The organism is Pantanalinema rosaneae CENA516, from assembly GCF_050753385.1.
Classification (GTDB): Bacteria; Cyanobacteriota; Cyanobacteriia; order Leptolyngbyales; family Leptolyngbyaceae; genus Pantanalinema; species Pantanalinema rosaneae.
Genome location: NZ_JBLZFZ010000052.1, coordinates 1 through 47,782, shown reverse-complemented (window position 1 = coordinate 47,782; position 47,782 = coordinate 1). Strand labels below are relative to the sequence as shown.

General features: G+C 50.3%; 54 protein-coding genes and 1 pseudogene. 33 read left to right on the top strand and 22 right to left on the bottom strand.

Features of this window, described 5'->3' with window-relative positions; all coding sequences use genetic code 11:
* A partial coding sequence (locus ACN4EK_RS24510) for a glycosyltransferase family 2 protein (protein ID WP_431660904.1) occupies window positions 1–1,853 on the top strand: 1,853 nt, incomplete at its 5' end.
* Window positions 1,854–1,878: 25 nt separating this feature from the next.
* Here ACN4EK_RS24510 and ACN4EK_RS24505 read toward each other — a convergent pair.
* The 3 genes from ACN4EK_RS24505 to ACN4EK_RS24495 all read right to left on the bottom strand — a co-directional run bounded on the left by ACN4EK_RS24505 (window position 1,879) and on the right by ACN4EK_RS24495 (window position 4,694).
* A complete protein-coding gene (locus ACN4EK_RS24505; RefSeq protein ID WP_431660903.1) occupies window positions 1,879–2,157 on the bottom strand; it encodes a hypothetical protein in 279 nt (92 codons plus the stop codon).
* A gap of 39 nt (window positions 2,158–2,196) precedes the next feature.
* Window positions 2,197–2,772: a hypothetical protein gene (locus ACN4EK_RS24500; RefSeq protein WP_431660902.1), complete on the bottom strand. Its 576-nt coding sequence runs from the start codon at window positions 2,770–2,772 to the stop codon at window positions 2,197–2,199.
* A gap of 80 nt (window positions 2,773–2,852) precedes the next feature.
* Complete coding sequence (locus ACN4EK_RS24495; protein WP_431660901.1) at window positions 2,853–4,694, bottom strand: hypothetical protein; 1,842 nt, start codon at window positions 4,692–4,694, stop codon at window positions 2,853–2,855.
* A gap of 118 nt (window positions 4,695–4,812) precedes the next feature.
* Here ACN4EK_RS24495 and ACN4EK_RS24490 point away from each other — a divergent pair, with 118 nt between their 5' ends.
* Window positions 4,813–5,160, top strand: coding sequence for a helix-turn-helix domain-containing protein (locus ACN4EK_RS24490; protein WP_431660900.1), 348 nt, complete (start codon window positions 4,813–4,815; stop codon window positions 5,158–5,160).
* 8 nt (window positions 5,161–5,168) lie between these two features.
* Here the strand turns inward: ACN4EK_RS24490 and ACN4EK_RS24485 are convergent, their stop codons facing one another.
* Together ACN4EK_RS24485 and ACN4EK_RS24480 are read right to left on the bottom strand one after the other, a co-directional pair.
* Window positions 5,169–5,357, bottom strand: coding sequence for a hypothetical protein (locus ACN4EK_RS24485; protein WP_431660899.1), 189 nt, complete (start codon window positions 5,355–5,357; stop codon window positions 5,169–5,171).
* A gap of 236 nt (window positions 5,358–5,593) precedes the next feature.
* Window positions 5,594–6,808: a hypothetical protein gene (locus tag ACN4EK_RS24480; protein ID WP_431660898.1), complete on the bottom strand. Its 1,215-nt coding sequence runs from the start codon at window positions 6,806–6,808 to the stop codon at window positions 5,594–5,596.
* Between the two features lie 182 nt (window positions 6,809–6,990).
* Between ACN4EK_RS24480 and ACN4EK_RS24475 the strand changes: the two genes are divergently transcribed.
* Both ACN4EK_RS24475 and ACN4EK_RS24470 read left to right on the top strand, forming a co-directional pair.
* Window positions 6,991–7,296 carry a helix-turn-helix domain-containing protein gene (locus ACN4EK_RS24475; RefSeq protein WP_431660897.1) on the top strand — a complete coding sequence of 102 codons (306 nt, stop codon included), beginning with the start codon at window positions 6,991–6,993 and terminating at the stop codon, window positions 7,294–7,296.
* Between the two features lie 88 nt (window positions 7,297–7,384).
* Window positions 7,385–7,531, top strand: a complete 147-nt coding sequence (locus ACN4EK_RS24470; protein WP_431660896.1) for a hypothetical protein — start codon at window positions 7,385–7,387, stop codon at window positions 7,529–7,531.
* Window positions 7,532–7,611: 80 nt separating this feature from the next.
* Here ACN4EK_RS24470 and ACN4EK_RS24465 read toward each other — a convergent pair whose 3' ends face one another.
* Entirely contained in the window at window positions 7,612–8,193 is a 582-nt protein-coding gene (locus ACN4EK_RS24465) for a tyrosine-type recombinase/integrase (RefSeq protein ID WP_431656529.1), read from the bottom strand.
* A 191-nt stretch (window positions 8,194–8,384) separates the two neighbouring features.
* On the opposite strand from ACN4EK_RS24465, the gene ACN4EK_RS24460 reads away from it, so the two are divergent.
* From ACN4EK_RS24460 to ACN4EK_RS24445, 4 genes and pseudogenes are all read left to right on the top strand, one after another.
* Window positions 8,385–9,743, top strand: coding sequence for a DUF4158 domain-containing protein (locus tag ACN4EK_RS24460; protein WP_431660894.1), 1,359 nt, complete (start codon window positions 8,385–8,387; stop codon window positions 9,741–9,743).
* 124 nt (window positions 9,744–9,867) lie between these two features.
* Entirely contained in the window at window positions 9,868–11,415 is a 1,548-nt protein-coding gene (gene istA / locus ACN4EK_RS24455; RefSeq protein WP_431656492.1) for an IS21 family transposase, read from the top strand.
* A gap of 24 nt (window positions 11,416–11,439) precedes the next feature.
* Entirely contained in the window at window positions 11,440–12,204 is a 765-nt protein-coding gene (gene istB, locus ACN4EK_RS24450) for an IS21-like element helper ATPase IstB (protein WP_431656493.1), read from the top strand.
* A gap of 173 nt (window positions 12,205–12,377) precedes the next feature.
* Window positions 12,378–14,018 (top strand): annotated as a pseudogene (locus ACN4EK_RS24445) (Tn3 family transposase); the annotation flags it as partial.
* A 261-nt stretch (window positions 14,019–14,279) separates the two neighbouring features.
* Here ACN4EK_RS24445 and ACN4EK_RS24440 read toward each other — a convergent pair.
* Window positions 14,280–14,498 (bottom strand): hypothetical protein, encoded by a 219-nt coding sequence (locus ACN4EK_RS24440; protein WP_431660893.1) that lies wholly within the window; start codon window positions 14,496–14,498, stop codon window positions 14,280–14,282.
* Window positions 14,499–14,709: 211 nt separating this feature from the next.
* Between ACN4EK_RS24440 and ACN4EK_RS24435 the strand changes: the two genes are divergently transcribed.
* From ACN4EK_RS24435 to ACN4EK_RS24385, 11 genes are all read left to right on the top strand, one after another.
* Window positions 14,710–15,261 (top strand): hypothetical protein, encoded by a 552-nt coding sequence (locus tag ACN4EK_RS24435; protein WP_431660891.1) that lies wholly within the window; start codon window positions 14,710–14,712, stop codon window positions 15,259–15,261.
* A 374-nt stretch (window positions 15,262–15,635) separates the two neighbouring features.
* The gene (locus tag ACN4EK_RS24430) at window positions 15,636–16,301 is read left to right on the top strand and encodes an AAA family ATPase (protein WP_431660890.1); all 666 of its coding nucleotides are present in this window, start codon (window positions 15,636–15,638) and stop codon (window positions 16,299–16,301) included.
* Between the two features lie 57 nt (window positions 16,302–16,358).
* Entirely contained in the window at window positions 16,359–16,637 is a 279-nt protein-coding gene (locus tag ACN4EK_RS24425) for a hypothetical protein (protein ID WP_431660889.1), read from the top strand.
* A 512-nt stretch (window positions 16,638–17,149) separates the two neighbouring features.
* Window positions 17,150–17,758, top strand: coding sequence for a hypothetical protein (locus tag ACN4EK_RS24420; protein WP_431660888.1), 609 nt, complete (start codon window positions 17,150–17,152; stop codon window positions 17,756–17,758).
* Window positions 17,759–17,867: 109 nt separating this feature from the next.
* Window positions 17,868–18,284, top strand: coding sequence for a hypothetical protein (locus ACN4EK_RS24415; RefSeq protein ID WP_431660887.1), 417 nt, complete (start codon window positions 17,868–17,870; stop codon window positions 18,282–18,284).
* A gap of 7 nt (window positions 18,285–18,291) precedes the next feature.
* Window positions 18,292–18,924, top strand: coding sequence for an SH3 domain-containing protein (locus ACN4EK_RS24410; protein WP_431660886.1), 633 nt, complete (start codon window positions 18,292–18,294; stop codon window positions 18,922–18,924).
* 17 nt (window positions 18,925–18,941) lie between these two features.
* Window positions 18,942–21,068: an alpha/beta fold hydrolase gene (locus ACN4EK_RS24405; protein ID WP_431660885.1), complete on the top strand. Its 2,127-nt coding sequence runs from the start codon at window positions 18,942–18,944 to the stop codon at window positions 21,066–21,068.
* Between the two features lie 139 nt (window positions 21,069–21,207).
* Window positions 21,208–22,380, top strand: coding sequence for a PrsW family glutamic-type intramembrane protease (locus ACN4EK_RS24400; protein ID WP_431660884.1), 1,173 nt, complete (start codon window positions 21,208–21,210; stop codon window positions 22,378–22,380).
* Window positions 22,381–22,491: 111 nt separating this feature from the next.
* Window positions 22,492–23,181 (top strand): TIGR00266 family protein, encoded by a 690-nt coding sequence (locus ACN4EK_RS24395; protein ID WP_431660882.1) that lies wholly within the window; start codon window positions 22,492–22,494, stop codon window positions 23,179–23,181.
* A gap of 75 nt (window positions 23,182–23,256) precedes the next feature.
* Window positions 23,257–23,703, top strand: coding sequence for a hypothetical protein (locus tag ACN4EK_RS24390; protein WP_431660881.1), 447 nt, complete (start codon window positions 23,257–23,259; stop codon window positions 23,701–23,703).
* A gap of 15 nt (window positions 23,704–23,718) precedes the next feature.
* Complete coding sequence (locus ACN4EK_RS24385) at window positions 23,719–23,844, top strand: hypothetical protein (RefSeq protein ID WP_431660880.1); 126 nt, start codon at window positions 23,719–23,721, stop codon at window positions 23,842–23,844.
* Here ACN4EK_RS24385 and ACN4EK_RS24380 read toward each other — a convergent pair.
* The 3 genes from ACN4EK_RS24380 to ACN4EK_RS24370 form a co-directional block, all read right to left on the bottom strand.
* A complete protein-coding gene (locus ACN4EK_RS24380) occupies window positions 23,817–24,275 on the bottom strand; it encodes a hypothetical protein (RefSeq protein WP_431660879.1) in 459 nt (152 codons plus the stop codon). The genes ACN4EK_RS24385 and ACN4EK_RS24380 overlap by 28 nt on opposite strands.
* Entirely contained in the window at window positions 24,275–24,835 is a 561-nt protein-coding gene (locus ACN4EK_RS24375) for a hypothetical protein (protein ID WP_431660878.1), read from the bottom strand. Before ACN4EK_RS24375 ends, ACN4EK_RS24380 begins: the two co-directional genes overlap by 1 nt.
* Before the next feature lie 84 nt (window positions 24,836–24,919).
* Window positions 24,920–25,531: a hypothetical protein gene (locus ACN4EK_RS24370; RefSeq protein ID WP_431660877.1), complete on the bottom strand. Its 612-nt coding sequence runs from the start codon at window positions 25,529–25,531 to the stop codon at window positions 24,920–24,922.
* 147 nt (window positions 25,532–25,678) lie between these two features.
* Here ACN4EK_RS24370 and ACN4EK_RS24365 point away from each other — a divergent pair, with 147 nt between their 5' ends.
* From ACN4EK_RS24365 to ACN4EK_RS24345, 5 genes are all read left to right on the top strand, one after another.
* Complete coding sequence (locus ACN4EK_RS24365; protein WP_431660876.1) at window positions 25,679–25,858, top strand: hypothetical protein; 180 nt, start codon at window positions 25,679–25,681, stop codon at window positions 25,856–25,858.
* Window positions 25,859–26,025: 167 nt separating this feature from the next.
* Window positions 26,026–26,277 carry a type II toxin-antitoxin system ParD family antitoxin gene (locus ACN4EK_RS24360; protein ID WP_431660875.1) on the top strand — a complete coding sequence of 84 codons (252 nt, stop codon included), beginning with the start codon at window positions 26,026–26,028 and terminating at the stop codon, window positions 26,275–26,277.
* A gap of 12 nt (window positions 26,278–26,289) precedes the next feature.
* Complete coding sequence (locus tag ACN4EK_RS24355; protein WP_431660874.1) at window positions 26,290–26,625, top strand: type II toxin-antitoxin system RelE/ParE family toxin; 336 nt, start codon at window positions 26,290–26,292, stop codon at window positions 26,623–26,625.
* A 185-nt stretch (window positions 26,626–26,810) separates the two neighbouring features.
* Entirely contained in the window at window positions 26,811–27,401 is a 591-nt protein-coding gene (locus ACN4EK_RS24350) for a ParA family protein (protein ID WP_431660873.1), read from the top strand.
* A gap of 20 nt (window positions 27,402–27,421) precedes the next feature.
* The gene (locus ACN4EK_RS24345; RefSeq protein WP_431660872.1) at window positions 27,422–27,754 is read left to right on the top strand and encodes a hypothetical protein; all 333 of its coding nucleotides are present in this window, start codon (window positions 27,422–27,424) and stop codon (window positions 27,752–27,754) included.
* A 380-nt stretch (window positions 27,755–28,134) separates the two neighbouring features.
* Here ACN4EK_RS24345 and ACN4EK_RS24340 read toward each other — a convergent pair whose 3' ends face one another.
* Complete coding sequence (locus tag ACN4EK_RS24340; protein WP_431660871.1) at window positions 28,135–28,338, bottom strand: hypothetical protein; 204 nt, start codon at window positions 28,336–28,338, stop codon at window positions 28,135–28,137.
* A gap of 644 nt (window positions 28,339–28,982) precedes the next feature.
* On the opposite strand from ACN4EK_RS24340, the gene ACN4EK_RS24335 reads away from it, so the two are divergent.
* The 7 genes from ACN4EK_RS24335 (at window position 28,983) to ACN4EK_RS24305 (ending at window position 37,869) form a co-directional block, all read left to right on the top strand.
* Window positions 28,983–29,519 carry a hypothetical protein gene (locus ACN4EK_RS24335; protein ID WP_431660870.1) on the top strand — a complete coding sequence of 179 codons (537 nt, stop codon included), beginning with the start codon at window positions 28,983–28,985 and terminating at the stop codon, window positions 29,517–29,519.
* A 183-nt stretch (window positions 29,520–29,702) separates the two neighbouring features.
* Entirely contained in the window at window positions 29,703–31,634 is a 1,932-nt protein-coding gene (locus ACN4EK_RS24330) for an NERD domain-containing protein (protein WP_431660869.1), read from the top strand.
* Window positions 31,635–31,863: 229 nt separating this feature from the next.
* On the top strand, window positions 31,864–32,928 hold the full coding sequence (locus ACN4EK_RS24325) for an IS4 family transposase (protein ID WP_431656348.1): 1,065 nt from the start codon (window positions 31,864–31,866) through the stop codon (window positions 32,926–32,928).
* Between the two features lie 425 nt (window positions 32,929–33,353).
* On the top strand, window positions 33,354–34,199 hold the full coding sequence (locus tag ACN4EK_RS24320) for a hypothetical protein (RefSeq protein WP_431660868.1): 846 nt from the start codon (window positions 33,354–33,356) through the stop codon (window positions 34,197–34,199).
* 859 nt (window positions 34,200–35,058) lie between these two features.
* Window positions 35,059–35,841: a peptidoglycan-binding domain-containing protein gene (locus tag ACN4EK_RS24315; protein ID WP_431660867.1), complete on the top strand. Its 783-nt coding sequence runs from the start codon at window positions 35,059–35,061 to the stop codon at window positions 35,839–35,841.
* A 165-nt stretch (window positions 35,842–36,006) separates the two neighbouring features.
* On the top strand, window positions 36,007–36,924 hold the full coding sequence (locus tag ACN4EK_RS24310) for a glycoside hydrolase family 19 protein (protein ID WP_431660866.1): 918 nt from the start codon (window positions 36,007–36,009) through the stop codon (window positions 36,922–36,924).
* A gap of 282 nt (window positions 36,925–37,206) precedes the next feature.
* Window positions 37,207–37,869 carry a C40 family peptidase gene (locus ACN4EK_RS24305; RefSeq protein WP_431660865.1) on the top strand — a complete coding sequence of 221 codons (663 nt, stop codon included), beginning with the start codon at window positions 37,207–37,209 and terminating at the stop codon, window positions 37,867–37,869.
* Window positions 37,870–38,180: 311 nt separating this feature from the next.
* Here ACN4EK_RS24305 and ACN4EK_RS24300 read toward each other — a convergent pair whose 3' ends face one another.
* Window positions 38,181–38,780 (bottom strand): M23 family metallopeptidase, encoded by a 600-nt coding sequence (locus tag ACN4EK_RS24300; RefSeq protein WP_431660864.1) that lies wholly within the window; start codon window positions 38,778–38,780, stop codon window positions 38,181–38,183.
* 267 nt (window positions 38,781–39,047) lie between these two features.
* Here ACN4EK_RS24300 and ACN4EK_RS24295 point away from each other — a divergent pair, with 267 nt between their 5' ends.
* Both ACN4EK_RS24295 and ACN4EK_RS24290 read left to right on the top strand, forming a co-directional pair.
* Complete coding sequence (locus ACN4EK_RS24295) at window positions 39,048–39,680, top strand: hypothetical protein (protein WP_431660863.1); 633 nt, start codon at window positions 39,048–39,050, stop codon at window positions 39,678–39,680.
* Between the two features lie 11 nt (window positions 39,681–39,691).
* Window positions 39,692–40,720, top strand: a complete 1,029-nt coding sequence (locus ACN4EK_RS24290) for a hypothetical protein (RefSeq protein ID WP_431660862.1) — start codon at window positions 39,692–39,694, stop codon at window positions 40,718–40,720.
* Window positions 40,721–40,786: 66 nt separating this feature from the next.
* On the opposite strand, the gene ACN4EK_RS24285 is transcribed toward ACN4EK_RS24290, so the two are convergent.
* The 10 genes from ACN4EK_RS24285 to ACN4EK_RS24240 form a co-directional block, all read right to left on the bottom strand.
* Entirely contained in the window at window positions 40,787–41,014 is a 228-nt protein-coding gene (locus ACN4EK_RS24285; RefSeq protein WP_431660861.1) for a DUF4351 domain-containing protein, read from the bottom strand.
* Window positions 41,015–41,363: 349 nt separating this feature from the next.
* On the bottom strand, window positions 41,364–41,504 hold the full coding sequence (locus ACN4EK_RS24280; RefSeq protein ID WP_431660860.1) for a hypothetical protein: 141 nt from the start codon (window positions 41,502–41,504) through the stop codon (window positions 41,364–41,366).
* Window positions 41,505–41,569: 65 nt separating this feature from the next.
* Complete coding sequence (locus ACN4EK_RS24275) at window positions 41,570–42,529, bottom strand: hypothetical protein (RefSeq protein WP_431660859.1); 960 nt, start codon at window positions 42,527–42,529, stop codon at window positions 41,570–41,572.
* Complete coding sequence (locus tag ACN4EK_RS24270; protein WP_431660857.1) at window positions 42,450–43,358, bottom strand: hypothetical protein; 909 nt, start codon at window positions 43,356–43,358, stop codon at window positions 42,450–42,452. Before ACN4EK_RS24270 ends, ACN4EK_RS24275 begins: the two co-directional genes overlap by 80 nt.
* A complete protein-coding gene (locus ACN4EK_RS24265; RefSeq protein ID WP_431660856.1) occupies window positions 43,355–44,464 on the bottom strand; it encodes an ATP-binding protein in 1,110 nt (369 codons plus the stop codon). The genes ACN4EK_RS24270 and ACN4EK_RS24265 overlap by 4 nt, the downstream gene beginning before the upstream one ends.
* Entirely contained in the window at window positions 44,451–45,485 is a 1,035-nt protein-coding gene (locus ACN4EK_RS24260; RefSeq protein WP_431660855.1) for a metal-dependent hydrolase, read from the bottom strand. The genes ACN4EK_RS24265 and ACN4EK_RS24260 overlap by 14 nt, the downstream gene beginning before the upstream one ends.
* Window positions 45,485–46,294: an AAA family ATPase gene (locus ACN4EK_RS24255; RefSeq protein ID WP_431660853.1), complete on the bottom strand. Its 810-nt coding sequence runs from the start codon at window positions 46,292–46,294 to the stop codon at window positions 45,485–45,487. Before ACN4EK_RS24255 ends, ACN4EK_RS24260 begins: the two co-directional genes overlap by 1 nt.
* Complete coding sequence (locus tag ACN4EK_RS24250; protein ID WP_431660852.1) at window positions 46,291–46,977, bottom strand: hypothetical protein; 687 nt, start codon at window positions 46,975–46,977, stop codon at window positions 46,291–46,293. Before ACN4EK_RS24250 ends, ACN4EK_RS24255 begins: the two co-directional genes overlap by 4 nt.
* 12 nt (window positions 46,978–46,989) lie before the next feature.
* The gene (locus ACN4EK_RS24245) at window positions 46,990–47,292 is read right to left on the bottom strand and encodes a helix-turn-helix domain-containing protein (RefSeq protein ID WP_431660851.1); all 303 of its coding nucleotides are present in this window, start codon (window positions 47,290–47,292) and stop codon (window positions 46,990–46,992) included.
* A gap of 158 nt (window positions 47,293–47,450) precedes the next feature.
* A partial coding sequence (locus tag ACN4EK_RS24240) for a pentapeptide repeat-containing protein (protein WP_431660850.1) occupies window positions 47,451–47,782 on the bottom strand: 332 nt, incomplete at its 5' end.

Sequence of the window (47,782 nt, the reverse complement as noted above, 5' to 3'; positions counted from 1 at the left end):
GGGTCATCGCCGCCCCTCACCAAGGAATTGCCCCCTCACTCAAAGGCGCGATCGCGGCGACAACCGCTCCCTATTTGGGTTGGGTCGATAGCGATGATGTGTTAGCACCCACCGCTTTGGCAGAAACCGCTGCCATCCTAGACGCTCATCCGAATGTGGGGATGGTCTACACCAACCACTTGATCATTGACGAACAGGGGAACGATAAGGGGTTAGGCAGACTTTGCCGCATTCCCTATAGCCCAGACCGCTTGTTGGTCGAATTCATGACCTTCCACTTCCGGCTGATCCGTCGCCGGGTTTACGACCAGGTAGGCGGCATTGACCCCAGCTTCAGTACCTCCGAAGACTATGACCTATGCCTCAAGCTCTCGGAAGTCACCGACATTTATCATCTGCCCAAACCCCTTTATTTCTATCGTCGCCATACCGATAACGCCACCAACCGTCAGCTCGACGTGATCCACTCCAGCCAGCAAGCCATTAGCAATGCGCTACAACGTCGGGGCTTGGATCAGCATTACACTTTGCGCGTCACGGCAACCTATACCTTGCGTCCGAAACCCAATGTGCCGGATCGTCCTATCCCGCCCATCCAATCGCTGGAACCCATTTCGCTCAGCCCCCTGGTTTCGATTATCATCCCTGCCTATAACGCCGCCCCTCGCCTTGTCCCCTGCCTACAAAGCTGTATCCGGCAAACCTATCCCAACCTGGAAATTCTATTGGTCGATAACGGCTCGACCGATGAGACGGTGGCGATCGCCGAGCGGATCGCGGCTGAGTCCAGTCGTTCCATCCAAATTCTGTATTGTCCCCAACCGGGAGCCAACCATGCCCGTAATCTGGGCTGTACCCAGGCTCAAGGTGACTATATTCAATGGCTGGATGCGGATGATGACCTTGCCCTAGACAAGCTAGAACGCCAAGTCATTGCCCTGATCCAACATCCTGAAGCCGACCTAGCCTATGGCGACTGGGATTGGTGCTTTTGGGAACAGCGGCAATTGATCGCTCAGTTACGCTTTGCCGATCGTGCCTATGACGACTTGCCCCTACAACTCTTGCTCGATAACTGGCGACCACCTCACGCTTATCTGCTCCGTCGTCGAGCTGCACTCCGCTTACACCACCTGCAAGCCTGGAATCCTGAAACGGGTGTGTACATGGATCGGGAATACTTTACGATCGCGGCTTTGTTAGGGCTACGGTTCTTGCATGTCCCCGATAGCCTGGTTCGCTATCACCGCTGGTCTACGAGCCAGGTGAGCCGCCGTGCCACGTATCCGGAACGGATTCAGCATCGCCACCGGATCTTTCGGCGGTTTCAAGACATTGCCCATTTATGCCAGGGCGATCAACTCACCCCAGCCCATCAATTCTTGTTGCAACAAAACTGGCAGTTGTGGCAACCCGCCTTCACCCTAGAACGTTTGGATGGTCAAGCGTTTGCCCTGCACCACCGCGATCGTCCAGAGTCACTCCCCCTGACATGGCAGGAAGCAAACATCGCTCGTGCCCTGTTGCACGTTTCTGCCCCTCGTGCGCTTGAAGATCATACCCGTAAGGTGATCCAACAGCTATGGTTAGAGATTCTGGCAGAACTGAGCCAGGGCAATTCAGCGTTGGACTATAGCCTGATTGCGGATAAACTGGCTTGGCGCATCGGTAGTGCCCCTGCCCCTGATCCAGCCCGATCGCATGAGATGCCACCCGATGCCACCCGATCGCACCTCCACCCCTTGTTGCAAGACGTGCCCCTCTTCACCCCCCTGTTTGCGGAAGAACGATTTGTGGTGCAGCAATTTCTGGAGCGCTTACGAAATCAGGGCTGGCTCAAGCAGGGTGGATAAACCACCCTGCCATATCCGGTTAATTTCAAGCTGATTGAGGAGATTGATATTTCTTAACGACCCGATCGCGCAATTGCGCCTGAATACTCCGAGCTGCATCCTCAATTTCCTCCTGTGATAACACAGTTCCCAGGCGATCGTGCAATAACTCCACCAGCTTCTCATGGTCTACATAGCTGTTCGCACTAGCCAGAAACTTACCTAAGCCAGCACCCCAGTCAAACCCAGCACCAATATCGCATCCCGCCGCTGCCTCTAGCTGGGCAAACTCTCGCGCTGCTTCTGCGGTAATTTTGAATTCCATAGTTTCCTCCAAGCGGTTTGCAAAGGTAGACAGTCCAGCTTATAGATCCAACTCATCCAACAACGAGGGGCGACGGCGATACCACTCAAAATACGTTAAATCCTCCTTCGTTTCATCCCTACCACAGTCAATCATGCCCATCTTCTGATAGAAACCCTCCGAGCCGGGTAGGGCATGTAGCCCCACTAACCCGTCATAGCCTAGTTCTTCACTGCGAAATCGAGCGAATTGCAGCAACGCACTCCCGATCGCACGAAACTCGACCGGAGTTTGCAAACTCGGACGGTTCCAGGGAGCCGATGCCAAAGAATGCACATAGACCAGCCGCCGATGTGGTTCAAACTGCGATCGATGTCCCTGAGTGGCAATCAGCATCAACCCCTGTGTAATCTGCTCATACTCAATGGCGTACCCTTCATAGTTGGCACTCGACAGATAGGCACGGTGCTTCAATTCCCAGTCCCAGAAGTTATCCTCCTGCTGCGATCGCCGCAATCGCCCTTTCCAAAACACCTCAAAATCATCCAAATGTTTCTCACCCATCGTGACCAACAGGGCTGTAACAGTTTGCTCATCCCGCTCTCGAACAATCGGAACTTCATACCGAACTGGCACATTTCACCTCACATCAGTCAGCCTTACAGGATGATCTTCCATGATCCATTCCAAAGATTCATTTTAGTACAAAAATACTATTACGTTGTGCCATCTATCACCCCTTCCTGCCTAACTAAAAAGCCCCAATCCTGCCGATTTCGGCACAGTTCCTCCACTTCTGCTTGCCAACCATTCATCCACCAATGCTGAAGCCTTTCTAGAACATAAGCTCGTTGGCGTACCTTGTCTGCTAGAGACTGCCCGATCGCTAACGCCCGATCGCAGAACTTCTCAATCAGTCCGCGATCGCCCCCAGGAGTAGCCACCTGTGGAAAACTCTTTGCTGTGACAGTTGAATTTGATAGTTCCTTATCTGGCAAGGATTTCGAGGCATTCAGACCCTGATCGACTGTGACAATTTCAGTCAACGAGTCGCGGGGGGGGGCTTCGCCTGGAAGAGAAGAAATAAAATTAGAAAAGTCGGATTCAGAACAGCAACCCTTCATATTTCCCTGGCAGGTGTAAAATTTCCCATCCTGCATCGGTTCTGGCGGTTCCGGTGGTTCTGCAAATTTAGCTTCTAAACTGGCTGTAATTGGCTCTGAGTCAGCGATTTTACACAGTTCTATAATCGGCTCAACGGAGGCAAGGGCTAATAGGGGGTCTAACCCCTCAGTCATTAACTTGGGATGCCATAACTCTTGATAGCGATATAAAGTTTTCGTACTAATGCCTTGATCCGCGATCGCGATCGCTCTAGCCGTGGCAGTCGCCGGAAGTTGACCAGCCGCTTCTAACTGGGCTACTGCCTCCCGAATCCGCTGTTGGGCATCTTCAGACCGTCTTCGGTTAATCGGGACGATGTTATTTTCCGCGTCCTCAGGCAACGTCCGCGATCGCAATGGAGTTTCCCCTAATGGCCAGTAGTACCCTTCAGCCGCCCGTGCCCAAACTGCCGTTCGCACTTGAATCTCATACTGATGACGACACCATTCGGCATATCCTGGTAGCGCGATCGCCGTCCGCAGCACATAGTCTGCCAGTTCCTCTCCCTGTAGACCCTTGAACACTACGCCATAACAGGCGATCGTTTTGAGTAAATGGTTCGTCTGACCGTACCCTGTCCAACCCTCTTCCATTTCGGTGCGTAAGTCCTGCACCCATTCCTCAATCACTGTGGACTGGCGGTGAGGTCTACCCCGACGGTTATTTTTTGCGGTGGCGATCGCCTGTCGTAATTCCGCTATATCCTGACCAATGGCGGCGGTATCCCACTGCTGAAAGAATCGTGCCAGATCTTGACTGGTCGGATTGCCATCATCGTCTAACAGGCAGGAGCCGGAGGCAGGTTGCAGTGGCAGGCGATGGGCGTTGTACTCCGTAAAGCTGCCAGGTTTGGCATAGGCTTTGCAGTTGGGGAAGATTTCTAACTTTCCTGGTGCGATCGTCAACCCTTGGGCTTGTAGACATTGTTTCAGGGCTGACGCTAACCCAAAGGTCGGCACCGTTTCCGGTAGGGGAATGTAGAGGTGTAGTCCTTCTGACCAACTGGAACGGATCAATAGGGTACGGTAGATGCCGATCGTTTCCAGGGCTAAGCGAATCTTGAGCAGTTCACCGGGGGTCTGTTGGGGATGGTACGGACTGCCGCGATCGAGATCAATCAAGGCATACCGGGTCTGATTACCAAACCGCACACCAACCAACTGAGCCGCATCTTGCCACACTTGCCACAACACACGGGGACGGAGCGGATATTGGGTAATGGTCTGCCAGTTGGGATCAAGTTCATTCACACCAACAATGGTTTGCCAGAAGTAGGGAAATAGTTCACACAAGCGCTGACCGAGCGGATCACGGGGCAATGGTTCCGGAAGGGAGGTTCGAGCGGAAGAGTTTGATACTTTTGGCGGATCAGGTCTGGCGGGGGCTTCTGTCATAGTGATGCGGTAAGGTGTATCCTGAAGCCACACAAGTTTGCATGGTCAGGGTATACTGGATTAACCAGAGACTTAGAAATGTTAAGTCATGGCTGATCATAACCGATCATCTTCAGTCATGAACAAAAATCTTATGCAGTTTTCCCAAGCTCTCGATCGCACTCTCAATGAATTTGGCATTAAAGCCAGATGGCTGTCCGACCGTTCTGGAGTCAGCCAACAGATGATCAGCGACTTTCGCAATGGCAAACAGCGGATTTACAGCGACTCTTTAGAGAAGATGCTATCGAGTTTGCCAGCCGAAGCCAGAGATTATTTTTTTCGGCAGTTAGGCTCATCCCCGGCGACGCTGGAAGCTCGGATTGCCGATATGAACAGTGATGAACTGTCACAACTGCTGCTAGCGATCGCGGATAAGCTTCAGACTAAAAAACAGGTGACTGCTAGAGAACTAGTGGGTGCGTAAGATCTCTATTATTTGGCAGGTTTGAGGTAATCTATCGTCACCTTAACCACAATGGCAAAAGCGACCAGCATGAGACTGGTACTCACATCGATCGCACTATTGGAACTAAGAACAGGTAAACGAAATACCTCAGCCGGAAGCTGGATTTGAATGGTTTGAGGAGATGGAGTTGGCACAGGAACTGTTGTTGAAACCATAATTGCACCTGACTAAACTTTAGTATCTTCACTATCTCAACTTATTGCTAGAGATCATGTCGGGACGTTGCCTGACTTTGGTTGGCATTGACTGAGAATCACCTAACAAGTGAGACCTTGCACCAATACCACATCCCGTTACAGCCTCTAGCTGGGCAAACTCAAGCCCTGCTACTTCAGTAATTTTGAATTCCATTTTTCCTTCCAGGCAGTTTGCAAAGGTAATTAGGAGAGTTTCAGCAGTTGGAGCGATCGCAGACTTCCAGACCAGCAATCCGAAAGCCCCATTCCTGGCGTAACAGTAATAGTTCTTCCACTACACTGTGCCAGCCTGCGGTCCAGAGGCTACGTAACTTATTGAGAGCAAACTCGCGATCGTGGTTCAGTAGCGCCTGGTCGATCGCCAGGGAAACCCGAATTGGATCAGGAGAGGGTTCGCGCTCAAGGCAATCAGAGGATTGAGGAGAACTGGAGAGATCGGAGAGATCGGAAGTAGTAGAGAACGCAGGATTAGTCAGCGGTTCTGTTTGAGGAGATGATCCTACCGAAGCTTGTTTTCCCCGCTGCCGTGCCTGTCGCTTAGCCTGATTAGCAGTAAATTTGCGCCGCAGTGCTGCCACCAAAAAACCACCAGGGTTATGGACTATCCCCTTCGCTTGCTGCTCTCGCAGGGCAGAAATGGCGTTTTCCACAGCCTGCACGACCTCCGGCGGCGTTAGTTTTTTTTGCAGATCGCCGATCGCCTTCTGAATTGTTTTGTTCGGAGTCACTCCAGCGATCTGAATCCGTTCCAGTAACTCCGCTGTACCAAACACCTCCTTGTCAATGGCTGTTTGAACAGGGTGGTGGGTGGGCGTGGAAACACCAGTTTGTTCTTTTAACAAAGTATTTTCTTTGTTTGGTACATGCCCATCGTTGAAACCCTGACTGAGAGCGGCTTCTAAATTTAATATTTGATTTTCTCTGACCAAACTGATCCCATTCTCGCTATTTGGATCAGTTTGGTGATAGTTGGATCGATCTGGCAAGATTTGGATCTCTTTGCCGAGAGAAAATTGAGGTAAAGGCTGAGAATCCTGGCTCGGTAACGGTTCTAAGCTTGGAGCCGCAGCAAACTGTTCAGCAGGTAGAACCGTTTTTAGCAACGGCTTCCGGTTCCGGGCTTTCCATTGTTCAATCTGAAACTCAAATAAGTGACAGTCAGCCAACCGTTGCGCGGCTCGTTCTACTGTCCGGTAGTCTACCTGGAGAATGGCCGCAATTTCTTTAGGAGAGGGCACGGCAATAAAGCGATCGCCGTAAGGATCAAGGCTAAACAGGTAGAGCCAGAGGTCGTATTGGGTACCTGTCAAATTGAGGGAACGGACATAGGTAATCAGTTCTACCGGAATCTGCACAAACCCCGATGATTTTGCTACAGTTGGCTGATTCGTTGTGGCGTATACTGTCATATTCTTTTGATTTAGGATAAGTCCCCGCCGTTTGGCGGGGCGTTTGTATTAGGCATTGAACGGTTTGATCAGTGCGGGGTAGAATAGAGTCATCCCGTTATCAATGGTGGTAATAAACTAGACAACGCTTTATCACTCCGGAGTATTTTACTCCATATCCTTATTATTAGTGATAAATTCTCATGAAATTTTGTGAAGCCGTTGATCAAACTTTTGTAGAGTTCAAGCTGACGAATCGGGAAATTGCCCAAAAGTCGGGGCTAACCGAGGCACAATTGAGCGAGTTCCGGCGTGGCAAACGGGAGATTCACACTGATCGCTTGGAACGGCTGATTGCGGCTCTACCAACGCAAGCTCAGCAATTTCTGTTCTTTAATTGCCTGCTACCGCAAATGGACGATCGCGCGATCGGAACCCTGCTCTATGCCATCAGCCTCAAAATGCGAGGCGCTGCACCTTCACTGGATTTAGAAAGGATCTCAGCGTAGAAAATTTATATCCCTTGTTTGGGTGCTTCAACGAAAAAAAAGTCTGATTTATCGTGTTTAACATTGGACTTTTACAAATTGAAGCGATATGGGTGCAGAAAATGGCCTCTGGGATGCGCTGCTATTGGCTAGCAAGCTGGTAGAGCATGAGACGTTGAATCAACTGTACGAGTTGATCGACGATCTACCGACTGAGATCAGAGCAGAATTAGCCCAGCGCTTATTAATGGGGTAAAGGTAGCGAAGCTGCAACGAAGTGCCACGCAACGGCTAGAACTTAATAACAGTAAGGATTCCAGAAAAATTTTCTACTTTTTAATCCAACCAGAAGTCCTTGAAGCGACCTGGTGCTAATTCGGTATAGCGCACGGTGTGCTGGATGTTTTTGTGCCCCAGATAAGCTTGAATCGCTCTGGTATCGTGTCCTTTGGACGCGAGGTAGAAACCACAAGCATGACGCAACATATGCGGATGAACTGGAAAGGGAATCCCTGCTCGTTGCCCAGCCCGTTCAATAATGCCTCTGGCAGTGTCTGCTGCCATGGCGGCTCCTCGTTCCGAAACGAATAAATAAGGGGAATCTGGATAGTCTCGTTGCAATTGCCGCAGAGATCGCAACTCAGGTCCTCGGAGGGGATGAACAGAACTAACTCCTTGCTTCAAACGGTTGATGTAGATCGTGCCACCGTTGAAGTCTACTTGTTCCCAGCGCAGCGCCACCAATTCAGAAACCCGCAAGCCATGACGATAAGCAATCAAGATCAAGGTTGCATCTCGATGACCATGTCGTCCCACCGTTCTGGCAGCTTTGAGCATTGCCTCAACTTCCCGAGGCAGCAAATGTTCACGGGTTCGCAATTGGCAATTAGGCGTTTTAGGGGGTGGAGCAGTTGGCATGATCAAAACTTGCCCGAAAATGATGGACGGACACCTGTAAACGAAACGGCTGAACTCCCACTTCCTCCTGAATCAGTTTCGCAAACTTGCCCATAAACAAGCGAAAGTTGGTAAGTTTATTTACTTTTCCAAGATTGAGCGAATCTGCCGATACACTATCGCCTGAATCAATCGTGTGAGGGGTATCGACGATGAAGCGGCAGTGGACACCGGAAGAGTTGGTTGAACAATTCACGCTACTGCCGGATGAAATGGCATTGCTGGAGCCGAAAGTGGGGGCAAACCAATTGGGGTTTGCCGTGTGGCTTAAATTCTTTCAACATGAAGCTCGTTTTCCTCACAGTCGTCAAGAGATTCCGAAAGCAGCCGTTTCCTACCTGGCAGCCCAACTCGACCTCTCGCCTAGACTGCTACAAGACTACAACCATCAAGGACGCAGCGGCGCTCGTCATCGCATTGAAATTCGAGAATTCTTCGGATTTCAAGAGTCCACCTTGAAAGATGCCGAAGCCATGAAAGATTGGTTGTCTCAACAGGTTCTGGTCTATGACCGACAAGAATCACACCTTGAGGCTACTGTGTACCAACGTTTTCGAGAACTGAAACTGGAGCCTCCTAGTCCCAAACAGGTGAAGCGGTTGATTGGTTCTGCGATTCGTACAACCGAAGCCAGCTTTTGTGATCGTCTGCTGCAACAACTGTCGGCTGACACCCGAAGCAAGATGGATGACTTGTTAAAGACAGAGGTGAGTGAGCCTGAGGAGGAGGCGATCCAGTTCAAACAGTCCATGTTCAGTTTTCTCAAGAGCGATCCAGGACGGGTCGGGCTGGAAAGTCTGTTCAAGGAAACTGACAAGCTGAACCACATTCGCCAATTGGGTATGCCTGCGAATTTGTTTGACGCGACTCCACCCAAAGTGCTTGGGCATTACCGTCGTCGCGCTGCTGCCGAAACTCCCCGCGATCTCAGACGGCATCCAAAGGCGATTCGCTATGCCCTGATTGCCGCTTTCTGCTGGCAACGCAGTCAGGAGATTAGTGACAACCTGGTGGAATTGTTAGTGCAGATTGTGCATCGCATTGGCATTAATGCAGAACGGCGGGTAGACAAACAGTTGCTCGAAGACTTCAAGCGGATCGATAACAAACCCCATTTGCTCTATCAGATCGCCACTGCCACACTGGAGCATCCAGAGGAAATCGTCAAAGAGGTTGTTTATCCGATTGCCACTCCGACAACCCTCAAAGCAGTTGTTCAGGAATATCATGCCAGTACAACCTATGACCAGAAGGTGTACACGGTGATGCGATCTTCCTATCTACATCATTACCGACGCATGGTACCCAAAATTTTAGAAACATTGGAGTTTCGTTCTAACAATGAAGTACACCGTCCCGTTGTTCAAGCGCTAGAACTGCTCAAGAAATATCAAGATAGCAATCAGCGTTACTATGCCAGTGAAGAACAACTTTACGTCAAAGGAGTACTCAAAAGTGGTTGGCGCAATCTGTGCAAAATCGCACAAAGTTCGGCAGGTGATTCTCACTGAACTTCGGCGGGTGATTCTCACAAACCTCGGCACCCCATTCCCAACGAACTTCGGCAGGTAATTCTCACAAACTTCGGCACCCCCTTTACACTCGCTGTCAACGACAAGCGGAGGTAGCGGGGATATGAAACGGAAGCAACAAGGAGGATTACTGCCTGTGGCAAAATTTCGAGAGATCTTGCGACTTCACGATCTGGGCTATAGCCAGTGCCAGATCGCCCAAAGCTGTGCGGTGGCACGCTCAACCGTGCAAGATTACATTCGTCGCGCCACTGCCAAGAACCTGAGTTATACCGAGTTGACCCAGTTGAGTGACAGTGAGGCGCAAGCGGCGCTGGGCAAAGGAAGACAGAACCCCGAACAGCGGGCGGAACCGATTGACTTTAGTGCGGTAGATGCCCAATTACAGCATAAAGGCGTGACGCTAGCTCTGCTGTGGCAGGAGGGACTGGACAAAGGACAATGGAACTGTAGCTACGCCACTTTTTGCCGCTGGTACAACCAGTGGCGGGTGCGGCACCAGTTGTCGATGCGGCAGGTGTACAAGGGAGGTGACAAGCTATTTGTGGACTACTGCGGGCTGACGGTGCCCATGCAGGACAAGGAAACCGGACAAGTGATGGCAGCCCAAATCTTTGTCGCCTGTTTGGGAGCGAGCAACTACACCTACGCCGAAGCTACACCTACGCAGGAATTACCGCACTGGATTGGGTCGCACCAGCGGGCACTAGCGTTTTTCGGTGGTGTGCCGCAGTGCATTGTGCCGGATAACCTCAAGTCCGGGGTCACCGACCCTTGTCGGTATGAACCGGGCATTAATCCGAGTTACCAGGAGTTCGCCGAGCACTATGGGGTCGCCATTATTCCGGCTCGACCGTACAAACCGCGTGACAAAGCCAAGGTCGAAAAGGCAGTGCAGGAGGTAGAACGACAAGTGCTGGCACCGTTGCGGCACGAGCAATTCAGCACACTGAGCGACCTTAATGCTGCTATTGCCCAGAGGCTGAAGGCGTTAAATGAGCGGACGATGCCCGGTTATGGGGTGTCGCGACGGGTATTGTTTGAGCAAGTAGACCAACCTGCCCTCTCTCCTTTACCGGTTCAACCCTTCACGTTTGCCCACTGGAAGACAGCGAAGGTCAACCTGGACTATCACATTGAGGTCGAAAAGCACTATTACTCCGTCCCCTATTGGTTTGTGCAGCACGAAGTGCGAGTCAAGGTGTCTGAGCAAATGGTCGAAATCTTTCACGATGGCAAGCGGATTGCTGCCCACGAACGCTGCCGCCTGCCCCATCGCCACACGACGCTACCCGACCATATGCCGCCTGAACATTGGGCCTACAAACGCCAGTCGAAAGAACGCTTTTTAGCCTGGGCGCAACAGGTCGGACGCCACACGACAAGCCAGGTGGAGGCAATGTTTGAACGCAAAGACCATGAAGAGCAGGCGTTTCGTACCGTGCGAGGTTTGCAGTCTCTAGCAACGCAGTATGGCACGGCGCGGCTGGAAGCGGCTTGTCATCGGGCGAATGTGTTTGGCATTGTCAGTTTGCGTCGCATCCGCTCCATGCTGCAAACCCAGTTGGACAAAGAACCCTTGGCGGATGACAATCCAGTCGTTCCGGTTGTTGAACATGCAAACGTCCGGGGTGCTCAGTACTATTCCTAACTATTTCTCATTGGATCAATTCTCATGATGAATCCGTCTACGATTGAACAACTCAAAGCCTTGCGCCTGGTCGGGATGCTCGAAGCCTGGAGTGAGCAACAGACCAGCAGCACTTATCACGATCTCAGTTTCGATGAACGACTAGCACTGTTGGTGGAACGTGAGCACTGGCGACGTGCCCAGCAACGGTTGCAACGCCGCATCAAGCAAGCTCAACTGACGACCACTGCCAGTTTGAATGACATTGACTTTAACGTCGCTCGTGGCTTGAGCAAGGTGAAGTTTCTGGAGTTGGCACAGGGACAATGGTTACACCAACACCTTCAATTGATCCTTGTCGGACCCACAGGTGTGGGCAAAACCTTCCTGGCTTCGGTGTTGGCAGACGCCTTCTGTCAGCAGGGACACAGTGTGCGCTACTTCAGAACCGCAGACCTCTTGTTGGAATTAAAACTTGCCAAAGCAGATGGATCATTGCCTAAGTGGAAACGACAATTAGCCACCTTCAACCTGCTCATCCTCGATGACTGGTTGCGCGATCCTCTCTCCCAGGAACAGGCACGCGATCTACTCGATCTGTTGGACGAACGCTATCGCAAAGCGGCTTGTTTGTTTGCGACCCAACTCCCCGTTTCTCAGTGGCATCAACAAATCCAAGACCCCACCCTGGCTGATGCTATGCTCGACCGCATTGTTCACGATGCGCTGAGACTGTCTCTCAAAGGAGAGTCGATGCGAAAGTTAACCAGTTCGGTTCAACCCGATACGGCTGAATATGCCATCGCCTAATTCAGCCAGAGAGGGATCATGTTATCGTTTGGAGCAAAGGTGATCTCACATGCGATCTGATCTACAACAAATTGACCGGCCGAAGCAGACGAAATTAACCCTGCCGAAGTTGGGTGAGAATCCAGTGCCGAAGTCACTGAGTTGACCCTGCCGAAGTGATGAGAATATGCAATCTGATGGTGGAAACCGATAGTGAAGGCAAAGAGCGCATCAATCGCGTCAATTACGAAATCTGCGTATTGCAAGCATTACGTGACAAACTGCGCTCAAAGGAGATTTGGGTGGTTGGGGCGAAGCGCTATGGTAATCCAGAATCTGATTTGCCCCAGGACTTTGACCAAAATCGAGAGGTGTACTATCAGGCACTCAAGCACCCCCTGGATGCGGAAGCCTTCATCACTCAACTGCAAGCGGAAATGACACAAGCGTTGACATTGCTGGATCAAGGACTACCCAAAAATTCAGCGGTGCGGATCATCAAACGTCAGGGAAACAATTGGATTTCAGTAACTCCCCTAGAGAAACAGGCAGAACCCTATAATATCCGCTACTTGAAAGGAGAAATCAACGGGCGTTGGACCATGACCAGTTTGCTCGATGTGCTCAAGGAAGCAGATCTGCGAGTCCACTTCACACAGCAATTCAAAACGACTGCCTCGCGAGAAATGCTCGACCCTCAAACAAGTCAACGACGGTTGCTGCTGTGCCTTTATGCCCTGGGCACCAATACCGGACTCAAACGGATTTGTGGCGGCAGGAAGCACGACCGCTACGATGATCTGCGTTACATCAAAAAGCATTTCATCAATAAAGAGGATCTGCGTCGTGCAATTGCTCAGGTTGTCAATGCGATCTTTGCCAGCCGCAGAGAAGCGATCTGGGGAGAGGGGACAACCACCTGTGCCTCAGATGCTAAAAAGTTTGGCTCCTGGGACCAGAATCTCATGACGGAGTGGCATATTCGCTACGGCGGGCGTGGGGTTATGATCTACTGGCATGTCGAGAAGAAGTCTGCCTGCATTTATTCGCAACTCAAGACCTGTTCGTCCTCAGAAGCGGCTGCCATGATTGAAGGGCTACTGCGACATTGCACGGACATGCCTGTGCAGAAGAACTTTGTGGACACCCACGGACAGAGTGAAGTTGCGTTTGCCTTTTGTCGTCTGCTGGGGTTCGAACTAATGCCCCGGATTCGTCGCATTGGAGCACAACGACTATCCCTACCACAATCTGGGCAGCGGCAGAACTATCCCAATTTGCAAGCCGTGTTGGCAAACAAGGCAATTGATTGGGACCGCATTCGACAGCAGTATGACCAGATGGTCAAGTATGCCACTGCCCTCCGGTTGGGAACCGCAGAAGCAGAAGCGATCCTGCGTCGATTTAACCGAGCAACTTCTCCCCTCCATCCGACCCATCTGGCCCTAATAGAACTGGGGAAAGCGATTCGGACGATTTTCTTGTGCCGCTATCTACACTCTGAAGAACTCCGCCACGAGGTGCATGAAGGGTTAAACGTGGTGGAGCAGTGGAATGGGGCAAACGGGTTCATCTTCTACGGCAAGAACAGCGAGATTGCCACCAATCGGCTGGATGAGCAGGAGCTATCAGTCCTGGCGTTGCATTTGTTGCAGATTTGTTTGGTCTACATCAACACCTTGATGATTCAGCAGGTACTAGCAGAACCAGGGTGGATGAAGCGGATGTCTCCAGAAGATTTGCGGGCATTGACTCCTTTGATCTGGGAGCACATCAATCCGTATGGCACCTTTGAGTTGGACATGAATCAGCGGCTAAAATTGGATGCGGCTTAGAAGTGAAAATTTTTCTAAAATGGTCTTCCAGCAAGGCTTCTAGCCGTCGCGTGGCACTTCGTTGCAGCTTCGCTACCTTTACCCCTTAATGTCTCTAGAGCCATCGACAGTCTTTGGGCATAAGCCACTGTCTAGTCCAATGCAGATGCGGCTGAACTTAATGGATCGGGAAGGGTTAGCATCAGTACTGTGTGCGATCGCAGATCGGATGGGCGGTATGCCCTAACGTTAGTTGCATCCAGATCAATCGCTCACTGCCCATTAACCCGCTTTACGCTGCATAGCCGTCATTGGCTGGCAATCTACAAAGCTGAGTGAGTCTGGGTCAAGGAAACTGGCGATCGCGATTTCAACCACCGCTTCAACTGGATAATCAATCTCTTCGGCATAGGTAATCAACGCCCGCCGGATCTTCTCTGGCAGCGTATCGAGCAAGGCATGAGCTGCCGCTGGGGATAAATGTTCCGTTTTCGCTTGCATGGAACTCTTCCAATAAATGACATGTAACACAGAGCAGTTGGGCGTTAAACCCGTTGTAGGCAATCTTCTAGGCAGGGGACAGCGATCAGAATTCACCCGTATAAGTGAATCTTGCAAGCGTTGCTGCATACCGTTAAGCATCCTCCCGCATACAGGGTTAAGAGCACAACAGCGCTGCTCCCCCACAACGCGAAATTAGAGGATTTTCACAATGAAACGGTTCTTTGCCCCCATACCCAAACTCAATACCCTGATGGCTGTTTGCGCCTTGAGCCTGACCAGCCTGGGACTCCCGATCGCTGCCATTGCCCAGGACTCGCTACAAACACCCGAAACCCCAGCACCCATAACGATCGCTCAGGACTCGTTACAGGCACCCGACACCCCAGCACCAATGACGATCGCCCAGGACTCGCTACAAACACCCGACGCCCCAGCACCAATGACGATCGCCCATAGCCGTCAAGGGATCTACGTCAACAACACCCAATGGTTGGTTGAATATGCCCACAATGGGCGCAATGGTGATTACCATTCCGTTCCCTGGGTATTTTCGGCAGACGGAACGGTGCGGGCAGGTCATCTGTGGCATGGGACTTGGAAAGCTAAGTCCAAAAACTCCATCCATGTCTCCATTACCATGCACGATCGTCATGCCACGACAGAGCACTTCACGGTGAAATTCACCAGTCCCGATCAGTTTACGGCGTACAAGAACGGACACGCCTATCGCTATGCGGTGCGCCAACATGCTCACCACTAAACGGGTGACGCTAAATTAACGTGCTTTGATTACTCCTGCGATCGTGTGTTTCCCCTGTTGTTTCCCACTCGTTATTTCCCTCAATCCCCAAACCCATGACATCATTTCGATGTAAATGTGAGTCTACAAAAATGTTATTTAGATGTTAGTAAGATACCTGACAGAGATCAGGCTGCTTCAGAATGGAGATTCATTCCTAAGGAATTGTCCGTCGGCATTTTTGGGGCTACCTGGTGGTGGCTGATTTTGATCTTTCGCCCTGTCTAACCCCGATCGCACCTACCAACAAACATCACTATGACATCACTTTAGGGTAAGAGTGATGTTATAGTTACTTCATTCAAATATCTGGAAGACATCCAGCCGATACCATTATGCTACTCGTATGTGGAGGGATTAAGGGTGGAGTCGGCAAAACAACCCTCGCCACCAACATGGCAATTCTGCGATCGCAGCAGGGGCGAGATGTGTTGTTAGTTGATGCCGATGATCAAGCCACCGCCTCTGACTTTACCGCTGTGCGCCACCAGACCTTAGCTGACCAGGGAGGGACAGGTTACACAGCCATCAAGTTACATGGAGCCGCTGTCCGTGCCGAACTGCTACGGATGAAGGATAAATATGAGGATGTCGTGATTGATGTGGGCGGACGAGACACGGCTGGACAACGAGCAGCGTTATCGATCGCGGATGTCTATGTCGTACCATTTCTCCCTGGCAGTTTCGATGTTTGGACACTGGAAACGGTGGCACAATTAGTCGAAGAAACCAGAGCCTTTAATGATCATTTCCTGGCTTACTGCTGCATCAATCGCGCCGATCCCCGAGGCAGCGATAATGCCGAAGCTGCCGCGATCGCCCTGGAGACTCCTAACCTGACCTACATCGATGCCCCCTTAGGCAATCGCAAAGCCTTTCGGACGGCTGCCGCTCAAGGGTTAGCCGTCACTGAGCTAAAATCCCGCGATCGAGATGATAAAGCGATCGCAGAGATTATGAGGTTATATAAATATCTTTTTAAGGTCGATATGACATCATAGTGATATTAGTTTGAGATTTTTCTAATATTGTTGTGAGGCTATCAAGAGGTAATTACGATGCCAGTTGTCCGGAAGCCTAAAAGCGTTGAGGAGTTTATCGAAAGTGGTGGCTCAGTCTCTCAGGTCCCTGTCCCAACTCCCCCACCCGCTAAAGCTCCAGCATCCGCAAAGGAAGAGGAGAAGGGGCTAAAACTCCGTTTACCTGTGAGCTTATTAGAACAAGTCGATGCCGCTGTTGCCAGTCGCCGCCCTGCCCCTAGTCGGCATCAGTGGATTCTTGAAGCGATCTATGAAAAGCTCGATCGGGAGCAAGACAACGATCAATCAGATATCTAACTGACATCCCAAAGAAATCTAATTCATATCCAAATGACATCACTTAGAGGTCTATAGGTCTTCAATCTCGACTTTGGTACACACCAATTGCAGCCGACAGTCTACGGCAGCGACTAGCCAGAGTGCCGTCTGTAAGTTGCAGCCCTCTACCTCAAAAATCCGGCGGATCTGGCGGTGGCGATTTTCGTAGGTCGCCTCAGTATCCCTATGAGATTGGGCAATTTTGACATATTCCTGAGCTAGTTTTTCCAGCCAACCTTTCTCTCCCCAGCGCTCGATCGCTCGGCGTTGAATCCAGTGAAGTGATTTGTGGCGGCGATCGTTAGGGAATTGATTGAACCTATAACTTAGTGTGATTTAGATGCCTAAACCAATTCAACTCTGGTTTAGCGACTGCTTAATTCTTTAAAAAGAGTAAATAGAGCAGGGAAGATTTGATTAGGAGAGATACTATGAACAACTAATTAATATCTGTCTTGGGAGGTAATTTGAGTAATTCCTGGGCTAACTCTATGCGAGTTAACGCTTTCCTGGCTACAGCTCTAATCGTTACCTCTCTAAGTATCCCCTCTCGCGCTCATGCGGATACTGTTGATGCTCGTTGTAGTGTGTATCCCAAAGGAGAGGATCGGGCTTCCTGGTATGGTGCTTGTAGCTTCTCCCAACGGCAAGGGGTGGTGGGAATTCAACTGCAAAATGGCAGGCGTTATGACCTGAAGCCAACTGGACGACCGAATCAGTATCGTGACCAAAATGGTCGTTCTGCTTATCGAGAAATGGACGGCGATCGGCAAATTTATCGTCTTGCTCATGAGTCCGTCTACGTCACATTTGATGCTGCTGCGGGTAATTCAGGTAGCCCAGATCACAGTGGTAGCGCTCAGCCTAGTGCGGGTACGCCTGTCTCTCGCTTACGAGATCTAGTCGGAGCCAGGGCAGGGCAGGCAGAAAATGCGGTGACCCAACGGGGCTACCAATTTGTGAAGAGTTCTGGTGAGGGAAATTCCGTTTACAGCTATTGGCTGGAAGGACGAACCAACTACTGTGTCACCATTCGCACTGAGCAAGGACGGTATCAGTCGATCGTTTACGCTGGTGGTCCATTTGATTGTCAAAACTGATGTCGTAGGGCGGAAGTAGACGGGTAGAGAGCAACTGCAAACTTACTTCCGGCAACATGCATCAGTCAGCTCTGGAACAAACTCTTCCATTTAAGTAAGGTGCAAAATCATGACTAATCAACGACCTACTGGTGTCACCGTTCTTGCTGTATTGCAATTTCTGGGCGGCATTTTAAGTCTGCTAGTTGGTGTATCTGGACTCTTCTTTGGAGGACTGCTGGTTGCAGCGGGAGGAGCTGGGCAAGCGGGAGAAGCTGCCACAATGGGTCCCATCCTAGTCGGTGCTAGCATTGCTGCGTTGATTAGTGGCATTATTGGCTTGATTGCAGGGTTTGGCCTGTTTACGCTGAAGGGCTGGGGTTGGACTCTGGCGATCATCTTCTCCGTTTTGAACATCCTGAACAACCTGGTTTCCGTTTTCCAGGGATCGAATGTGGCTGGGGCTATTATCGGTATCGTCATTTCGGGTCTGATCCTCTACTACCTGAATCAGTACAACGTGAAACGAGCATTTGGCAAAGCATAGGCATCCGATGAAACTTCAACTCACGTTGGTTACAGCACTGCTGCTAGGCTTGTCTGTGCTCAATTTACCCGTACAGGCAAACACCCCGATTACTCGTCCCCTTCAATTAGCACAAGACTATGGTCGCAGACCGCAAACGACCTACATGACCCCGCAAAACGCCACCGCGATCGCGGTGGACATTCGAGATGGCTCGTTCTACTTTGCAACGATTCTGCGACGCACCAACGGTAGCATTTACAGTGCAATTCAAAATGGGTATCGAGTTATCTACGATCGCAGCAATAGACAAGTTACGGTGATCGACAACCGCAATGGTGAGGAACTGTACAACTACTTCTTTACCGAAGCCTCCAGCCCCCCCAGCAATCGTCCTAACCCACCTGCGTCAGCACGAGGCGTTTCCACGTTGCGAGCCAGTAATCCCAATACGCGGATTAATGTGCGATCGCAACCTACAGTTTCCTCCAGTTCACCGCATTACGGGCTACCGGGCGATCGAGTCAGGGTGATGCAGTGCGTCCAGGATCAAGATAATCCGGGCAGTGGTTTGAATTGGTGCCGAGTGCAATTTGTCCAGTCTGGAGCAACAGGTTGGATTCGCAGTGATTTCATCATCTTTGCCGATGGTGGTGAGTAGAAATTGGGCTGCAAACTATGAAATCCATCTACCGCTTTTTGATTACCCTTTTGATGGCGATCGCTCTGACGGTGCTGCCTGTCCTGCCGCTGTGGAGCCAAACCAAACCTGCTGCTAATCTGGCGAAACCCGCTACCGTTGCAACCAGTGGCACTTACAACGTGATGCCCTGCGATCAGGTAAGCAAAGTTCCCGGTGAGAACAAGCAGGATGACCCGCTGACCCTGATTCTGGGTGATAGCCTGTTTGCTGCGGGAACTCAAGAAGGCAAGGACTACGAGTGTGGATACCTGACCGTACCGGAAGTCCACAGTCAGCCGCAGGGCAAGCAGATTCAGGTGGCCATTGCGATCGTCAAAAGTACCAACCCCCAGCCGAGTGAACCGCTGATTCTGTTCCAGGGCGGACCGGGTGGCTCCAGTCTGGACATCTTCCCCCGGTTGTTGTCATCCCCTGATGATCGGTCAGTACAAAAACTGCGGGCACAGCGGGATTTGATTGCCTTTGAGAAGCGGGGAAATCACTACTCCAAACCGCAATTAAACTGCCCGGAGTACAAGGAATCGGACTCCGAAGAAACACCAGAGGGCAATGCCAAGGAACTGGCGGGTCTAAAAGCCTGCCGCGATCGCCTGACGCGGGAAGGGGTGAATCTGGCTGCCTTTAACAGTGTGGAAAGTGCCCATGATGTGGCAGCTCTGGCGAAGGCATTGGGATACAAGCAGGTCAACCTCTATGGCGTGTCCTACGGAACGGAACTGGTGCAGAATGTAATGCGGCAACATCCTGACATCGTCCGCAGCGTGATTCTGGATGGGATTGTGCCCGTCGAACCCAGTCTTGAATCTCAATATGGTGTGATTCTGGATCGGCTGCTTACCCAAGTGGATGCCGCCTGTGCTGCCGATCCTGACTGTAACGCCCTCTATCCCGATGTTAAAGGCACCTTTATCGCCACCCACGATCGCCTGAAGCAAACGCCCGGGTCAGTCAAAATATTCAGCGCCAAGGGGCAAACCAAGACTCAAACGATCACAGCCGATGACTTTGCTTCTATCCTGTTTCAAATGGCCTACAGTAGCGGTGCGCCCTTTGTACTGCCTGCCCTGATTGACCAGGCACATGGGGGTAACTTTACCCTGGTGGCACCGTTTCTCTACGTGTCGATGCTGGAAGGCGGGGGGATCACCCAGGGAACTTACTATTCTGTGAAATGTGCTGAAGATGTTCCCTATGCCGGGGCTTTGGAGGTCAAAGGGTTGCCTGCCTTCGCTCAGGATTGGGGCAGCAAGCAGCTGAAATCAGAAGTTGATAAATGTAAAGTGTGGCATGTCCCTGCCCTTGACCCATCCGCCCGCAAACCCGTGATTAGTGATACTCCGGCATTACTGCTGAATGGTCACTTTGACCCGATTACACCACCAGTTTTTGGGCAATCGGTGGCGAAGGGCTTGAAAAATCACTTCTTTGTTGAGTTTCCTGCCAATGGGCATGGAGCGATCGGCACTCCCTGCGCTCACTCGATCATGGCGGAGTTCCTGGCAAATCCTCACCAAGCTCCAAACACCGCCTGTGTCAACGAGCAACAGGTGCAGTTTATTACTGAAAAAAATACCCTGATTGCGCCCGGAACCCGCTGGCTCGGACAATCGTTGTTCGATTTAAGCTGGCAGACGATTCTTCAGCGGGTGGTGCTGCTGGTGGTGTTGATTCTGTTTCCCGTTGTCTGGCTGGGGATGATGCTGGTGGCATGGCTCAGTCGCAGAAGGAGTAACACCCCCTCAGATCCGATTCCGGTTGGCGCACGCTGGGCACCCTGGCTGGGTGTGCTGCTGGCAGTTCTTGGTCTGGGCTGGATTCTGGTTCAGGTGTATGAAGTGGGCACAACACTGTTCTCCTTCGGATATGGCAACTATAGCTATGACCAGCTTTTGGTTGGGGTCGATCGCCACTATGCCTGGATCTATTTTCTTCCTATTGGTATTGCCCTGCTGTCGATCGGGATGCTGGTTTTTGCCATCCTGTCCTGGAAGCAAACCTATTGGGGTAAAGCTCGTCGCTTCTACTACTCCTTTACCGCAGGAGTGGCGATCGTCTACACCCTGTTCCTGGCAGCGGCAGGACAATTGACGGTGTTTTTGTAAAGTGCAATGGGTAGAGGATATGAACTCTTTAGTGATTAAACCCGAATTAAGAGAAGGGGCTATCTGCCGCCGCACAACACCGTTAGAAATTGTTAATGCTTCAAGTGCTGTGAGTTTGAACCTATAGTAACCAATGTCTATGCAACCTTCTGATTATTCATCGCCATTTACTCGGTTCCTGTTCGACTCCCCACTGCACACGAAGCGTGGTCGGATCGTGTTTGCTCTGATCACACTGAGCGTTTTGAGCTTAGCTGCTCACACCTGGATCGGCTGGCTCACACCGCTCAAAAGCGGCTTGATACTGCTATTCGGACTCTTCTTTGCGCTGCTCGGATCAACTCTGGGTCTCTTGCTTCTAACGTATCTCGACCGCCGCGAACCAGAACCCTGGGCAATTAGTTCTGGAGTCATGCTCGTTTCGACTACGATCGCGACTGCGGCTGCCGCCTTTTTCAACGGGCTCAGTCCTGTCCCGACCTTGACTGTCGGCCTGAACGAGGAATTCTGGAAAGTCTCTCCCCTCTTGCTGTTCGTGTTCTTCGCGCCTCGGGTGGTGTCGGGTGTACGCGATGGCATGATCTACGGAGCAATTGGTGGCTTTGGCTTCAACATTATGGAGACAGCCGTCTACATCTTGCGCAGCTCGTACCCGAAGCTGGGCCTGCTTGAAGGCACAACCATGCAACTCTCCCGCCTTGGCTGGTGGGGCATTGAAAATCACGTCATTTGGAGCGCTCTCGTCGGAGCGGGAATCGGCTATGCTGTGCAGAAGACTAAACCCTCCCGATTTCGACTTGCCGTACCGGTTGGAGCCTATCTGATGGCGGCTCTGACCCATACCCTGCAAGACATTGGTGTTAGTGCCATCCTGCTGGTCGCCATCACCTTGGGAATGGCGCAGATGTTCGGCCTTGACCCCAAGAACCCGGAGCAGGTCAGTCAATTCATGCCTACAATAATGGCACTGGAAGCACTCGCAATCAATGTTGTGATCCTGCCGATCCTGCTCTACGCACTTGTCCGGAGCGGTGACTGGGAACGGTCCGTAATTCGCCAGCAACTCGTCGGTGAACAGCCAACCGTGGTCACTCCCGAAGAACTCAAAGGGATCGAGTCGGAGCAGCGATTCGGTATCCGTCGCATTCCCGGGTACTCGAAGTCGGTTGGACGCGCGATCCGCAACGCGCAAAACAACCTTGCTTTCCACAAGCAATATCTCAAAAAGCGTGGTCGATCGAGCTACGAGGAGCCACTCGCGGATTACTTGCGGTCTGAGGTGACCAGGTTACGTACCCATATCGCTGCCTGAGCAGATTTACTCGCCGTCGTTTTAGGCGAGCTACTCATGTTTCATGAGTGCTACTACGGCCAGTAGGCATGGCAAATGCTACATTAAACCCCCTTTCAGGAGTAATTCGTTATGCAAGTTGAATTAATGTATCAACCCGCTTACACCATCGGTCGTGTGCACCTGACCGGGGGCGAGCAAGTCCGAGTCGAAGCTGCCTCAATGGTGGGCATGTCCAGTGGGATTAGTCTGCAAACCCAAGCGACGGGTGGTTTTCTCAAGTCTTTAGGACGAGCATTCCTGGGAGGAGAAAGCTTCTTCCAAAACGTTTACACCGCTCCAGCGCAAGGGGGTGAGGTGCTAGTGGCCCCTTCTTTGCCAGGAGACATGGCGGTGCTGCAAATTACTGAGCCCATGCTAGTGCAATCTGGGGCTTACGTCGCATCTGATTTAGGGGTCGAGATTGATTCCAAGTGGGGCGGTTCCCGGTCGTTCTTTGGCACGGGGGGTGGGCTGTTCATGCTGCGGGCACAGGGGAGCGGTCAGATCATTGTGTCATCCTACGGCGGCATCCACGAAATGACCTTGGCGGCTGGAGAGTCTTACACCATTGATACGGGGCATCTGGTTGCTCTCAGCGAGTCAATCCAGTTCAAGACGCGTTCCATTGGCGGCATCAAAACATTCATGTTCAGTGGGGAAGGCTTTGTGGCCGACCTGACGGGACCGGGCAAAATTCTGGTGCAAACGCGATCGCAGGATCAGTTCCTGTCCTGGCTGATCCCCCAACTGCCTCAACCCAGCAGTAGCAGCAGCTCATAATCGGGGAGATCGCCGCTCACTATTCGTTTCACCGATTGCGTTTCAGCGTTCTACACACGGGGAGGCAGTACCTGAATGGAATTGGAATACGAATTTACAACTCGTCAGGAAGACATCTTGTGGCGACTGGCCATGAAGATGCGTAATGTTGCGTACTTCTGGATGTTGTCGGGTATTGCCGGGTTAGGGGGTGGACTTTTCGACTTAATCCAAAAAACACCCGATCAGCATCAAGTTTTACTTCAGTCATTGAAGCTGATGAACGAGAGTGTTCAAGTTAATATGGGGGATTCCCTCAAATACATATTTACTATCTTGATTCTCTCACCTTACATGATTGTGATTGGGTTTACCTCACTCAGAGCTTCAATTGCTTTAAAGAAAGTTGTCATGCTGGAGGGTCAGGATATTACAAATCTGATGTCTGCCATCAAGCAAATCGATCGTAAATTCACGTTTCACTATTTTCTAATTGTTATTTTGATCCTGCTGATGTGGATTGAAGTTTTTTTGGGTTCATGAACCAGGTTGTATAGCGTGATTCAAATTCCCAGTACGGAAGCTGCCAAAAGTTTTACCGCGATCGCTAGAACCATCTCCAGCGATCGCGGCTCATCGACTCAAGTTTTAATCAATCAGGCACACACCGCAATCAGGTTATAGCTTGCCATCGGGCGATCGCTAACGGGCTGAAACAATTGGTGTGGTTGCGGAATGCCTCGCAGCGAAGAGGCGATACCCCAATCTGCCAATCCTGCCGCTTCTTCCACGATCGCGCCATCTTTGACTCGAATGTAGAGGATGAACGGATCGGCATCTGCCCAAGTCTGGCGATCGGGGAGGGAACCCTCGATCGTGCAAACAGCCACATGACAGGCGGTAATCTCACTGGGGGTACTGGGATAGTAGGATTCCACCGCTGCCACCACCCAACTGCCTTCCGGATACAATCGTTGTTCCCCCACAATCGGCGGACGATCGCTAACCTGAAAATCGTAGACCTCGAAGTTACTGGAGGGGTCTAGATCACGATCGTCCACATCCGGCGGATAGCTGCCGGGAGGGTAGACCAGGATGGATTGAATCAGGTGCATTACTCGTTCCTCCGATCGGGAATCAGGGTGGAATCAGGATGGTTACTCCATGCCCAACATTGCCAACGTTGGCTGTGGCGGGAATTGCGCTTAACTTGATCAACACTCATCCCATGCTGGCGGGCTAACTGCTGACAGTTCCGCATGGCTTCCTGGGCAGAGTTCCCCCAAACATAATCGATCATAGTTGAGGTGATCGGTTGGTCGGGGTCATCGATCCCGCGCACATTCCCAGGATACGCTCTCGGAGCGGTTCGAGTTGCCCCTTGAGGGTAGCCATTACCATTCGGAATTCCTGGTCTCACGCCTCCCGATCGCCTCACTTGATTTGGGGGGAGTTCCAGGCGATCGCCAGAATTGAGTTGCACGACATAGTACAGAGTTCCGGCAACAAGTACCGTTCCCAACACGGCACAGCCAACCCAGCCGACACCAGGAATGGCACAGGCCGCAGGAGCGGCAACCGCAGCAGGATTAGCATAGACCAGAGGCGGCGGTAAGGTTGTTGTTAATAATGTGACTGTCGCGATCGGTACGATCGCACGATGCAAAGATGTCATGATCAAAATACCTCGCTTGGGGTGAGCTGGGACGTTGGTTTGGTCGCCTGTCCCAGCTATGGATTATTGGTAGACATCTGAAACTTACGCATTCGGTAAGCGCCGATAAGCCACATCGATCGCTTGTCCCATAGAGGCACTGGGTAACTTGCCGGTTTGCAGCCGCCGGACTAACTTCGCCATCTTGCGGCGATCGCTGTCTTCAATGAACTCAGCCAGTTCTTCAATGTCGGCATCCTCTCGGGTTTCGATCGTTTGCTTAATCCGCGACAAATCACTATCACTGCGACGGGTCACTTTGCCCAATTCGCCCAGGGCTTCATCCTCTAACTGTTCCGCTTCTTCGCCCGGATCAAAGTTCTGGAATTTCTGGAAGTTACGGAATTGCTCGAACTCCTGAAAATGCCCGTCCTGGGGCAACGCCCGGATCTTACGCACATATTCCGTACCTTTCAGGCGGCGTTTCTCCCCCGTTTCTGTGAAGTAGAGCGAAGCTTTCTCACTGACATGCTTGGCACACAGCGTTAGCAGTTGAATGCCCCATTCTGGGAATGGTCCCGCACTGGGCAATAGAATCTCAAATGCCTGATAGGTGAATTCCACCCAGTTCTGCACCGTTTTATTTGAGACTCCCCAGGCATTGGCAAAGTCCTCGATCGCCGTTAAGCCCTCGCTGGGCTTGAGTTTTTGCACCATAAATTTGCTCCTTATGGAATTTCTACGAGTTCTGGAAGTTCCAGAATTTCCAGCAGCATACCGCAACTATTCCCTTATGGGAATAAGTGAACATGGGAATAGGTAAATAAGTTAATATTCCCGTGGCATCATTGCAGGATGGACACGATGAAAGTAGTTATTCCAGAAGAACTGAAACGCCGATTCAAAAAGGCGTGTATCGACTATGACTCCAATATGAGTGAGGTCGTGTGTGCGCTAGTCGAGGGTTGGCTAGCGGGCGAATTTGTCTTAGAGGACGATACGAGTTCGCCGGAAGCCTCCGCAGAGAAAGATTCAGACCGATAGATGCTGCTGCGATTCACGATCGCTGACCGTTCACAAGCGGTTCAGTTGACCGCGATCACTGACTTGAGCACCATAGTCATGTCGAGATCGAGCATGGTAATAACAAACTTTGACATTCCCCATTACCCACCGCACAATAGAAGTGTTCTCGCTCAACCAGAACTCCTATGAACGTCTCCCTGACTCCAGAACTTGAGCAGTTCGTTCGGCACAAGGTCGAAAGCGGTCGGTATCTGTCCGCCAGTGAAGTAATTCGTGAGGCATTGCGGTTACTGGAGGAACGCGATCGGCTTTATCAAGCCCGACTGGCAGATCTGCAAACAGAGATTACTTTAGGGGTTGAATCCGCCGATCGGGGGGAACTGTATGACGGGGAAGCCGTAGTGCAGGAACTGCTAAACCAAAACCAAAGGAACTAAGTCGATCGCTGCATGAGTCACCGCTACACACTTTCAGGAGTAGCCAGGGAAGATCTAATCCGGATAAACCGCTCCACCTTTGAGGATAATCCCCAGGCGGCTAACCGCTTTTTGCAAGACTTTAACCATAAATGCCAACTACTGGCACAGTTCCCAGAGATGGGTGTGAAGTGGAACGCTCTCCGTCCACCATTACGGAGTTTTCCTGTAGGCAAGCATTTGATTTTTTACCGTCCAGCCAAAGGTGGCATTGAAGTCGTGCGGGTCATTAGCGGCTATCAAGATCTAACGGCTATTTTTCCAGAATTGAGCGAGAGTGACGATCGAGAAGATCACAACAATAACTAGTCACAAGCTCTAGCACCTGAAAATGTGGCATCGGCAAACAAAGTAAATCAATTGACCGTCAAGGGTTTCAAGTTTTGCATACGCAAAATTCCAAAAACTCGACTAGCCAAAATTTCAAGTTTGCAGATTTTTGCTGAATTGCCAAGCTGATATGGTAAAACGGTGATCATTGAATGGGAAGCACCATGATCATCACCGTTGCTAGTTTTAAGGGAGGGGTAGGGAAAACCACGAGTGCGATTCACCTGGCGGCTTACCTGCAAGAGAAAGCCCCCACCTTATTAATTGATGGAGACCAGAATCGTTCTGCCAGTACCTGGGCTGAGGGCGGCAACCTGGGATTTAAGGTGGTTAGCGAAACCCAGGCTCCCAAATATATCCGCCAGTTTGAACATATTGTGATCGATACTCAGGCACGACCGGAGCAAAAGGATCTAGAAGCCTTAGCGGATGGCTGCGATTTACTGATTTTGCCCACCACGCCGAAAGCCTTGGACTTGGATGCCTTGCTGCGAACCGTCGATGTGCTGACGAAACTAGGAGCCAACTTCAAAGTTTTACTGACGATCGTGCCGCCCCTGCCCAGTCGATCGGGGGAAGAAGCCCGCAAGTTATTAGCAGAAGCCAACTTACCCGTTTTTAAGAGTGAGATTAAACGGTTAGTCGCCTTTGAACGCGCTCCGTTAGCCGGGGTCATCGTGCGGGACTATCCAGATGCCCGTTCGGAACAGGCTTGGGAAGGGTATGAAGCAGTGGGTCAGGAGATTTTACCGTGAGCAAGACTGAGAAACCATCTATGTTCAAGTCCCTATTGGACAAACGGAAGCAAGTAGACTTAGAACCAGAAACCGTCGAGACTGTAACCGAGGCAGACCCGATTGAGGTGGAACCAGCCGCGATCGAGATCCAGTCTGAGCCAGAGAAACGGAAACCGGGCAGACCACGGGGACGACGGAGCAACCCTGACTATACACAAATTAGTGCTTACATCCCGTTGGATTTATTACTGGATATTCAAGATGAACTGGCGAAAGAAAAGCGGCGGTTACGCAAACGATCGGCTATGACCGTCAGCGAATTAGCCGAAACTCTACTACGCGATTGGTTGAAACAGCGAAAATCCGAATAACTGAACTATCGAAATTTTGCATACGCAAAAACTTGATCATGGTAGTTCAAATGAAGGCAGGTGTCCGTTACAAGCGGCTACAACATGGATAGTCAGTTTATCAACGCTATTTGAAGCGGAAAATTTTATCCCCGAAAACCTAAAATTCTGAAATTTTGCATACGCATTAATCTAAGCGTACTGGTTTGTGATTGCTGACGATCGCTTGCCTCAAACATGGCTGTTAAACGTAGCAAGTTCTATCAAAATCAATTTGAAGTGGAAAATCTCATACCTGAAAATTTGGTCTTTCCAAGTTTTGCATACGCATTAATCCGAATACGCACTGATTCTGTCATGCTAATCGTCTGATTTGATTGAAGTCGGTAAATTACCCAGATTTACAACCCAACTCGCCGCTCTACTGCTGCCAATCGTCGCTTCAAGTCTAATAGTTCATCATGAGCAGGCATCAAGTAAGCCGTCAGAGCCGCGATCGTAATCTCCGATCGACTCGCACCGGAGGAGGAGGCATATTGTTGTAACTGTGCTTCCAGATCGGGCGGAATTCTCACACTCAGTAACGGATTACCTTTGCCAGACATAGTAACGGCTGATTACAAATGATGACATTTATAGGATAAGGGCGATGACACCCTCGCGATCGAGTGATGACAACGGGCGATGACAGTAGGTGATGACGGGGTGATGACAGAGGCCGCGATCGGTGATGACATCGCCCAAAGTTACCTCCAAAATCTTGCACTTCTGCTATCAATGCAATAGTGCAAGCGTATTACATCTCTCTGTAGTAATGTATTTGGCTTTGAGGGAACTGCTCTGGACTAAGCTTGGACTGAAACTCGTAAAAATTAGGCAGTGGCAAATAGTTATAGCTATGAATGGCTGCCGATTATCCATCGATCGCAGTAGTCGGTTTCAGGTCCGTTTCCGCTAAAGGAACCCGTACATTTAACTGTTCTGTGTTATTTCGTTGAATTTTGGGCGTTCTATAACCAATGATGAGTTACCTTGATGTTGATTATCGTAGTGAGTTAAACCAGGGGTAGCATCAGCCACTAAGGCTTGGAAAAGGTATCCGCTAATAGAGATCGTTCAATGGATAAAGCGTGAATCTGGATAGTTGCAAGGGAGAGGTTCAGCCAAACTAGCGATCGTCGTGCGTCTAGCCAATGGATACAGTCATGTGCAGACACCACCTTTAACTCACCCCTTTGAGGTTAATTTCATGCAAGCGAATCCACGCATCACAGAAGTCTCTGGTAGACCCGTTAAAGTGTGGGGCAATGTATTGGTTCCGGCAGCTGGTAGTGTCACCCTCAAAATTTTGGGTGATACTCTGCAAAGCACTGTGAAGAGCGGGATGGAACAAACAGACTCTTGGGTTCGCATTCAAAATGTAGACACGGTTGAAGTTGCTGAAGCCCCAGAATACCTACTGATAGTTCTCGGTATCTTCCTGCTCTTCATCGGGCTAGGACTCTGGAGCCAAAACTTCTTCTTTGGCTTCCTATTCTTTGTTGCAGGCATTGCCTGTATTGTTTATGCCTTTATTAACAAGCGTCGTCTGCTAGTAATTCATAGTCTTCGCTCCACCGTTGCCGTTTTTATGACCAAACCCTCAAGTAGCTATCAACAGTTTGCTGAGCATGTTATGGCGATCGCCCGTCACTTAAATGCACCTCCAACCATGCCACCGACAAATAGACCCACAAACAACCGTCCGCCGATGCCGCCAACAAGTGGACAACGCACCGCCATATAGCCACATCGTTCCGTATGATCTGGAGATTTAATCCGTTGCCGCGATCGCGCAATATCTTGGTAAAACCGATGTAAATTCGATCCATTCACTGCACAAACGAAGGGCAGCACTGAAACGGCAGGATCAGAAGCTGGTTTGATCTGGCGCACGATCGCCCATTTCCCCGATTTGGAGTAAGCAAGTATGGCTCAGATGATTCCTGAGGGTATTCCTTCAAAAGCGAGTCAGGGTGAAAAAACACTATTTGGGATTTTGCGCGATCGCTTACCGGATGACTTCATTGTTTGGTACGAACCAGAGGTTAAAGGGTTCTTTCCTGATTTCCTCATCCTCGGACCCAATTTTGGGCTATTGATTCTAGAGGTGAAGGGTTGGCAGCCAGGACTAATTACAGAAGCTAACAAGAATTTCTTTCAGATCAAATACAAGCAAAATGATGGAACGGAGCGGATTGAATCGCAGCGATCGCCTCTACGGCAGGCGCATGACTATTACAGTATGGTGACTGAGAAACTCGTGGGGTACTCCATTCTCAGGCAACCAGATGGGAACTATGAAGGCAAGCTCGCGTTTCCAATTGGTGTGGGAGCGGTGATGTCAAACATGACAGAAGCCCAAGCCCGTGACCATCACCTCTATGCCTTGCTAGAAAAGCCCCACGTTGCCTACCGAGACGAACTGTTGGAATGGAAAACCGCCAGCGATCGGGCGTTGATCCAACGGCTGAAGGATATGTTTAAAGTCGATTTCTCCTTCTTAGCTCTGACAGATGACCAGATCAGCACCATTAAAGGTGTGATTCATCCGGAGATGAAAATCCGCGAGGTTCCGGCAACGGAGGATAGCGTACCGGAGGGAATCGAGCTACCCAGTGATGGTGCTGTGATTGTCAGCCTGGATATTGACCAGGAGCGCATGGCTAGAACCATTAAAGACGGGCATCGCCTCTTCTATGGTGTAGCCGGTTCAGGTAAAACGTTGATTTTGCTGGCTAGAGCTAAGGCTCTGGCTAATCGGCTGATGGAACATCGTATTCTCATCCTCTGTTTCAACATCACGTTGGCCGCTCATCTGCGATCGCTGCTGCATAGCGATGCCCAAAATCCACAGTACCAGCAACGCATTGAAGTCAGGCATTTTCACGACTGGGCACGATCGTTGCTGGGCCGCTTACCTAACCCGCAGGAATTCAACACGGATGAAGAATACGATGAATTTTTAGGTGAACGGGTTTTAGCCAGTTTGAATAGCCGTTTGCCTCACCAGAAATGGGATTCGGTTTTGGTGGATGAAGCACACACCTTTTCACCCAAATGGTTTCTATGTTGTGTTGCTGCCCTTAAAGACCCGCAGAATGGAGATTTAATGGTTGTTTCGGATGGGAGCCAAAGCCTTTACAAGCGACAGAAATTCACTTGGAAGTCTGTTGGCATTCAGGCTCAGGGGCGATCGAAGCAACTAACTCAAAACTATCGCAACACTCAAGAGATTCTGACCGCAGCTTGGGGAGTGATACAACCGATCTCGGCTGGTGCAACCCCTGTAGACAGCGATATCACTTTTCCTATAGTCGCCCCGGATACGGCACTGCGCCACGGAGCAAAGCCTGTCCTGCATTTAGCGCCATCAAAAGCCGCCGTCGTTGATGCCGTGATCAATCAGATTCACGACCTGGCTCAAGTCGGTTATGCTCCTGGGGACATCGCCATTCTTTACCGTTGGTGTTTTCGTAGTGATGAGGCGTTGTTTGAGGGGATGCTGAAGCGATTGCATGACTTAGGGCTGAAAACGTACTGGATCACCCAGAACCGGGGCACCAAGCAAAATTACAGCGTTAAAAATCCCGGTGTCCGCATCGTCACAGCCCTATCATCATTGGGTTTAGAGTTTAAAGTCGTCCTGCTGTTGTGGGTTGAGCAATTTGCAGATTGCTGTCACTCGAATCCAGAAAAAGCAATCCTCGCTCGCCGACAGCTTTACGTCGCCATGACCCGCGCTCAGGATGAACTGCATTTATTCGGTGCAGGTAATGCCACGATTCTAAATCAACTTCAGCGGGGGCAAGATTTCGAGGTACGGCAGGAACGATTAAGAGAACCGTTTCAACTGCATTAGTTCACTTAAAGCGATCGCTGAGTCAAAAGTAGTTATTTTGAATCGTTGTTTTTACTGCTAATGTGTTACTAATTTTAATGTTTCTGATCGCAGGAGTTACTGGCAGCTAACGAAACAGCGATCGCAACTTAAGGAGATCAGTTAGACAAAACCTAAGTACAGGACAAAAAGCTTGAAAGATTGAGCAGGGTAGGGTTTCATCAGAATTACGACACTCATCAGAAACCCTATGAGCCAATATAGCGAATTAAGGCGAGTCCTCCAAGCCCAATTGAACTGGCATGGAGCCAGGATTTCATTTCTGGCTTTGTTTTTGTTAGCCTTGCTGAAAGTCAAAACGGTAAATTTAAGCGAACTATGTTTAGGCTTTGGCGGCAAGGCTTTGCCCGAATCGAGCTACAAGCGGTTGCAGCGCTTTTTTCGAGAGTTTGACCTGGATTACACCGAACTGGCGACCCTGTTGGTGAGTTGGATGCAAATTCCACCAGGGTGGGTGTTGAGCCTGGATCGCACGACCTGGAAATTCGGGAGTCATTGGCACAACATTTTGACCTTAGGCATTGTGCATGAAGGGGTTGCCTTCCCGATTCTGTGGTGGCTGTTGGATAAAAAAGGGAACTCCAACAGCGACGAGCGGATGCGGTTTATGGAAACCTTTGCCAAACGATTTCCCACCGCTCGGGTGAACTGCTTGTGTGCGGATCGCGAGTTCGTTGGCCAAGCCTGGGTGCGCTATCTCCTGCTCGAACCGGCTTTAGCCTTTCGCTTACGGATTCGGGACACCGACCAGATTGAGCACGATGGCAAGGTCCTGGCGGCGCGGGTCGTCTTTGCCCATCTGCAAGTCGGTCAATCTCAAAGACTCACTGGCACTTGCCGGGTCTGGGGTTATCCGGTTGCTGTGGAAGCCCTGCGACTTGAGGATGGGGAGTTACTCGTGGTCATTGCGCCCGTCCACACCCAGAATTTGGTTCAAGATTACGCCAAACGTTGGTCGATTGAAACCTTGTTTGGCATTTTCAAAACGCGGGGTTTCTGTCTGGAATCCACTCACTTCACCGATGCCGAGCGGTTGAGCAAGTTGTTCGCCTTGTTGACCTTAGCTTTATGTTGGGCCATGAAAACAGGCGTATGGTTGCATCAATGGCAGCCGATTGAGATGAAAAAACACGGTCGTCGTGCCAAAAGTTTGTTTCGCTTAGGATTCGATTATTTGCGCCATTTGGTGCTCAATCCATCTGCGTCTAATGGGTCCGACTTTTTGCAATCTCTACAACTTTTGTCCCGTACTTAGAGACAAAACATCCCTATTTACAGTTAAAACTTCATGAACTTTCTTACCAAACTTCCGGATCTCTATACTAAGGTCGTATAAGATACTAAGTGGAAAGAGAAAATCATTTTAGAAGTTGTTTGAAAAAAGATAACATGCTCTATTTACCACTCAGAAATCCACCTAAGGATCCTTACAAATTTAAATTACATTGCCGAAACCTTATAAGCCCTGGATAGCAGGCAATGCGTTTCAGAAGTTACTCAAGTTATTTTTGTAAGAGTCCCTAGCTTCCATGAATGAGGAGGGAAACAGCTTCAAAGTCTCCTTATTTAAAGAGATTGAGGAGGATTCGTGTAATTATATACAGGCAATAAAACCTTTAAAGCATCTTTTTAGAAAAGCAGCTAAAACCTCTTCAACCTTATTGTTCCTACGGAGGTAATATGTCTAACACGGAAAATAGGTCTTCTAACCCATCTCCAGAAGAGCCTATTTCGCCTAACTTTTTTGACAAGTTTTTTGTCACTGTAATTGCCTTTGGTTTTGGGCTAGGAACTGCCATCGCCCTCTTACCTAACATTGTTCCTTTAGCCATCATTCCGGCAGTTTTCTATGGTACTGGCATTGGTGCTTTAGTCTATCGCTTCATGGGAGGGCTGAAAAGCGATGACTCTGTTAGTACAAAAACCATCAAGATTTCAGGTAGTCTTGCCTCTTTACTTGGATCAATCATCATTATTAATGTACTGCTAGATTCTCAGCTCAAAACATACCTTGGTGAGAATACCGTTGAATTAATTTCAGAGCAAGGTCAGTTTCTTGTTGTAAAGAATGGCAACTTCAAAGTAGGTAAGGTTTCTCCAGCAACCCTTAGTCAGATTGACTACTACAATATTCAAGATGCATCTCTGATAAAAGGGTTGGAAAAACTAAAACTCAAGAATCCTGAGCATCCCATCCTTATGGAAATAAGGAAACAGTGTGCGAAGAAAAAGGGTATCTGTGCTCCTCTTACTAAAGAGTTTCCTCTCATTATCTTAATTTCTAATGAGATCTCACCAGGAAAATCAATTGCTTGCCCTGGTGCAAGTGATGAATTTTGGGAAGGAGTAGTGTCTATCAAAATTTATAAAAACTCTGATAAAACGCGCACTTTAGAACTGATTAATCTAAACGGAGACTGTCTGTCTGACACTGATAATAGGAGGTTAGTCATTAGCGACGAAGATGCAAAAGACCTAAACATCAAAAACGCAGAACAAATTAAAGCACGTCCTCAAATTGAATAGTGAGCTGATTGAAAAATATGAAACGCTTAACTCTAGGATTAGTTCTTGTTCTACTAAGCATGTCAACAATCACGATGGCTCAAGAAGCATCATTCCAATATGGCATCGTGATTAGCGGAGATCGGGAATTACCACAAGCTCAATTTGAAGTAAATCGAGCTAAGAAGAATAAGCCTCCCTACCCTAACACTTATTTGTTTTATAGATCCCGTTGGTATAGAGGTTTAGTTCTTTTTAAAACTAAAAAAGAGGCAGATTCAGCATTACCCACTATCAGTAAGCAAATTCGGAAAGGCTCCTATATAGTGAAGCTGAATGAATGGTGTCCCGGATGGCAAAGTTTCCCAGTTAGGAAAAATAATACAGTTTCCTTCTATCGATGCACTTGAAAATACCATCTCTTTGCCTATTGCTATTATCTCTACAGCGTTTTTCTGTCTAGTGAGGTATATAATGACGCTCAAAACCCTTGTCACTCAGGGAATTCATGCGCTTCATCTGCTTGGAAAACGCTGTATTTATAGGAAAGCGTCTTATTCTCAGACAAGTTAGCCACTACTCAACGAATGTGCTGCCCAATAACTAAAAATATGGAGTTGTAATTGCTCCATTGCAGTTTTGTGCAGTCAATCAAAATAGTTTTATCTGAAGCAACTATGATTTTTAACTTATTTTTATCCACTATTTCAGCTCACCAACCCTATGTATCAATACATTAAGTATATATACTCAATGTAAAAGCTGACCGGAATACAGCAGCAGGTGATGAACTAAATAGTGTGTAGAGATTAAAGAAACACTCACTGCATAATTAATCTCTCCATTCCAGATCACTTCATTCTAGAAACTGGAAATACTTATGGTAACGACAACCCCATCTCATCTAGCTCAGGAACTATCGTTAGGTACTGAAATTCACCAGAATCAGGCTGGGAAGCAAGTGAAACGGGTTCAAGAATGGCTGACATTCCATAACTTCGCCACAGCCATTGACAGTGAATTTGGCCCCGCAACTGAACGATGCGTCAAGAACTTTCAAGCGGCTAGAGATCTACCAGTAACAGGCATTGTCGATCAAGCAACCTATACGAAGTTAGTAGAACCACTAGCAAAAGTGCTGAAAGAGATCTCACCCTCTCCTGGTGAAACCTTAGGCAGCATGGTACTCAAATATGCCAAGCAGCACCTTACCCAACATCCCATAGAGCTAGGAGGACAAAATCGAGGACCGTGGGTGCGACTCTACATGGATGGGAACGAAGGAACAGAATGGGCGTGGTGCGCTGGTTTCGTTACCTTTATTCTTAAACAAGCCTGTACCGCATTAAACCACCCGATGCCAATCCCAGGCTCCTTCGGTTGTGATGTACTTGCTAAGCAAGCCCGCCAAAGCCAGCGTCGCATCAGTGATAGTAGCATCATTCATCACTCGGTCTCTTGGTCTACCTTAGAGCCTTGTTGCATCTTCCTTGTTCGCAGGGCTTCTGATGATTGGACTCACACTGGATTTGCCTTCGGAAGGGACGGGGATACTTTTGTCACGATCGAGGGCAATACCAATGATGAAGGTAGTGCTGAGGGGTACGAAGTCTGTACAAGAGTGCGATCAATCAGAGACAAAGACTTTATCCGTCTTTCCTAGTTGAAGCAACCAACAGCTAACAAATTAGGTTGATTTAAGGTTCCACAGTGTCTTGGAATCTCAAAGGTAACAGGTCTCATAAGGCTTGACAACTTATCCTGCCTACCTACTTATCAAACCAGAGCTGTGGAACCTTCAAAAATTGGTTCCCAAGGAGATTTCAGCATGTCAACTACAACGGCTGCAACGACAGTGAATCTGATTATGGCAGTTGAGCAGTTCCGCAACCTCACTAAACAAAAAAGCATCATCCAATGGCTGCAAGATTCTACAGGTGATCAGAAACAGCAGCAATTTACGCAACTTTGGCGCGATGGTCAAGATGGAGGTTCAATTAGCTTTGTAGACGTTTTTAAGTACTACAAAGGATTACCCCATCAACAAGCAGCTCTACGATGGTTGCAGGAAAATAGCCAGCCTCAGACTCTCACAGAATTTTTTAGACGCTGGAATGAGGTTAAAGCTAGCAAGATCGATCGAGCGGCTTTCTTTACTAAGTTTGGCGTTTCTCAATCTAAACAGCATAAGTATGACGTGATCTTCGACTATTGGGAGGATAGCCCATACGATGATCTACGGTGGCTGGCTTATGCCCTAGCCACTGCTTACCATGAAACTGGCAGCCGCATGGAGCCGGTTAGAGAAGGCTTCGCTGAGACTGATGAAGAAGCGATCGCTGCTGTAAGAAAATGGTGTCAACAACAGGGCATACCCGATTATGCAAAGGTAGATCCTGTCACTGGTAAAAGTTATTTTGGGAGAGGGCTGGTTCAAATTACCCATGCTGACAACTACAAAAAGTTAGGTCAAGCGTTAGGAATGGGAATGGCTCTCTACTACAATCCGTCCCTTGCACTAGACCCAGAAATCTCTGTCAAGATCATGTTTAAAGGCATGGTTGATGGACTATTTAGATCCCCTCACAAATTGTCTAGGTTCTTTAATTCCAGTACAACAGACTGGTTTAATGCTAGAGGAATTATCAACGGAGATAAAAACTACACACCTGATTGGGCAAATGGACAGGCAATTGGTGCCCTGATTGCCGATTATGCAAAAGATTTTTACAGGTGTCTCCAATAATTAGCTTTCGCAGGGTTGCCTTGATGCAGCGATAGGAATTGGTAGGAGGCAGAACCTGACTCTCCTCCTACTTCACTAGACATCAAGCCTGTTACACAGCAGTTCGCTAGAGCAAACCAATACGTTCGTCAACCCCTTTAACTAGTGCAGAACAATAGCCATCCTAATTTATTAGTGAATAGCAAGAGTAATGAAAGTTTTTTCACTCTATAAATAGGATCGCTACATAAATGCTTGGATGCAATTTCAAGCAGAAGTATCATTCATTCTGGAGAACTAAAAATGGCTTCTAACCTTCAAGAGCAAACATTGCAAGTTCAATCGATCGCGCCTAAGTTCGGTGTTAACTATAACCGAGGATACGTTGGCTTTACCTATAACAACAATTTGCTAGTCTGTAAAGGAATTGCCTATTTTACAAGATGGGCAAAGATGAGTGACATCTATGCTACTCATGTACTCATCGTCACAGGTGAGGACAGTTGTATTGAAGCAAATGCCTTTAAAAATCAGGTTGAATCTGCACCCTTAAAGCACTACTTCGATGATCCATATTGCCAAATTTTCTTCCGTAAACCAAAGGGCTTAACAGATGGGATTGCAGATCGAATTATTCAAGTACTTGAACCAGAAGTTGGGGCAAGATATGACTTTGGCTCAATCTTCGTTCACGCCCTCTCTGGCATGTTTTTGGGATACTTGCTAAACCGCCTGTTAAGAGGCGTACCTAAAGAGCAAATCGGTAAGATTTTAACTGATCCAAAGAAATGGATTTGTAGTGAACTGGTAGCCTATGGCTTAGATAAGCAGCCGGAATATAAAAACCAAGGCATTTTGAAGTCCCTCAATGCAACGATTAGCCCTCAGGCATTATTTGAGGATGAGGTTATCTTTGAGCCGTGGGACCACAAAGAATACTCAAACAATGAGACTTCTTGCAGCTAGACCGAAACAGTTTAAGGCTCCTGCATCTTGACGATCGAAGGCTTTAGCAAAGTTAAGAATACTCTGATGCAGTATGCCCTAACAGACTGATTCTAAAATCGGCTTGGAGATAATATCTATCAACTTCCACTAGGTCGATCCCTAACGCCGCTGCGCCACATCCGCTCTAGCAGGCAGATAGACGATCGGGTCTACGCCTTTGTATAGTAGCCGAGAAAAAATGGTCGTTAAGGACAAACTGTCCCACTTACGATGACTGGGCTGGCTGCAGTAAGCAAGCAGAAACAACGCAAAATCAAGCTTTTACAGCATCAACTGTCCCAGAAACAGTTAAAAACGGGACAGTTCGACTCATTGGGCATAAAACCAAACTGATTGCTGAAAGTCTTATTCCGTAAGGCTTCTAGCCTTAGCGACCAAAATTTCTCCAATGCTATACAAAGGCGGTCTACTGCTCCCTGCCCCGGCAACACAATCTCAAAATGACAATGTGGTCCCGTCGATCGCCCGGTACTGCCCAACTCCGCAATCACCTGTCCCTGGCTCACCTGTTCCCCCACCCGCACCAACACCCGATTGTTATGGGCATAGCGGGTTAACGAACCATCCGTATGTTGCAGTTCCACTAAATTGCCATACCCACCCTCATTCCATCCGGCATACGTCACCGTTCCCGCTGCACTGGCGACGATCGGAGTTCCCGTTGCTGCCGCCAAATCAATCCCCTTGTGCATCCGTCCCCAACGTTGCCCAAACCCAGAGGTCAATACACCCTGAACCGGGTAAATATAGGTCGGGTAGGGATCAATCGGATCTGTCGTTGCCGCGATCGTCGGTAAGGCGGGTGTCGATTTGGGTGCGATCGTTAAGGCAAAACCAATTGCTAAGGTCGTAATCAATTGAGATTTCATGGAATGAGTCAGCGATCAGAGCAACGTTTCTGTATTGCCCAATTCCACACCATGCATAGGGTAGATTCGCGCAAAAAAGCGATCGCCGGATCAAATCGAGCGATCGCTACTGTCGTGATGTGAATCGCGCTCTCCTGACCTCACCCAGCTTTCGCGATCGTTCCCCCATCCCACGACATTGAATGTCGTAAATACCCGGATGTGGTCTACCGCCATTGGTGAGTACAGGTGAGCTGTTCTTGACTTAGGATGCCCAATTTCAATCTCATGAAGCTGAACTCTTCTCGCAGCGGCGCGGTTGCTTTGCTGACGATCGCTGGCGTACTGGGTACGACGTTCGCCGCGATCGCCGCTCCCCCACCCGCCGTCTACAAAACCACCGATGGTGAAGTCGTGATGCACTCTGGACTCACTGCCAATCAACAGGTTGCCGTGGAATATCCCAATATTCCTGCCCAGCGATCGCTGAAAGCCGATTATTGCGGCATGGTGACGGTTCCCAGTTCCGACACGCAACCGATCGGCAGTACCGTCACAATAGATAGCACCGCCATTACTGTCTCCAGCCTGCCAGTGCAAACCAAACCTCGATGTGTCAACAACCAATTAGAAGAAGCTCGACCCACTAATTTCAAGCTGTCGAATGGCTCGGTGGTCGTCGTCGGTAAAACACCGGGAGTCACCTATACCGCCACTTTTGATGGTTCCAATACCGTGCGGCAGGTGCGGGCGAATAGCTGCGGGTTTATGGTCGTGCGACCCAATGCCACCTATCCCATTGGGACTAGCCTCAACGTAGACGGCACCGCTTACACCGTCTCCAGTTTAGTCAGTGATGCCGTACCCCTCTGCCGCACCGCCAACGGCACTAGCGTTCGGTATAACCCCGCCTCTTGGTAGTCCAGCCGCGTATGACGATCGCAGTCAGAGCCTGGTTGACTGCGATCGCGGCGCTCCTCGGCATGGCGATCGCTCCAGTAGCAGCGGCGATCGAGGTCTACCAGGATCAGCAGGGAGAGATTTATCTGTCTGGGTTTCAGTCCAAAGAACTGGTGAGTGTCGCCTATCAGGAACTGCCGAATCAGATCACCACCCGTTCCAGTGGCAGTTGTAATGTGGTGCGATTACCCGATCGAGGGTTCTATCCCTGGGATCAGGTGCAGATTCTCGATGGCGACACACCATTACTCACCATTCCCAGAGGCAGCCAGCTTCCCCAAACCACGTCAACGCAGTTTTGTCGCGGTACACAGAAGAACGAGGCACTGCCCTGGCAATCACTGGGGAATGGCATCTATGGACTGCAAATCTTTGGTCGCGCGATCGTTCTCGCAGGCTTACCCTTTAAACCCCTGACTGCCCAGGATCAACAGCCCAAACTCCGACTGAAAGCCGCTGATACCTGCGGTATTCTCAAGCTGACCGAGACTCCCACCTTTCCCCGCGATCGCTTAGGCAATTTCTATTTTTACTCTGCCACTACAGTTCCCGCTCCATCCGGCAGCTTTAACCGCACGACGCTACCTGTTCGGAATGCGCCTGACCTCTGCCGCAAAGGAGTCAGCTATAAACCCTGTGCCGCGATCGATGCCACCTGTACCGCCGCTGGTTCTGGTTATGCCGGAGACGGCAGTAGCCATTCCAACTCCCATTCCGGCGGTAGCAGCAATACAACAGGGGGAGGTACGAGCGTGATCACCTATCCCGAATTCTTCACTGTGAATGGGGATCTCTGGTATCGCGGTAATCCCAATACAACCTATGGTGCAGATGATGGCGAAGTCTGGCGATCGGCGACTGCGAATGCCTGCGGCGATGTCAATCTGGGCTGGTGGGCCTGGAACGTGGATCTGTACCGCCTTGGTAGCCCGAATGTGTTGGTCAAACATACCCCGGAGTTTGGCACCGCCCCCGATCGCAGCGCTCCCAGTTGCCCGTAAATGATGCACCGGATCGAAATCCTTCCACCTCCTGTAATGGAGGTTTTTTTGTCGCTGCGATCGGGCTTACTGATTTGCCTGTAACCACGCATCAAGGTCAGCGATCGCACGAAAGTCTAGCAACGCTTCGCCTAATGACTCTAACTGAGCCAGGGAAAGGGCTTCAATCTGCGATCGCACGGATGCAGGCAATTCCCCCACTCGCCGAGCCAGTTGGCGCAGGATCAAGAGCTTGGCTTCATCTGCTTTCGCTTCCTGATACACTCGCGTTTCCTGTAGGCTAATTTCCAACATAGAAGATGGAATCCCGTCGCATCCGGCAGTATTTAGCAGAGTTGAAGCAATTGTACTCCTGAAGGGTGACTGCCGGATTTAGAACTACACAGTTCCAGCATTGAGAACAGTTTTCGCCCCCCTAGCCCCCCAATTCTGGGGGGAATTAGAACTTTCAAAGTCCCCCAGAATTGGGGGATTTAGGGGGCAAGAGAGGCTTAACCATCAAACAGATGACTTGTGTGTATACAGTAGCCAATTCTGAGGGGAACAGGAGGCAAAGTCCCCAGGATTGGGGTTAAAGCCCTACGGGCATACTAGAAAAGGGGGCTACTGAATTGACAAGTGTGGTGCATCCATTTGAGGACAGTTATAGAACAAATTCCAGCATCGCCATGATCCGATTTGTCCAAGCGGTATCGATCCAGATGTAGGCAACAAAGCCCAGATCCGCGACAATTTGAAAGATGAAGAGAAGAATGATTAATCGACGATACCGAAATGACTTCATAATTGACATCCCACATTTAACTTAGAGTACCCATTGATTGACATACACAATGCGATCGCAGATGACTATTCCTCCGCTGTACTACCCAGTACCATCAACTTCAGTCGCACTAACTGCGATCGCAGCGTTGCCCAGCGCTTGAAGGTGTTAGCTTTCTCGCGATCGAGGGCTGACAGATTGCCCAGGAACTGCACTGTATCTCCTTTGCCTAGACGGTAATCCACCTCAATAATTCGGGTGCGTAACCGTTCCCGTTTGACCAGTTCCTGACTGACCTGAAACTCCCGGCGAGTCACATCAAATTCCAACAGTTGTAACACCACGGCTTCCCGCAGTTGGGCGATCGCTTTCGCCTTCTCCTGCTCAATTTGTGCCACCTTGACTTGCAGATCACTAATGGCGATCGCCCTCGCCTGGGCTTGGTCATTGGAACGGGTCACACCTTCCAGTAACGGAATGCCGATCAGGGAAATGATTTTGTTGATGCTAGACACTGGAGACGCGAGGATACCGATGAGCTTTTCAAAAAATCCCCGCTGCTCGGTTTTCGCGGGTTGTCCAGCAGCAGCGGCACGGGTGATCGTGTCTTCTTGCACGTAATACTGCACGATCGGTTTGAGAACGCCCAGTTTCACCGATTGCTCATTCCGACTGCGAGCGGCTTCGATCTTCTGGTTAATGTCCTCCACCCGTTCCGTGATTTGCTTTAAGGTCAGGTTGTTGGCGATCGCTCGGGCCTGTAACTGCTGAATACAGGCGACAGAGGTATCTAAACAAGGTAATCCTGCCTGCATCCCTTTCCATAGGTCATCATTCAGTTTCAATTCAATTAACCGATCTAACGAGTTACCAGCCGGTGTGAGGGGGTTGGCATTGTCCTCGATCGGAGTCGGGGTTTCACTCCCATCTGTTTCTCCCGAGTCGATCGCTTCAGTATCAGTCTCCTCATGGGCTGGGGGAGCGGCTAGACGCTGGGCTGGGGGACTGGCGGGAGGCGGGACGGGAATGGGTGTTTGGGCTAGCACTGGAGGACTCAGCCACAACCAAAATAAGCTCCACAGTAAGAGTTTGGTCGGTCTGCCCAATAATCTTAAGACGTTGAATGCTGCCACTGTAGGGACTCCTAACGGCGGAAAGGGTGGATAGTTGAACTTGGAGTTGCGATCGCTGGGCTTCGAGTTCTGCTAATTGCCCCTGCTGCTGGAGTTCTTGCTGGCGTAACGCGATCGCTCGTTTAGACCGTTCCAGGGCATGCAAATATTCCTGATGTTGGCGTTCCTGCTGCGCTTGCCCTACGGTTGCCCGTGCCAGTTCCAGGTCGGCATGAGCTTGTTGCAATGAGCGCTGGCGATCGTTCAAAAGTTCCTGTTCATGGGGAATCGTCGCTTCTGGCAGGTCAGCACTGGGCATGGATTGCAGTAGATCAAGCTTGCGTTGTTGTTGCTGAAGATTGCGTTCTGCTTCACTCACCTTCAGCTTGCTCCGCTCCACATCTGCCACTTCAGTCAGAAATGCCACTGGGGGTAAGCCTGCCACCTCCGGCACGGGTTGAGCTTGCAAGGCGATGATCTGCTCTATACGGCGTTGCACCTCTCGCTGCTGCCATTCCAACCGGGTACGATCGCGGACTCGATCGGCAAGAATCTGACCAACGGTAACGGTATCGCCTTCCTTCACCTTCAGATCATCCGGAGCCGATAGCGTTAACTTAATCTGAAACCGTCGCACCGATGGACTAATACTTGCCGCGACTGGTGTTTCCGCTACTACCGGATTCGGCGCGGAAGAAATGGCTGGAGCACTGCAACTCGCGATCGGCCACAATAGCCAACTAATTAACAACCACCGCTTCATGCCTGCACCCGCTCGTAGTAGGGCACAATTTCCACCACCTTCGCCTCTGTACCAAATCGGCATAACGCCTGTAACGGCTGCAATCCTGCCACCTTGCCCTCGGCAAACCGGAATTTCTTCGCCACCTTACCTACTTCCGTTTGATCCACCGGCAAGACAATTTTGGTACTGGAATTGCCAATCACATCCGCTGACAAATGCCGTTCCGATTGCGAGGCTAACAGTAATGCCAAGCCATACTTCCGCCCATCGGCAATAATGCGATCGCAGGTAGACCCCTTGCCATTCGGCATTTCCTTGGCTTCATCAATGCCCAGAAAAGTACGGGGAATTTTGCCTGTGATCTCGCCTAATAATCGGTGGTTATCCATTAATTGCTTCGCTAATGCTTCTGCCGCGATCGCTTGAATGGCTGGTGGTAGTTTCGACAGATCGACTCGAATCAGAGGATCAGTCAGGGGAAACTGAGTTCGACTGAATACCCCATACTGAAAGGTTGCCGCCAGTTTCAACCGCAGCTTTTTCGATTCCTTGCAATCCTCCTCCTGCGATCGCGTCGTCAGTTCTTGCTCGACATCCGCAAAGGTCGGCGGTTCCCGATGCCAGGTCGCCTGGACTGCCTGCACAATACCCCGCTGCCGATAGCAAGTTTCCAGTACCTCCAGCAATAAGCCTTCCTGGTTCGCGCCCATATACAGCGACTTTTTCAGGACCGCTGCTACCGCGATCGCTTGCAGATTCGGACCACCTCCCTCCGGATCGAGATTGAGCGTCAGCGGGTTAATCCCATACGGGGAAGCCATGTGCAGGGGATAAACCGTTTCCCCGGCAATATCCTGATCACCGTGGAAGTCAATTAAAATTTTTTGTACGCCTATATATAAAGTTTGTAGCGCATAAAAAATTCCTTTCAGGGTTTGGGTTTTGCCACTACCCGAGGCGCCAATCACGACGATATGGGCATTAGGTAAGGCTTCTGGGTTCCAGTGGATGCCGCGACCCAGGAGAATGCCACCCGTTTCGGCGCGATCGCGGGGAAGTGATTGGCGTTGGGGGAGAACGGTGATGGGCGGTAAGGGTTTCTCGGAACGGCTACGACTGAACATGCAGAGTTCTCACGACTAAGTGACCTGTGGCGAAGGCATCTCCCAGTGCGGCTAGAAGTTCCGTAGGTGTGGCGGATTCTAGTTCGATCGCATCACCAAAGGCTTGGATCGGTTGGAAGAATTGTTTGGAGCCGTATAGCTGCACCTCCTCGCGATCGAGGGGGTCGAGGCGCAAGCGACCGGAGAGGAAGGTATGGGGGATAGATAGAGGGGCGATCGCCGCCCGAATTGATTGGTCGTTGAGCAAAAGTTCGCGGGTGATTAAGGTGATGGGATTGCCGACAGTGACGTGAACCTGCTCCGGAGCGATCTGGGCTTCCGGGCTGCTGCCGACGCGATAGAGATGCTGCTGGGTGTCCTGAACTAGTAAATCCTGGTTGACCGTGCCGATGATGGCATACTGACCCGCGATCGCTTGCTGGGTAATCGTGTGTCGTCCGGTGATTTGAGCCACCAGTTGATGTTTACTGCTCTCACGTTGGTAGATTTCCATGGCTCCCGATTGGGAACCGAGCACCTGGGCGAAACTCCGCATGATGCCACCGGCACTATTGATGTTGATACTGCTGACAGCAATGAGTACGAGTAGACCTAAAACGATCGCTTCGGCGGGAGAACCGCTGGCTAACCGTAACCGGGGATTGGCTGGGATGACGAGACGGGCTTGGGAAGGGAAGAAAGCCGCGACACCGGACTTGGTAAAGACATCGCCAAACCAGCCCATCCAGTAGCCGATTAATGCGCCCCAAAACCAATTCGATAGTCCGAACCAGAGTAAGGGGAAGCCTGCGATCGCAATCAGAGCCGTTGCCAGGAAGGAATGGGTAACGGAACGGTGGGGATAGCGAGCTTCCAGCCAGCGACTAATCGGAAACAACAGGCGACCCGTGACACTGCCGGAGGTATCGATATCCGGGAGTTGCGAGGCGATCGCAGCCGTGCCGAGAATCCAGGGGTCGGCGGTGCCCATGAATAGGGAAGTAGTCGCGATCGCGAGGGTGGCGTGAGTGATGGTGAGCATTAGCCAAGGCGGGAGGATTTTTTGGGCAGGGAGTAGAACAGGAGCCGCAGGATGCCGACACAAACGGTGAGGATGCCGCCGATCAAGTACATGGAGGTACTATTCAGCCCAATACCGACGACGCGGACAATACCGAATACCATCAGTCCAGCAATCAGGTAGGGGGTGCCATCAATCCATTGGGTATGGTCAGGGGCGGTATCCTCTAGACCGAGATATTCTTCCTGAATCACCCGTTTCGCCAGCATGGGATTGCCACCACAGCGCTGTTGGAGTCCGGCGAGTTGCGCGGTGTTGATCGACAACCCCAGTTCCAGGGCATGAGCTGCCATTAGATCGCGAATGGCAATATCGGCGAAGGGTTTCAGTTCCATCCGGGGCAGTTTCAGGAAGATATCTTTCGCCGGGGGAGCGGTCGCCAGAATTAACAGCGGTTGCCCTTGCTCAAATAACACTTCCAGAAAGCGGCGAAACTCCGGGCTGAAATGGTGGGCATCATCACCAATTAGAATCGCCGGATGCTGGCGCAGGAAGTCGGCGATCGCGGTTCGCAAACCTACCGTAGTGAGATTCTTCCCGGATAAATCCTGGGTGTCGATGCTCAACTGTTCGGCAATGCGATAGAGGATTTGTTTGGTACTGGCGGGTTGCAGGGTGGCTACGGCATAGCCTGCCTGTCGCAGTTCCGTCGCTACCGACTCCCCCAACACACTCTTACCCATCCCCGATTCGCCCACCACCAGGAGGCTAGACCCCGATCGCAGCACGGCTGTAATCCGCCGCTGTTCTGTGACCCGATAGAGGCTCATGCCGCTTCAGCATTCAGTTGCCGTGCCGTTTTCCAGCGGGAGATGGTGCGGCGACTGCACCCGGTTCCAGTCTGGAGTTCCACATACTGGATTAACTGGGGATAGGTTCTGATGCCCCGACTCCAGGCTTCATCGAGGAGAGCTTCGACTAGCGTGGCGCGATCGAGCGGGGGTAAAGGCTCGTCTTCCAATGGGAAATCAAAAGGGGAGGGTTCCGTAAGTTCCGGTAAGGGTTCCGTTGGTTCTTCTGTCTCGGCAGGAAGTTCTTCAGTTTCCATCGTGGGAGTAGAGGGAACGGCGATCGCAGGTTCCACGGGGTTACTCGCCAGAGGTGCGATCGGGGAAGCTGAAGTAGACGCGATCGCAGAAGAAATTACCGTTTCACTGGAAGGAGGTGCGATCGTCGGAGTAGGAGTCGCCGCGATCGCGGGAGTCACCATTGCCTGAGCGGTCATTTCACCAACTCGAATCGCTTCTAAATCCAACATGGTCAGCGTTGGCAGGGATTTGATCGGAGTGGCAACGGGATATACAGGAATGGGAGTAGCGGCAGGTTTAACCATACCGGGAAACGGTTTAGCGGCAGGTAGAGCTTTAACCGTGGGACGATCGACGATCGCGGCATGGAGTTGTTTGGCGGTAAACGCCCAGAGAGCGCGGAGAGTCCATTTCAACAGGAGCATGACGACTGGTTTCTAATTCAACAGGCTCACTGGTATTGCCCAACTGAAGAGGAGAACTACGGCGGAAACACGGATTCCTGGAACGGGATTGATGAAACTTTGACGAAGGCAGTAATAGCGTTTGCCATTGGCAATCCGAGATTGCAGCACTCCTTCAATACAGAGGTTCTTGGTTTGGCGGCGCACCTGGTCGTAGCTCAAGCCCGATCGCTGGATCAGTTCGTCACGGGTGAGTTCTTCGTCGGGTTGGAGATGTTGCAGCAGCTGCGATCGGGTTTGTTGACCTTGAGTGGTAATGGCGTAAATGCTAAACATTTGACAAAAGAATAAATATATCTCTTGTTGACAAATAATTTAAGGAACGCCAAGGGGAGAAACGCGGATTTCCTAAATAGAGGAATCGGTACCGCCTGCGATCGAACAATGGTTGAAATGACAGCGATCGCTCTTAACCAATCTGCGTATGGTGATTTTTAACGATTAATTGGGGAATAAGCTGACTCGCGTTCGCCTGAAGCATCGCTAAAAACTGCTCCTCGACGAGCTAGGTTCTGTTTTTCTGCCTGAGAAAGCCCTGTTCCTTCTCCAAATCGAGCATTTTGAACCACAGCCCCTCTTAGGTCAACCCCTCTCAAGCCAGCCTCACTTAGGTCAGCCTCCCTCAGGTTAGCACCACTCAGGTCAGCACCACTCAGGTCAGCCTCCCTCAGGTCAACCCCTCTCAAGCCAGCCCCACTCAGGTCAGCCCCACTCAGGTTAGCCCCGCTCAGGTTAGCCCCGCTCAGGTTAGCCCCGCTCAGGTTAG

Bases quoted from the DNA above. Each gene is read 5' to 3' on its own strand.
- ACN4EK_RS24465 (WP_431656529.1), bottom strand. From the start codon at position 8,193: ATGCCAACTGCTCCACCCCCTAAAACGCCTAATTGCCAATTGCGAACC.
- ACN4EK_RS24365 (WP_431660876.1), top strand. From the start codon at position 25,679: ATGAAAGTAGTTATTCCAGAAGAACTGAAACGCCGATTCAAAAAGGCG.
- ACN4EK_RS24350 (WP_431660873.1), top strand. From the start codon at position 26,811: ATGATCATCACCGTTGCTAGTTTTAAGGGAGGGGTAGGGAAAACCACG.
- ACN4EK_RS24325 (WP_431656348.1), top strand. From the start codon at position 31,864: ATGAGCCAATATAGCGAATTAAGGCGAGTCCTCCAAGCCCAATTGAAC.
- ACN4EK_RS24255 (WP_431660853.1), bottom strand. From the start codon at position 46,294: ATGAGCCTCTATCGGGTCACAGAACAGCGGCGGATTACAGCCGTGCTG.
- ACN4EK_RS24440 (WP_431660893.1), bottom strand. From the start codon at position 14,498: ATGCAAGCGAAAACGGAACATTTATCCCCAGCGGCAGCTCATGCCTTG.
- ACN4EK_RS24480 (WP_431660898.1), bottom strand. From the start codon at position 6,808: ATGACAGTATACGCCACAACGAATCAGCCAACTGTAGCAAAATCATCG.
- istB (WP_431656493.1), top strand. From the start codon at position 11,440: ATGATGAATCCGTCTACGATTGAACAACTCAAAGCCTTGCGCCTGGTC.
- ACN4EK_RS24310 (WP_431660866.1), top strand. From the start codon at position 36,007: ATGTCAACTACAACGGCTGCAACGACAGTGAATCTGATTATGGCAGTT.
- ACN4EK_RS24460 (WP_431660894.1), top strand. From the start codon at position 8,385: ATGAAGCGGCAGTGGACACCGGAAGAGTTGGTTGAACAATTCACGCTA.
- ACN4EK_RS24470 (WP_431660896.1), top strand. From the start codon at position 7,385: ATGGGTGCAGAAAATGGCCTCTGGGATGCGCTGCTATTGGCTAGCAAG.
- ACN4EK_RS24410 (WP_431660886.1), top strand. From the start codon at position 18,292: ATGAAACTTCAACTCACGTTGGTTACAGCACTGCTGCTAGGCTTGTCT.
- ACN4EK_RS24485 (WP_431660899.1), bottom strand. From the start codon at position 5,357: ATGGTTTCAACAACAGTTCCTGTGCCAACTCCATCTCCTCAAACCATT.
- ACN4EK_RS24295 (WP_431660863.1), top strand. From the start codon at position 39,048: ATGAAGCTGAACTCTTCTCGCAGCGGCGCGGTTGCTTTGCTGACGATC.
- ACN4EK_RS24320 (WP_431660868.1), top strand. From the start codon at position 33,354: ATGTCTAACACGGAAAATAGGTCTTCTAACCCATCTCCAGAAGAGCCT.
- ACN4EK_RS24390 (WP_431660881.1), top strand. From the start codon at position 23,257: ATGGAATTGGAATACGAATTTACAACTCGTCAGGAAGACATCTTGTGG.
- ACN4EK_RS24340 (WP_431660871.1), bottom strand. From the start codon at position 28,338: ATGTCTGGCAAAGGTAATCCGTTACTGAGTGTGAGAATTCCGCCCGAT.
- ACN4EK_RS24430 (WP_431660890.1), top strand. From the start codon at position 15,636: ATGCTACTCGTATGTGGAGGGATTAAGGGTGGAGTCGGCAAAACAACC.
- ACN4EK_RS24250 (WP_431660852.1), bottom strand. From the start codon at position 46,977: ATGCTCCTGTTGAAATGGACTCTCCGCGCTCTCTGGGCGTTTACCGCC.
- ACN4EK_RS24300 (WP_431660864.1), bottom strand. From the start codon at position 38,780: ATGAAATCTCAATTGATTACGACCTTAGCAATTGGTTTTGCCTTAACG.
- ACN4EK_RS24355 (WP_431660874.1), top strand. From the start codon at position 26,290: ATGAGTCACCGCTACACACTTTCAGGAGTAGCCAGGGAAGATCTAATC.
- ACN4EK_RS24505 (WP_431660903.1), bottom strand. From the start codon at position 2,157: ATGGAATTCAAAATTACCGCAGAAGCAGCGCGAGAGTTTGCCCAGCTA.
- ACN4EK_RS24335 (WP_431660870.1), top strand. From the start codon at position 28,983: ATGCAAGCGAATCCACGCATCACAGAAGTCTCTGGTAGACCCGTTAAA.
- ACN4EK_RS24265 (WP_431660856.1), bottom strand. From the start codon at position 44,464: ATGTTCAGTCGTAGCCGTTCCGAGAAACCCTTACCGCCCATCACCGTT.
- ACN4EK_RS24305 (WP_431660865.1), top strand. From the start codon at position 37,207: ATGGCTTCTAACCTTCAAGAGCAAACATTGCAAGTTCAATCGATCGCG.
- ACN4EK_RS24260 (WP_431660855.1), bottom strand. From the start codon at position 45,485: ATGCTCACCATCACTCACGCCACCCTCGCGATCGCGACTACTTCCCTA.
- ACN4EK_RS24380 (WP_431660879.1), bottom strand. From the start codon at position 24,275: ATGCACCTGATTCAATCCATCCTGGTCTACCCTCCCGGCAGCTATCCG.
- ACN4EK_RS24490 (WP_431660900.1), top strand. From the start codon at position 4,813: ATGAACAAAAATCTTATGCAGTTTTCCCAAGCTCTCGATCGCACTCTC.
- ACN4EK_RS24415 (WP_431660887.1), top strand. From the start codon at position 17,868: ATGACTAATCAACGACCTACTGGTGTCACCGTTCTTGCTGTATTGCAA.
- ACN4EK_RS24330 (WP_431660869.1), top strand. From the start codon at position 29,703: ATGGCTCAGATGATTCCTGAGGGTATTCCTTCAAAAGCGAGTCAGGGT.
- ACN4EK_RS24345 (WP_431660872.1), top strand. From the start codon at position 27,422: ATGTTCAAGTCCCTATTGGACAAACGGAAGCAAGTAGACTTAGAACCA.
- ACN4EK_RS24405 (WP_431660885.1), top strand. From the start codon at position 18,942: ATGAAATCCATCTACCGCTTTTTGATTACCCTTTTGATGGCGATCGCT.
- ACN4EK_RS24375 (WP_431660878.1), bottom strand. From the start codon at position 24,835: ATGACATCTTTGCATCGTGCGATCGTACCGATCGCGACAGTCACATTA.
- ACN4EK_RS24245 (WP_431660851.1), bottom strand. From the start codon at position 47,292: ATGTTTAGCATTTACGCCATTACCACTCAAGGTCAACAAACCCGATCG.
- ACN4EK_RS24360 (WP_431660875.1), top strand. From the start codon at position 26,026: ATGAACGTCTCCCTGACTCCAGAACTTGAGCAGTTCGTTCGGCACAAG.
- ACN4EK_RS24370 (WP_431660877.1), bottom strand. From the start codon at position 25,531: ATGGTGCAAAAACTCAAGCCCAGCGAGGGCTTAACGGCGATCGAGGAC.
- ACN4EK_RS24435 (WP_431660891.1), top strand. From the start codon at position 14,710: ATGAAACGGTTCTTTGCCCCCATACCCAAACTCAATACCCTGATGGCT.
- ACN4EK_RS24475 (WP_431660897.1), top strand. From the start codon at position 6,991: ATGAAATTTTGTGAAGCCGTTGATCAAACTTTTGTAGAGTTCAAGCTG.
- ACN4EK_RS24285 (WP_431660861.1), bottom strand. From the start codon at position 41,014: ATGTTGGAAATTAGCCTACAGGAAACGCGAGTGTATCAGGAAGCGAAA.
- ACN4EK_RS24395 (WP_431660882.1), top strand. From the start codon at position 22,492: ATGCAAGTTGAATTAATGTATCAACCCGCTTACACCATCGGTCGTGTG.
- ACN4EK_RS24290 (WP_431660862.1), top strand. From the start codon at position 39,692: ATGACGATCGCAGTCAGAGCCTGGTTGACTGCGATCGCGGCGCTCCTC.
- ACN4EK_RS24400 (WP_431660884.1), top strand. From the start codon at position 21,208: ATGCAACCTTCTGATTATTCATCGCCATTTACTCGGTTCCTGTTCGAC.
- istA (WP_431656492.1), top strand. From the start codon at position 9,868: ATGAAACGGAAGCAACAAGGAGGATTACTGCCTGTGGCAAAATTTCGA.
- ACN4EK_RS24420 (WP_431660888.1), top strand. From the start codon at position 17,150: ATGCGAGTTAACGCTTTCCTGGCTACAGCTCTAATCGTTACCTCTCTA.
- ACN4EK_RS24270 (WP_431660857.1), bottom strand. From the start codon at position 43,358: ATGAAGCGGTGGTTGTTAATTAGTTGGCTATTGTGGCCGATCGCGAGT.
- ACN4EK_RS24315 (WP_431660867.1), top strand. From the start codon at position 35,059: ATGGTAACGACAACCCCATCTCATCTAGCTCAGGAACTATCGTTAGGT.
- ACN4EK_RS24280 (WP_431660860.1), bottom strand. From the start codon at position 41,504: ATGAAGTCATTTCGGTATCGTCGATTAATCATTCTTCTCTTCATCTTT.
- ACN4EK_RS24495 (WP_431660901.1), bottom strand. From the start codon at position 4,694: ATGACAGAAGCCCCCGCCAGACCTGATCCGCCAAAAGTATCAAACTCT.
- ACN4EK_RS24425 (WP_431660889.1), top strand. From the start codon at position 16,359: ATGCCAGTTGTCCGGAAGCCTAAAAGCGTTGAGGAGTTTATCGAAAGT.